Consider the following 55,362-nt stretch of genomic DNA (forward strand, 5'->3'; position numbering starts at 1 on the left):
GATTGCCGCGCTGCACGGGGCAAAAGCCTTGGCCATCGTGGCAACAGATCTTCTGGCGCTGTGCATGCTGAAAGAACCGGGTGCGATGGGGGCTGACATCGCGGTGGGGTCCGCGCAGCGCTTTGGCGTGCCGATGGGCTATGGTGGCCCGCATGCCGCCTTCATGTCCTGCCGGGATGAGCTGAAACGGTCGATGCCGGGGCGGATCGTCGGCGTGTCGATCGACTCGCGCGGGAACAAGGCCTATCGCCTGTCGCTGCAAACGCGCGAACAGCATATCCGGCGCGAAAAGGCCACGTCAAACGTTTGTACCGCGCAGGCGCTGCTGGCGGTGATGGCGTCGATGTATGCCGTGTTCCACGGCCCGCTGGGCCTGCGCGCCATTGCCGAACGGGTGCATTTCGGGGCCAACCGGCTGGCCCGCGCCCTCAAAGCCGCCGGAGCCAAGGTTTCACCCGCCGCCTTTTTTGACACCATCACGGTCGAGGTTGGCGTGGGCCAGACCGGCATTCTTGCTGCGGCCCGGCATGAAGGGCTGAACTTCCGCAAGATCGGGACCGACCGGGTGGGCATTGCGCTGGATGAGACCACGGATGAACGGGTGCTGGTGCGCATCCTGCGCGCCTTTGGCATTGAGGGGGTGCCGCCGCACCGGGCGCAGCTTGGCTTTCCCGAAGCCATGGTGCGGAAGACCGAATATCTGACCCATCCGGTGTTCCATATGAACCGGGCGGAGTCGGAAATGATGCGCTACATGCGCCGGTTGTCCGACCGCGATCTGGCGCTGGACCGGGCGATGATTCCGCTGGGGTCGTGCACGATGAAGCTGAACGCGGCGGCGGAGATGATGCCGATCACCTGGCCGGAATTCGGCTCGCTTCACCCTTTTGCTCCGGCAGATCAAGCCCTTGGCTACAAGGAGGCGATTGACGATCTGGCGGCCAAGCTGTGCGAGATCACCGGCTATGACGCGATGTCGATGCAGCCCAATTCCGGCGCGCAGGGCGAATATGCGGGGCTGTTGACCATTCAGGCCTATCACCGCGCGCGTGGTGATACGCAGCGCAAGGTCTGTCTGATCCCGACCAGCGCACATGGCACCAACCCGGCCTCCGCGCAGATGGTGGGGATGGAGGTGGTCGTGGTCAAGACCGCGCCCAATGGCGACATTGATGTGGAGGATTTCCGGGCCAAGGCGGCTGCGGCGGGTGACCGGCTGGCGGCCTGTATGATCACCTATCCCTCTACCCATGGTGTGTTTGAAGAAACCGTACGCGACGTGTGCCAGATCACGCATGATCACGGGGGACAGGTCTATATCGACGGGGCGAACATGAATGCGCTGGTGGGGCTGGTCAAACCCGGCAAGATCGGCGGCGATGTCAGCCACCTGAACCTGCACAAGACCTTTGCCATTCCGCATGGTGGCGGCGGTCCGGGCATGGGGCCGATCGGGGTGGGGGCGCATCTGGCGCCCTATCTTCCCGGGCATGTGGAGACCGGCGGGGCGGAAGGGCCAGTGTCGGCGGCACCCTATGGCTCTGCCTCTATCTTGCTGATTTCATGGGCTTATTGCTTGATGATGGGGGGTGAGGGGCTGACGCAGGCGACGCGGGTTGCGATCCTGAACGCCAATTATATCGCCGCGCGGCTGGTGGGGGCTTATCCGATCCTGTTCATGGGCAACAAGGGGCGGGTGGCGCATGAGTGCATTCTGGATACCCGCGCCTTTGCGGAGGTGGGCGTGACGGTTGACGATATCGCCAAGCGCTTGATAGACAACGGTTTTCACGCACCCACAATGTCTTGGCCAGTCTCTGGCACGCTGATGGTGGAGCCGACCGAGAGTGAGACCAAGGCGGAGATTGACCGCTTCATCACAGCACTTCTGGCGATCCGCGACGAAATCCGTGCGGTGGAGAATGGCGAAATCTCCAGCGAAGACAGTCCCTTGCGCCACGCGCCCCATACGGTGAACGACCTTGTGGCAGACTGGGACCGCAAGTACAGCCGCGAGGCCGGGTGCTTTCCGCCCGGGGCGTTCCGGGTGGACAAATACTGGCCGCCGGTGGGCCGGGTCGACAATGTGTACGGCGACCGCAACCTGATCTGCACCTGCCCGCCAGTGGAAAGCTATGCCGAGGCGGCGGAATAAACGGGGTATGATTTGCGTCTGGCCAGCGTATGGCTGACGTATGGCACACAGCATGACGCGGGCGCCTGACCTGACAGGCGCCCGTGGACCCCGGTTTTCCGGCCCGATTGTCCCCGGGCTTGCACATGGTGCCGCCCAGGCGCAGCATGGGGGCAGGAGGAATGACCATGTTGCAGATCAGCGCATCCAAAGTTGTCCAGATCATCTTTCAGCACCGCGAAGGCCCGGTCGCCGCGGCCGAGCTGCACGCCTTCATCGAAAACCTGAACGAGGATGAGAAGGCCCACCTGACCGCGCTTGCCTGGGTCGGGCGCGGGGCCTTCGAGCCGGAGGATTACGCCGAGGCCCTGACCACCGCCTATACCCAGGCCACCACGCCCACATCGGACTACCTGACCGGCATGCCGCATCTGGCCGAGAACCTTGAGGCCGGGTTGGAGGCCATGGGGGTGGATGTGACGGGGGAGGAGGAGGATTTGTTGTGAGGGTAAACGAGCCAGATGCCGGAGGTTTCTTCTCATAGACATCAAGGACTAGGATAGACTACGTCGGGTCGTCGAAGAAATTTGGCTCAGCAATCTTGTTGGGCAAAGGAAGTTCCCAAGTGTGGATCACCTTCAGACCGATCAACTTGGAGAAGTGGGTCTGGTTGTTGTCGTCGGTGTAGAAGATCTCGGCGCCCGCAGTCTTGGCGATGATCGAAATCTGACGATCAAACTTTACCTTCTGCCAGTCCTCATTGCTGCCGCTTTTCTTGTCGCCGGCCTTCCGAGCTTTCGCACTTTCGATCCCGAGTTCGATAGCCGCCTTCGCGTCGAAGGGCGCGATCTGCATTGAGGTCGATTCCTTGATGACGGTAATGGCCTTGTTGACGCTTGCCACCGCCATCAAAACTTCGGAGAGGCACGGGGTCGGGATGAGTATCGTGTCACCTCTAGCGGAGTGTGTGTCGATCATGGCATCGACCCGTTCCTTCCAAAACGCGGTCGGCTGACCGCTCGGTCCAAGACGTGGCTCGGACCTCGGGTTCAGCAGCAGTGTCAGGAAGGTGTTGTCAAGCGCTACTATCAATGGAACTGGCTACCTCGTTCCTCAATGCGATCGATCTCGCCAAGCACATCTTCTGGCCAGTCCATTTCAAGCGCTCGCAACTTGTCGACGGTCTCTCGGAGACTTCTCTGAACGGGCTGGTAATCAGTGATCGTCACGTCGTTGACCGTCCAAGCACCGTCACTCGTGCGCTTCCAGGTCCCGCGCCCGGTTATCTGCAGCCGCTCGTCAAGGAACGCCCTCAGCGCGACACCCATTATTCTCGGTGCGACACAGAAAACCACGCCGAAGGCGTCTGTGGCGACCCGAAGTTTCACTTCATCCTTGTATACAGCGATGTGGTAGACCTCGCCGGAAAACACGGCTTGGTCGCAGATACTATAGATTACGTCTTCGTCCGCTCGCGTTCCAGGGAATGGTATGATGTTCCCACCATCGGGCCCGAAGAACTCTCCACTCGTGCCGTCTTCCTGCAGCATGTAGTTAATCTGATCTCGAGCACGGAGCGCGGTCTTCGGTGCGCTACCGTTTCTGATCTTGAGCAAGCGTTCGTCAACACGCTTTCGTGCTTCTCCGTCTACCGCCAAGCAGGTTCCATGGCTGCTCTCGAAAATTCTGACCAAGTGCAAATGCTCGGGAAGGCCGAGCATTTGCTTGAGTTGCGCATAATAATCGATCAGACGCCCAAAGGGCATCGTTTCAGGCGTGAAGCCTTCGATCTTGAAAGTGTATTGCGCTTTGTTGGTCATGGTCGCTCTCCAGCATAGACTGTAGATGTATGACTGTTTCAGGTAAATGATAGATTGTTCGCCTCCTGCTGACAGCTTCGCCTTTGAGTCCTCACAGCAACTAGGGTGCCACCCGCCCCTTCCAGCGTCGACTGAGATCGCGAATGATCGTTGCCAATGGACTGTTCCGCGGCGACAGATTTTCTATGAAAGGCTGCTTTGGGAAGCCCGCTTTGCTGCGCCGTGCCTGAATGCCGCTTATCGCTACAAAGCGACCAAGCTCAGGATTCCCCATTCACTCCCCCTGCCGTCCCCAACCCATGTCGGCATTGTCTTGCTGATACCGCGTCACGTTGTCGGATGTGTAGTCCAGCTGATCCCCCACGGTCCGCCAGCGAGTCACGGTGACCAGACCCTGATCGAAGTCGATCACGTTCAGGTCGTTATCCTCGCCGCGCAGGCGCGACGACAGGGTGGTGCCGGCCTGCACGCAGAGCATCGAGCGCGCGCCTTTGCGCAGGGCGAAGGGGGCGGCGGCCCAGAGGTGGAGGTGGCCAGAGAGGATGACATCGGCCCCGGCGCGGGCCAGCGCCTCGGACCCGGCATCGGCCCCTTTCATCGGGGTCTTGCCGGTTTCGGGCGGCGTGGTCAGCGGGTGGTGCAGGGCCACCACGCGCAACTGTCCGGGGCGGGCGCGGGCGAACACCTGCGCCACATGGCGCAAGGAGGCGGGGCGCAGTTTGCCGCGTTGCCAGACGCAAGGGTCGGTGGTGTTGACGCCCACCACCAGCAGATCGCCGGTTTCCACCACCGGCTCCAGATCCGGGCCTGCCACGGCGCGGTAGCCGCGCCAGGGCCAGAACAGCCGCGCCACCGGGTTGTAGAGCGGCACGTCATGGTTGCCCGGCACACAGAGCACCGGGCCGGGCAGGGCGGCAATCAGCCGTGCCGCCGCCGCCCATTGCGGGGCCAGCGCCCGCTGGGTGAGGTCGCCCGAGATCACCACCACATCGGGCCGCAGCCGATGGGCCAGAGCGGTCAGCGGTTTCACCAGACCGGCGCGCTCGGTGCCGAAATGCAGGTCTGACAGGTGCAGCACACGGCCCATCACGCGGCCCCCGGCACCGGCAGCGCCGCTGTTTGCGCCACTGGCATGATCACCGTCAGCACATCCGGACGGGCGCGGAAGGCAAAGGGGGCGGCCATCTTCTCGCGCTCGCCATCGCGGGCGATGGTGCGGCGGCGGGCGCGGGTTTCGATCTGCAGCGATTTGGTGCCGATCAGGGTGAAGTCGCGGTAGGGCCGGGCCATCCGCATGGCGATGCGCAGGGCAAAGCCCAGAAGCTGCCAGCGCCGCAGTTCGGGCGCGATATAGACCGCCAGCTGCCCGGCACGAATGAGGTCAACCCCTTCGTCCATGCCGTATTCCTCCAGCTGATAGGCGTTCTGCGCCACGAAGATCATCGGCGAATGCCGGACCTGCACCACGCCGTCGATGGTCAGCGTCATCCGGCTGGGGCGGTTGTAGGTGGCCAGCACCCGCAGGCCCGACCAATAGGCGGCAAGGCGGGAGCGCCCCCATTTGGCATAGGCCGCCTCGCGCCGTTCCAGCAGGGCCGGGTAGAGGCCAAGGCTGGCGTTGTTGAGAAACAGCTTGCCATTCACCTCGCCCGCCGCCGCCGGGGTTTCGACGCCCGTCATCAGTTGGGCCATGGCGGTTTCGGGGTCATTTTCCAGCCCCAGCGAGCGGGCGAAGAAATTGAAGGTGCCCAGGGGCAGGATGCCCAGCGCGATGCCGGTTCCGGCCAGTTCGGTGGCGACGCCGCAGATTGTGCCATCGCCGCCGGCGGCGATCACGGTGGCAAAGCCATCGTCGCGCGCCTTGCGGGCGGCGGCCGGGATCTGCGCGCCAAAGCGGATCAGCCGCACCTCATGCGCCAGCCCAGCCGCGCGCAGCGGCGCTGTCAGCTGGTCAATCCGCGCGGCGGATTTCTTGCCAGAACCGGCATTGGCCAGCACACAGATCGGTTCACGCATTTTGGGCCAGTGCTCCTGCCGGGATGAGGGGGGTCACGGGGTCTGTCCTTGGGGAGTGATGTCAGGCCAGCGGGTCCGGGTGGCAGCGTTGTACCAGATCATGCACAAAGCTGAGCTTGGTCTGGACATCGGCGGGCAGCGAGAACGGGTAGAGGTCGCTTTGGCCCATGGACCGGTTGAGGCTGTTGAGCGCGAGCGTCAGCGGCACCCAGTTGCCGATCAGCTGGCCCGCGTCGCGGCTGTGATAGGGGTCGGTATCGACGCGGGCGGCCAGCGCTTGCCCGGCATTCACCCGCAGCCCCAGTGCCGCCGCGGTTTCCAGCGTATCGACCATGTGCAGGTAATGCGCCCAGGTTTCCGCCCAGTCTTCCCAGGGGTGCATGGTGGCATAGGCCGAAACAAAGCGGTTTTCCCAGCCTTCGGGCGCACCCATCTGATAATGCCGTTGCATCGCTTCGGCGTAATCGGCGCGTTCATCGCCAAACAGGGCGCGGCAGGCGTCCAGCGCATCGCTGTCACGGACCAGCAGATCCCAGTAATAATGCCCGACCTCGTGCCGGAAATGGCCCAGCAGGGTGCGGTAGGCTTCGCCCATCTGGCTGCGCCGTTCTTCGCGGGCGGCGTCATCGGCTTCGATCAGGGCGATGGTGATGACGCCGTCGTCATGTCCGGTCAGCACCTTGTCGGGGCTGCCCGGATCATCGGCCAGAAACTCGAACACCAGCGGTTGCGGATGGCCCGAGTCCGGCAGCGGGCGGGGCAGGTCCAGCCGCAGGACCGAATACATCAGCCGGCGCTTGGCGGCTTCCATCTTGGTCCAGAGCGTCACATGGTCGGGCGTGGAGAGATCCGGCACGGTGCGGTTGTGCTGGCAGGCCAGGCAATAGCCCGCCGGGCCGGTCGGCTCGCCCTCGTCGCACGGAACCATCCAGTTGCAGGCCGACCGCTCCCAGTTGCGGCAAAAGCGCAGCGGGCCGGGGTCCGTGGCCTGATCGGCCTGCGCGCTGGTGTCGGGCAGGGCCCGCCACACCGGGCCATCGGCCTGAACCGCCAGCATGCGGTCCTCATCAGGCAGATAGCCCAGCATATGGCCGCATTTCAGACAGACGGTGTTTTCGAAATACAGGATTTCGCCACAGCACTGGCAATGAAAGAGTTTCATGAAAAAGATGTCCCCGGACAGATCAGAAGGGTCCCGGCCAGCCTGACCCGGATTTTGGTACAGAACAACGCTTTTGCTGCAGATGCAGCATGGCGTTTCACCCGGTCAACCCCGGCGCGGCAGTCGGGTTCCGTCGCTTGCACGCGAATGTCACCGGCCAGCCCGCGCTGGCGTCTTGATCTGGGTCAAGGCGGTGGGGCAGGGGCTGCGCTACCTGTCGGGACATGTCCAAGGATCGGAGCCTGTGATGACACGACTGACCGCCCTGCTTTTTTCGATCATCGCCCCGTCGCTGATGGGGGTGGCGGTGATTGTGGCCCTGACCACGGGGAACGATACCCCGGGCCCGATCATGCTTGCCGCCGCACTCGGCTTTGGTGCGGCTGTGCCAGTCAGCTGGCTGGTGGCCCGGCGGCTGGCCTGATCAGGCGGTCAGGAAGACGCGCACCGTTTCTTCAAACTCGCGCGGCTTTTCGGCATGCAGCCAATGGCCGGTGCCGGGGATTTTGGCAAAGCGCGCGGCAGGGAACAGGGCGCGGATCGTCTCGCGGTACTCTGGTTTGACATAATGGCTGTCGGCCCCGGTCAGGAACAGGGTGGGGCCGTCGAACTGGCCGCTGGTGCCGGGCCAGCCGACGATCTTGGGCATTTCAGCCTCCAGCACCGGCAGGTTCAGCCGCCAGCGGGGGCCGCCCGCCGCCTTGAGGTCCAGCGATTGCAGGAAAAAGGCCCGCAGGCTGGCATCGTCTATGGTTTGTGCCAGCCGCCGGTCAGCCTCGCCGCGCGTGGTCACCCCTGTGAGGTCCAGCGCCTGCATGGCGCGGGCGTGGTGGGACTGGTCATGGCCATAGGCCACGGGCGCGATATCGGCCACCACCAGACGGCGGATCAGCGCGCCGTCAGTCAGCGCCAGCTGCATCGCCGCCTTGCCGCCCATGGAGTGACCCAGGAGATCGACCTTGCCGCCAAGGCTGTGGATCACTGCCGCCAGATCTGCCGCCATCTCGGGGTAGCCATGCACCGGCAGATGCGGGCTGTCGCCGTGGTTGCGCATATCGACCGCGACCACATCGCGGCTATCGGCCAGCCGTCGCGCGATGACGCCCCAGTTGCGGGCCGAGCCATAGAGCCCATGGGCAATGACCAGTGGCGGGGCAGCAGAGGGGGTGGCGGCGGGGTGATGGATCGTGGCAAGCATGTCACCTGTGTACCGCCAGTTTTCCAACCCTGCCAGAGCAGTTGAGGATTTTGCCCCGCGCGCCTAAAGATTTGCAAAAGGATTGGGGTCATGAGCGCAATTACCATTCAGCAGATGGCCGACCGGGTTGCCGGGTTGATGCAGGACCGTCTTGGCATTCGTGGCAAGGACTTGCCTGACAAGCTGCGCCGGGGTGGCAGACTGCTGCCGCGCCCGGTGCGCGCGGCGGCGGAAGAGTTGGCCGGTTACGCGCAAAAGGCGCAGAATCCCAAGTTGCTGGTGCAGATCGACCCGGCCCGCGTGGCCAGTTGCTATGACATCTGTTTGCGGCATCTGTCGGCACAGCGGGCCGGATCGCCCCTGCTGCGGGCATTGGTGCGCATCGGCACCACGGTTGCGCTGGGGCTGTTGGCCACGGCCGCGCTGGTGCTGCTTGTGCAGCGATTGCAGGGCCGGATCTGACGTGCGCTGCGAAACGGCCCCTGCTGTCCGCGAAAGGACGGCAGGGGCCGGTTCAGGCAGGGTCTTGGGTCGGGCGGATCACAGATCCGGGTAGATCGGGAATTGCTTGCACAAGGTCTCGACCTCGGACTTCACGCGCTCTTCCACTGCGGCATTGCCATCTTCGCCATTGGCGGCCAGACCATCGACCACTTCGGTGATCCAACGGCCGATCTGGCGGAACTCTGCCTCGCCAAAGCCGCGCGTGGTGCCTGCGGGCGTGCCCAGACGCACGCCGGAGGTGATGGTGGGCTTTTCGGTGTCGAACGGGATGCCGTTCTTGTTGCAGGTGATATGCGCCCGGCCCAGTGCCTTTTCGGTGGCATTGCCCTTGACGCCCTTGGGCCGCAGGTCAACCAGCATCAGGTGGCTGTCGGTGCCGCCGGTGACGATATCAAGCCCGCCCTGCATCAGCTGATCGGCCAGTGCCTGCGCGTTCTTGATGACCTGAGCCTGATAGGTCTTGAACTCGGGCCGCAGCGCCTCGCCGAAGGCGACGGCCTTGGCGGCGATCACATGCATCAGGGGGCCGCCCTGAATGCCGGGGAAGATGGCCGAGTTGAACTTTTTAGCGAGGGCCTCGTCATTGGTCAGGATCATGCCGCCGCGCGGGCCGCGCAGGGTTTTGTGGGTGGTGGTGGTCGCCACATGCGCATGCGGGAAGGGCGAGGGGTAGAGGCCCGCCGCCACCAGCCCGGCGAAATGCGCCATATCGACCAGCAGATAGGCACCAACGGAGTCGGCAATCTCGCGCATGCGGGCAAAGTCGATGATGCGCGGAATGGCCGAGCCGCCGGCGATGATCATCTTGGGCTTGTGCTCGGCCGCCAGCGCCGCGACCTGATCATAGTCCAGGAGCAGATCCTGCTTGCGCACGCCGTATTGCACGGCCTTGAACCACTTGCCCGACTGGTTGGGCGCGGCGCCATGGGTGAGGTGGCCACCGGCATCGAGCGACATGCCCAGAATCGTGTCGCCCGGTTGCAGCAGGGCCTGGAACACGCCCTGATTGGCCTGAGAGCCGGAGTTGGGCTGCACATTGGTAAAGCCGCAGCCGAACAGCTGGCAGGCCCGCTCGATGGCCAGATTTTCGGCGATGTCCACATATTGGCAGCCGCCGTAATAGCGCTTGCCCGGATAGCCTTCGGCGTATTTGTTGGTCATCACCGAGCCCTGCGCCTCCATCACGGCGCGGCTGACGATGTTTTCCGATGCGATCAGCTCGATCTCATGGCGCTGACGCCCCAGTTCCTGCGTCATCGCGCCGAACAGCTCGGGGTCGCGCGAGGACAGAGTTTCGGTGAAAAAGCCGTTGTCACGGTGCGGGGCGTTCATGGGCGTCTCCTGCCTGATCCGGGGGTCGGGATGGTGCCCATTTAGACCAAGCACAGCCCCCGGGAAAGGGAGGAAAACGACGCATCCCCGGATGGGGGCGAAATTTCGGAAGCCGGGGAGGATGCAGGGGCGGTTGATCCGGGCCTCGGGCCGGTTAGAAGGGCGGGGCAGATCCTGCGCACCACTTTCGTCCCGCGCTCGCGCAGCAAGGGTTGAGTTCCCGCCTCCGGCCCGTCAAGACTGTGCACAAGGGAGACCCATTGTGCCTATGTCCGGAATTGCCTTTCGTGCCAGTGCAACGCCCGTCGCTCAGGCCGCTTTGGCGGAGCTGACGGCGCGGCATGGGCAGACCGCCCTTGGCCATGCCCGCGTGGTGGTGGCGCTTGGCGGCGATGGCTTCATGTTGCAGACGCTGCATGACACCCAGAGTGCGGGCCTGCCGGTGTACGGCATGAACTGCGGCACGGTGGGCTTTTTGATGAATGCCTATGAGCCGAAGGGGCTGGCCGACCGGCTTGCGGCGGCCGAAGAAACCGTGATCAACCCGCTGCACATGCGCGCCACCACCGTGGGGGGGCGGGTGGTCGAGGCGCTGGCGATCAACGAGGTGTCGATGCTGCGCGCCGGGCCGCAGGCGGCAAAGCTGGCGATCTATGTCGATGGCCGGCTGCGGCTGGAAGAGCTGGTCTGCGACGGGGCGCTGTTGTGCACGCCTGCCGGGTCCACCGCCTATAACTATTCGGCGCATGGCCCGATTCTGCCGATCGGGTCGGATGTGCTGGCGCTGACCGCCGTTGCCGCCTTTCGCCCCCGCCGCTGGCGCGGGGCCTTGCTGCCGAAAACCGCGGTGGTGCGGTTCGAGGTGATCCACCCCGACAAGCGCCCGGTGATGGCCGATGCCGATGGCCGGTCGGTGCGCGATGTGGTGTCGGTCGAGATCCGGTCCGAGCCGGAGATCTGCCACCGCATCCTGTTCGATCCGGGCCATGGGCTGGAGGAACGCCTGCTGGTCGAACAATTTGCCTGACCCCGCCGCGCGGGCGATCGGGCGCTGACGTCAGGGCCTGTCGCCCCAGCCTTCGAGCTTGCGATAGAGGGTGGAGGGCGACAGATCCAGCACCCGCGCCGCCCTTGGCACCGAGCCATCGCTGCGGGCGATGGTTTCGCGGATCACCAGCCGTTCGATCTCTGCCATGCTGCGGCCGATCAGGCCGGTGAAAGCGTCGCCTTCCCCGTCTGCGCCGGGCATGACCGGGGGCGGCGCGCGCCCTTCGCGCTGCAGCGAGGCGGGCAGCATGTCCAGCGTGATCCGCCCGCCCGGGTTCAGCACCACGACGCTGCGGATGACATTCAGCAGCTGCCGCACATTTCCGGGCCAGCTGTGGCCGCGGAACAGAGCCAGCACGTCGGGGGCAAAGCCGTCAAACTGCCGCCCCTCTTCGCGGGCAAAGCGGTCGAGCATGGTCTGGGCGATGTCCACCACATCATCGCCACGCGCCCGCAGGGGCGGCATGTGGATCGGCACCACGAAGAGCCGGTAATACAGATCTTCGCGCAACGCGCCCCGGCGCACGGCCTCTGCCGGGTCGCGGTTGGTGGCGCAGATGATGCGCACATCCACCTTGCGCGGCTGAACCGCGCCCGGCGGCTGCACCAGGGAGGTCTGCAAAAAGCTCAGGAGCCTGGGTTGCAGGGCCGGGGCCAGCTCGCAGATCTCATCCAGAAACAGCGTGCCGCCATCTGCCGCCACCGCCGCGCCCGGCGTGTCGGAGAGTGTGCCGGTGACGCTGCCCTTCCTGTGGCCGAACACGTCCGTGTCCAGCAGATCCTGCGGGATGGCCCCGCAGTTCAGCGTGATGAACGGGCCTGTGGCGCGCGGGCTGCCTGCGTGGACGGCCAGCGCGCAGAGCTCTTTGCCGGTGCCGCTTTCGCCGGTGATGAACACCGTGGCCATCGACCCCGCCACCGACCGGATCATGGCCTTCACCTTCTGCATGGCGGCAGAAGAGCCGATCAGCAGGGTATCGGCCGCCGCTGCCGCCGGTATGGCGCCGACCCCGGGGCTGGTCTTTGGTGTCGGGCTGATAGGTGCCGGGTCAGGGCGGGCGGTGATCGCGCGTTGCACGGCGGCCAGCAGCCGCGCGGTGTCAAAGGGATTGTGGGCCAGCACGTCCTGCGCGCCGGCCCGCATGGCTTCGACCGTGTGGGGCAGGCTGGGGGTGGCGGTGAATGCGATGACCTGCGCCTCTGGCCGCAGGGCCAGCAGATCGCGCAGCAGCGCCAGACCCGCGCCGCCTTCAAGCTCCAGATCCAGCAGCACCGTCAGCGCCCCGGTTTCACGAAACAGCACCAGTGCCTCGGCCACGGTGCCTGTGGTGCGCAGCGCATAGCCTGCCGGTCGCAGCACTGAGCGGCAGGCCATCTGCACCTCTGGCACATCTGTGAGCAGGAGCAGCGGCACAGGCCCGGGGGTCATTTTGGCGGGCCTTTGTCGGCCGTTTCGACAAAGCCGATCAAGGCCGCCACCCCGGCCAGAACCGATGGCCCGATGTCGTGCATCAGCGCCATGTCGCCGGCCATGGCGGCCCGGTTCAGGGCCTGTGCGCCATGCTGCAAGCCGCGCGCCCCGGCGGTTCCGGCCAGCATCACCAAGACATGGCTATGCGCGTCCACCATGCGCGCGTCGGATTGCGCCAGCCCCTGCGCGAGGGATGTCTGCACCTGGCGCAGATCGACGGCCATTTGCTGGGTCAGCTCGGCTGCCCGCTCTGGCCCGGCCAGCGCCAGCAAGGTGGCGAACACGCCATCTTCCACGGCACCGGGCTGGAGGGTTTGCAGCAGGTTCAGCGCCTGCTCGGCCTCGGCCAGCGCCAGCCGGGCCGGGCCGGGCAGGGCGCAGCCGCCAAGCCGGGTCAGCGCTGCGCGCAGCACCGCAAACTGCGCGCCCATGTCACGCAGAGTCAGGGCAGAGCAATGCGCGACGATGGAGTCAACCATGTACCAAATCTACCGCAAGGCCCGCATCTGTCCAACATCTTTGCTGGTGCCCGCACCGGGGCTGCAAGCCCTTGCTTTCCCTGTCAGGCTTTGGCCAGACCAAGGCCTTGCAGCGCCACGCGGATTTCATCGAGGATGGCCGGATCATCTATGGTGGCCGGCATTTTCCACGCCTTGCCATCGGCGATGCTGACCATGGTGGCCCGCAGGATCTTGCCCGAGCGGGTCTTGGGCAGACGGTCCACCACCACCGCGCGCTTGAAGTCGGCCACCGGGCCGATCTTGTCGCGCATCAGTTGCACGCATTCGGCCACCACATCGGCCGGGGCACGGTCCACGCCCTTGTTTAGGCACAAGAACCCCAGCGGCGACTGGCCTTTTAGCGCATCTGCCACCCCGATCACCGCGCATTCGGCCACATCGCGGTGCCCGGCTAGCACCTCTTCCATCGCGCCGGTGCTAAGGCGATGGCCTGCCACGTTGATCACATCATCGGTGCGGGCCATGATGTAGAGGTAGCCCTTGGCATCGACATAGCCGGCATCCCCGGTCTCGTAATAGCCGGGGAAATGCGACAGGTAGGATTTCACGAAGCGCTCTTCGGCGTTCCACAGCGTCGGCAGGGTGCCGGGCGGCAGCGGCAGCTTTATGGCAATCGCGCCCAGCGTGCCGGGGGCGACCTCATGCCCGCCTTCATCGAGCACCCGCACGTCATAGCCGGGCATGGCGACTGCCGGGCTGCCGATCTTGATGGGCACAAGACCAAGGCCCAGCGGGTTGGCGGCGATGGCATAGCCGGTTTCGGTCTGCCACCAATGGTCGATCACCGGCACCTTCAGGTGCTGCCCGGCCCAGTCCACCGTATCGGGGTCGGCCCGCTCGCCCGCCAGAAACAGCGCCTGCAGGGTGGAAGTGTCGTAATCCTTGATCAGCGCGCCCGTCGGATCATCGCGCTTGATCGCGCGCAGGGCGGTGGGGGCGGTGAAGAAGGACTTTACCTTGTGCTCTTCGAGCACTCGCCAGAAGGTGCCGGCATCGGGCGTGCCCACCGGCTTGCCTTCGAACACAATTGTGGTGCAACCGGCGATCAGCGGCGCATAGCAGATGTAGCTGTGCCCCACGACCCAGCCGACATCCGACGCCGCCCAGAACACATCGCCCACGCCGCAATTGTAGATCGCCCGCATCGTCCATTGCAGCGCCACCAGATGCCCTGCCGTGGGCCGCACCACACCCTTGGGGGCGCCGGTGGTGCCGGAGGTATAGAGGATATAGGCCGGATGATTGCCTTCGACCGGCACGCAGTCCGCCGGTTCGGCGCCGTGTTGTAAGCTGTGCCAGTCCAGATCACGGCCTTCGGTCAGCTGTGCCATTTCATGTTCGCGTTGCAGGATCACGCAGAACTCGGGCTTGTGGTGGGCCATGTCGATGGCCCCGTCCAAGAGCGGTTTGTAATGCACCACGCGCGAGGGTTCGACGCCGCAACTGGCCGCGATGATGGCGCGGGGTTTGCAATCGTCGATCCGGACCGCCAGTTCGGCCGCAGCAAAGCCGCCGAACACCACCGAATGGATCGCCCCCAGCCGGGCGCAGGCCAGCATCGCCTCCAGGGCTTGGGGCACCATCGGCATGTAGATGATGACCCGGTCGCCCTTGGTGACTCCCTTGGCCTTCAGCGCGCCGGCCAGACGCGAGACACGATCCTGCAGGTCGGCATAGGTGATGACAGTTTTGGTGCCGGTGACCGGGCTGTCGTGGATGATGGCGGGCTGATCGCCGCGCCCGGCCTGCACATGCCGGTCCACCGCGTTCCAGCAGGTGTTCACCATGCCGTCGGTGAACCATTCATAGAGCGGCGCGCGACTGTCGTTCAGCGCGCGGGAGGGTTTGCGGACCCAATCGATGGCCCCCGCGGCATCCATCCAGAAGCCCTCGGGGTCGGCCTGCCATTTTGCGTAGATATCAGAATAACCCATCCTGCGCGCCTCCTCCCAACGCTTGCAGGAGTGTTACGGCATCGGTGGCCAAACGCGCAACAATGTTACCGCCGGACATTGGGCGCGCCGCCTCAAAATATTTGCAGAATTGTGCGTTGCTTGCTGCAAATATTTGCAAATTGGCGCAGAACGTGAATAAATCCGATAAATCCGAAGCTGTTTGCAAAATTTGGCAGTCCATGTCTGCGACTCTCTCGCGCCGGGCGCAGGGTGACCGGAAGGCGGGATGTCTTTGGCTCTGGGTGAGCTTTGATGATCTTAACCTGCCCGAGGAGGGATGATGCGGGGCAGGCGGCTGCCCTTGCTGCGATGTCTTGCGGGCAGGGGGCGCAGGGCCGCGATTGCGGGCAGCGAGAATCGCCTTCCAGAGAGATTGCCAAACAGCTAAGACAAGTCTGGTCCTCTGAGCGGTTGAGATTATGTCGCACGATTTGCAGCCTGTTCCACGACCACTGCCATTGATCGGACGAGGGCCGATGGCGCGTCAGATCGCGCAATTCGACTGGAGCACCACGCCCTTGGGCCCGATTGGCACCTGGCCGATATCCTTGTTGGCGGCTGTCAGGATCATGGTGGGGCAACAGCATGCGTCTTGCATTTTCTGGGGTCCGGACCTGACGATGCTGTACAATGACGCCTATGGCCCGATGCTTGGGTTACGACAGTCTGCGGCGCTTGGCGCGCCTGCCAAGACTGTCTGGCCCGAGATCTGGGGCGATATCCTGCCTTTGATCGAAAAGGCACTGGCGGGGGACGGGCTGTTTTTCTCGAGATTGCCGTTGACGATGACCCGGCATGGTTATGAAGAACAGACATACTGGACCTTTTCCTACAGTCCGTTGCACGACGATGAGGGTGTCGTGCGGGGGATGATCAATATTGCCGCCGACGAAACCGCAAATGTCGAGGTGCAGACGCGTGAGGATGCGATGCGGATGGAATTGTCGCATCGCATGAAGAACATGTTTGCCGTCACCTCATCTGTCGTGTCTTCCAGCCTGCGCGCGGCACCGGACCTGCAGCGCGCCCGCGAGACGGTGCCAGCGCGGATCCGGGCGCTTGGGCAGGCGCAGCAGATGCTGCAGGCGACCTCGGCGCTGGACATAACCGAGGTGATTGACCGGTGTCTTGCAGCACATCTGGATCGCAGCGAGCGGTTTTCGTCAGAGGGGCCGCCGATCCTGTTGAAGCCGGATCAGGCGCTGGGTCTGTCGCTGATCCTGTTTGAACTGGCGACCAATGCGGTGAAATATGGTGCCTTGTCCCGTGCAGAAGGCAGCGTGCGCATTTCCTGGACGCTTGCAGAGGACGGACAGTTGTCGCTGGTCTGGCAAGAGCAGGGTGGCCCGGTGGTCACGCCCCCTGCGTCGCACGGCTTTGGCTCTCAGTTGCTGAACAAGGTGGGGCCGGGCTATTTTTCGGGTGTCGGCAAGATCGACTACAGCCCCGGGGGTGTTACCTATCAGCTGAGCGGAAAAGTCTAGGACGGGCCGAAGGCGTGTGTCAGTTCGCGTCGCAGGACGGGCTTGCCAATCGACAGAATGCTCTGGCCGGGCGGCGGATCTGGCGCATGTCCCCCTGCTGTGACGCAGGGGGACGGGGCCTTAGCCGTAATGCGCCACCGGGGTGCCTGCGATGGCGGAGACGTTCAGCAGGCCACGGGCGGTGATCGACGGGGTGACGATATGGGCCTTGTTGCCCATGCCCATCAGGATCGGCCCGACCTCCAGCCCGCCGGCTTTCATTTTCAGAATGTTGCGCACGCCCGAGGCCGCGTCGGCGCTGGCGAAAACCAGCACATTGGCCGGGCCGTCGAAGCGCGCCCCCGACAGCAGCCGGTCGCGCAAGCCCTGATCGAGGGCGGCGTCGATGTTCATCTCGCCCTCATAGGCAAAATCGGGCTCGCGCGCGTCCAACAGGTCCAGCGCGGCGCGCATCCGCTGCGCCTTTTCATTTTCCATGTTGCCGAACTGGCTTTGGGTGCACAGCGCGATCTTGGGGGTCAGGCCGAAGCGCTTTACATGGCGGGCGGCCCCCAGCACCGTCTGCATGATCTGTTCCGGTGTCGGTTCGGCATGGACATGGGTGTCGGCAATGAACAGCGGCCCGTCTTCCAGGATCATGAGCGACAGCGCCGCAACCGGCTGCAAGCCACCCCGCGCCAGCACTTGCCGGACATAGCCCAGATGCCACAGATACTGGCCGAAGGTGCCGCAGATCATGCTGTCGGCCTCGCCGCGATGCACCATCACCGCCGCAATCGCGGTGGTATTGGTGCGCATGATGGCGCGGGCGATGTCGGGCGTCACGCCGCGCCGGGCCATCAGATCGGCATAGGTGCCCCAGTAGTCGCGGTAGCGCGGGTCATTTTCCGGGTTCACCAGATGGAAGTCACGGCCCGGGCGGATCGGCAGGCCGGCGCGTTCGCAGCGCGCCTCGACCACTTCGGGCCGGCCGATCAGGATCGGCAGGTCGGTGGTTTCTTCCAGCATGGCATTGGCGGTGCGCAGCACGCGTTCATCCTCGCCTTCGGCAAAGACGATCTTGCGTTCGGCATGGCGTGCGGCCTCGAACACCGGGCGCATCAACATGGCGGATTTGAACACCGAGCCGTCAAGATTGGCCTTGTACGCCTCCAGATCGGCGAGGGGCCGCGTGGCCACCCCGGTTTCCATCGCGGCGCGGGCCACGGCTGTGGCCACCACGCCCATCAGGCGCGGGTCGAAGGGTTTGGGGATCAGGTATTCGGGGCCGAAGGACAGCTTTTCGCCGCTGTAGGCCGCTGCCGCCTCGGCGCTTGTCGTGGCGCGGGCAAGTGCCGCGATGCCTTCGATACAGGCGATCTTCATCTCGTCATTGATCGTGGTGGCCCCCACATCCAGCGCGCCGCGGAAGATGAAGGGAAAGCACAGCACGTTGTTGACCTGATTGGGAAAATCAGACCGGCCGGTGGCGATGAGCGCGCCGGGGGCGACAGCGCGGGCAAGATCTGGCTGAATTTCGGGGTTCGGGTTGGCAAGGGCGAAGATGATCGGGTTGGGGGCCATGCGGGCCACCATGTCCTGCGTCAGCACGCCCGGCCCGGAGAGGCCGAGGAACAGATCGGCCCCGTCAATGACATCGCCCAGCGTGGCGGGGCTGGTGCCTTGGGCGAAGGCCTCTTTCTGCGGGGTCATCTGCGCGGTGCGGCCCTTGTAGACCAGCCCTTCCAGATCGCAGAGCCAGATATTCTCGCGCCGGACCCCCAGTTTCACCAGCATCTCAAGGCAGGCAATGCCCGCTGCCCCGCCGCCGGTGGAGACGATCTTGATCTGGTCGAAGGTCTTGCCCGCGATGATCATCGCATTGGTGGCGGCGGCCCCGACCACGATGGCGGTGCCGTGCTGGTCGTCGTGGAACACCGGAATGTTCATCCGCTCACGGCAGCGCTGTTCGACAATGAAACAGTCGGGGGCCTTGATGTCTTCGAGATTGATGGCGCCAAAGGTGGGTTCCAGCGCGCAGACGATATCGGCCAGCTTTTCGGGGTCGGCCTCGTTCAGCTCGATGTCAAAACAGTCGATATTGGCGAATTTCTTGAACAGGACGGCCTTGCCCTCCATCACCGGCTTGGATGCCAGCGCCCCGATGTTGCCAAGGCCCAGCACCGCCGTGCCATTGGTGACCACGGCCACAAGGTTGCCGCGTGAGGTGTAGCGCGAGGCGGTGGACGGGTCGGCCTTGATTTCCAGACAGGCCTCGGCCACGCCGGGAGAATAGGCGCGGGACAGGTCGCGGCCATTGGCCAGCGGTTTGGTGGCGCGGATTTCCAGCTTTCCGGGTTTGGGAAATTCGTGATAATCCAGCGCCGCCTGACGGGCGTTGTCCTGTCGCACTTCTTCCATTTTCGCCTCCCGACAAATTTGGTTTAGCCTTAAACCATTTATTTTGATCCGCCAACCGGCTGCGTGCGCCAAGGCCGCCGCCGTGGCTTGCAAATTTCGCCGGCCGGTTCCAGCATGGCGGCACAATCCGGGGATAGCCATGACCGAGACGCGCGCCGAAGTTCTTTTGTCCACGCAGGATCTGCGCGATGACCTGCCGTTCTACACCCGCGTGCTGGGGATGCGGCTGGACATGATCTATCCCGCCGATGACCCCGAGGTGGCGGTGCTGTCGGGGCATGGACTGCGCCTGCGCCTTCAGAAGGGGGCCGGGGTGCCGACGGGAACGCTGCGCATCCTGACCGAAGACCCGGATGGGTTTGCCGGGGGCGCGCGCGTGCTGACCGCGCCCAATGGCATGCGGGTCGAGATTGACGAGATCAACCCGCCGCTGGTGCTGCCGCAGACCGAACATGCCTTTGTGGTGCGCCGTCTGGCGGATCAGGCCCCTTGGGTGATTGGCCGCGCCGGGATGCATTACCGCGATCTGGTGCCCAGCCGCCTGGGCGGGGCGATGATTGCCAGCCATATCCGCATTCCCGATGGTGGCCCGGTGCCGGATATGGTGCATTTCCACAAGGTCGGGTTCCAGCTGATCTTCTGCATCAAGGGCTGGGTCGATGTGGTCTATGAAGATCAGGGCGGGCCGATGCGGTTGCACGCCGGAGATTGCTTCATCCAGCCGCCCGAAATCCGCCACCGGGTGCTGGAAGCCAGTGACGGGATCGAGGTGATCGAGATCGGGGTGCCTGCCGAGCATATCACCGAGATTGATCATGACATGACCCTGCCAACCCCGGAACTGCGCCCTGACCGCGAGTGGCAGGGCCAGCGCTTCGTGTTCAACCGGGGCAGGGAGGGCGTCTTTGTGCGCGCGCGCCTGCCGGGGTTTGTGGCGCGCGACACCACGATCAACGCCAACACAAAGGGCGTTGCCAGCGTGATGGTGCTGCGCCCCGAAGGTGGGTCCGCGCCGATGGCCCGGCATGCGGGCGATATCCTGTTTACCTTTGTGATCTCCGGGGAAATGACGCTTGAAGGGGAGGGCAAAGATCCGTTCCGCCTGTCGGCCGGGGATGCCTTTGTCATACCGCCGGGCATGGCCACGCGCTATGCTGATCCCACGGCCGATCTGGAACTGCTGGAGGTGTCCTTGCCGGGCAACCCCGCCACCACTGTTCTGTGACCTTGCGCTTTGCGTGCCCTGCGCCCACACTTGCCGACCGATTGGTCAAAACCCGAGGCTGAGATGACCCTTTTGCAAGCTGCCACCGATGTTCGCCTGCGCGCCTATGCGCCCTATTCGCGCTTTCTGGTGGGGGCTGCGTTGCGGACCACATCGGGGGCAACCTATGTCGGCTGCAATGTGGAAAACGTGGCCTATCCGGAAGGCACCTGTGCCGAGGCCGGGGCGATTGCCGCGATGATTGCCGGGGGGGATACCCGCATTGCCGAGGTGTTCGTGATCGCCGACAGCCCCGATCCGGTGCCGCCCTGTGGCGGCTGCCGTCAGAAGATCGCGGAATTCGCAGATCCGGAGGTGCAGGTCACGCTGTGCACCACCGATGGCAAGCAACACACGCTGACGGTGGCAGAGCTGTTGCCCGGCGTGTTCACCGCCGCCCATATGGACCGTGCCTGATGGAGGCGCGCCGCATCATCGCCCAGGTGCGCGATGGCGCCACACCTTCGGCCGAGGCGCTTGCGTGGTTTGCGCAAGGGCTTGCCTCGGGTGTGGTCACCGACGCGCAGGCGGGGGCCTTCGCCATGGCGGTGCTGCTGCGGGGTCTGTCGGAGGAAGGGCGGGTGGCGCTGACGCGGGGGATGCGCGACTCGGGGCAGGTGTTGCGGTGGGATCTGCCCGGGCCAGTGCTGGACAAGCATTCGACCGGCGGGATCGGCGATTGCGTGTCCTTGCTGCTGGCCCCCGCATTGGCGGCCTGCGGGGCCTATGTGCCGATGATCTCGGGACGGGGGCTTGGCCATACCGGCGGCACGCTGGACAAGCTGGAGGCGATCCCCGGCTTCCGCACCGGGTTGAGTGAAGATCAGCTCCGCGCCCAGTTGGACCGGGTGCATTGCGCGATTGTCGCGGCCAGTGCTGACCTCGCCCCTGCCGACCGTCGGCTTTATGCGATCCGCGATATCAGCGGCACGGTGGAAAGCATTGACCTGATCACCGCGTCGATCCTGTCGAAAAAGCTGGCGGCGGGGCTGGAGGGGCTGGTGCTTGATGTCAAATGCGGCTCGGGCGCCTTCATGAAGACGCTGGACCGGGCCGAGGCCTTGGCGCGCGCGCTGGTTGGCACGGCGCAGGGTGCGGGCTGCATGACCACCGCGCTGATCACCGATATGTCGCAACCGCTGGCCACGGCGGCAGGCAATGCGCTGGAGGTGATCGAGGTGATGGAGACGCTGACCGGCACATCGGTCAACGCGGCGCTGTGGGATCTGACCTGTGCCTTGGGCGGTGAGGCTCTGGCGCTTGGCGGGCTGGCGGCGGATGCCGAAGACGGGGCGGGGCGCATCGCGCAGGCGCTGGAGTCAGGCGCTGCGGCAGAGGTGTTTGGCCGTATGGTCGCGGCGCAGGGCGGGCCTGCCGATTTCGTGGAACGCTGGCCCGACCGTTTGCCCGCCGCCCCTGTGATGCGCGAAGTGCCAGCGCTGGATGACGGGTTCATCGCCCATATTGATGGTGAGGCTTTGGGCCATGCGGTCGTGCATCTGGGGGGCGGCAGGCTGCGCGAGGGCGACAAGGTGCACCCGGCGGTGGGCCTGTCCGATCTGATCGGGCTGGGAGAGGAAATCGGGGCCGGGGTGCCGCTTGCCATGGTGCATGCGGCCAGCGAGGACGCGGCGGATGCGGCCGTGCGGGCGGTGCAGGCGGCGTATCGCGTCGGCACCTCGGTGCTGGATGAAGGCCCGCTTGTGTTGAAAAGGATCACCTGATGGCGCGCGCGTTTCTGGTTGTGCTGGATTCGGTGGGCTGCGGTGGTGCACCGGATGCCGCCGACTTTGGCGATGCCGGGGCCAATACGCTGGCCCATATCGCGCAGGCCTGCGCCGAGGGCCGGGCCGATATGGGCCGCAGTGGGGCGTTGCAGATGCCCAACCTTGACCGGCTGGGGTTGGGGGCGGCGATAAAGCTGGCCTCCGGGGTGGAGGCACCGGGTCTGGGGGCCACGCCCACGGGGCTTTGGGGCGCAGCGACGGAAGTGTCGCGCGGCAAGGACACGCCCTCGGGTCATTGGGAGCTGGCGGGGGTGCCAGTGCCCTGGGACTGGACCTATTTCCCCACCGAAGGCCCCGCCTTCCCCCCCGATCTGGTGGCCGAGGTGTGTCGTCTGGCGGGGACAGAGGGGATTTTGGGCAATTGCCACGCCTCGGGCGTGCCGATCATTGCCGCCCATTGCGAGGCGCATCTGCGGACCGGCTGGCCGATCTGCTATACCTCCGCCGATTCCGTGTTCCAGATCGCAGCGCATGAAGAGGCGTTCGGGCTGGACCGTCTGTTGCAGCTGTGTGAGGCCCTGGCCCCGACCCTGCATGCGATGAAGGTGGGGCGCGTCATCGCGCGGCCCTTTACCGGGACATGCGGCGATTTCAAGCGCACCGCCAACCGCCGGGACTATGCGATTGCCCCGCCTGCACCGACGCTGCTGGATTGGGCGGCAGAGCAGGGGCGGATGACGCATGCGATTGGCAAGATCGGGGATATCTTTTCGATGCGCGGGATTGGTGCCCTGCACAAGGGCAAATCCGACGCTGATCTTTTCGAACATCTGGTGCGTCTGGGGGCCGAGGCGGAGCCGGGTTCCTTGACCTTTGCCAACTTTGTCGAATTTGACAGCCTGTATGGCCATCCGCGCGACGTGGCGGGCTATGCAAGCGCGCTGGAAGGGTTTGACGCAAACCTGCCGCGCTTTCTGGCCACACTTGGCCCCGGCGATCTGGCGATCTTTACCGCCGACCATGGCAACGACCCGACCTTCAAGGGCACCGAGCACACGCGGGAACGGGTGCCGGTGATCGGCTACGGGCTTGGTGCCCGCCCCATCGGCTTGCATGCCTTTGCCGATGTGGGGGCAAGCATGGCCGCACATCTTGGCATTCGCCCTCTGACGCCGGGGATCAGTTTCCTCTGACCCGAAAGAAGCGGGGGCCAGCCCCCGCACCCCCGGGATATTTATGAACAGATAATGAAAAGGACGCGCGCGTCATGCTGCCCAAAATCGAACTCCACCTTCACCTTGAAGGAGCCGCCCCACCCGCGTTCATCCGCGGCTTGGCTTCGGAAAAGCGGCTGGACATTGCAGGCGTGTTTGATGAGCGCGGCCATTACAAATACGCCGATTTCTGGGATTTCCTGAAGGTCTATGAGGCCGCCACCTCGGCGCTGAAATCGCCCGAGGATTACGCGCGCCTGACGCTGGCGGTGCTGGAGGAAAGTGCGGCGAGCGGTGTGGTCTATTCCGAAACCTTTCTGTCGCCCGATTTCTGCGGCGGGCGCGATGTGGGGGCCTGGCGCGAGTACCTGCAGGCAATCCGCGAGGCGGCGGATCAGGCGGAGCGAAGGTTTGGTATCACCCTGCGCGGCATTGTTACCTGTATCCGGCATTTCGGCCCGGACAAGGCGCGCGAGACCGCGCGCTGTGCCGCAGATACGGCAGGCGACTGGATTGTGGGCTTTGGCATCGCAGGCGATGAAAAGGTGCTGACGCCAAAGGATTACCTGTGGTCCTTTGACTGCGCGCGCGAGGCGGGGCTGCGGCTGACCGCGCATGCCGGGGAATGGGGCGGGCCGCAATCCGTGCGCGATGCGGTCAACGATCTGGGGGTTGAGCGGATCGGGCATGGCGTGCGCGCCATTGAGGATCTGGCGCTGGTGGATGAGCTGGCCGAGCGGGGCATCGTGCTGGAGGTCTGCCCGGGATCGAATGTGGCGCTGGGGCTTTACCCCGACTGGCGCAGCCACCCCATCGGGCAGCTCTATGACCGGGGGGTCAAGGTGACCGTCAGCACCGATGACCCGCCGTTTTTCCACACCAGCATGGAGCGGGAGTTTGCCGAGTTGCACCGCGCCTTTGACTGGGATGACGGGGTTTTTGCGACGCTGAACCGCACTGCGCTTGACGCGGCCTTCTGTGATGCCGATACACGCGCACGTATCGCCAAAGTGCTGGAGGCCTGACCATGCTGGACCATCTGACCGTCGTTTCGCACCCGCTGGTCCAGCACAAGCTGACCCTGATGCGGGAGAAAGACACCTCGACCGCGTCGTTCCGGCAGCTGTTGCGCGAGATTTCCCTGCTGCTGGCCTATGAGGTCACGCGCGAATTGCCGATGACCACCAAGCGGATCGAAACCCCGCTGGAGCCGATGGATGCCCCGGTGATCGAGGGCAAGAAGCTGGCGCTGATTTCCATCCTGCGGGCGGGCAATGGGTTGCTCGACGGGATTCTGGAGCTGATCCCGGCGGCGCGGGTGGGGTTTGTCGGCCTGTATCGCGACCCCGAGACGCTGCAGCCGGTGCAATATTACTTCAAGGTGCCGACACAGCTGGAAGACCGGGTGTGCATCGTGGTTGATCCGATGCTGGCGACCGGCAATTCCTCGGCGGCGGCGGTGCAGCTGTTGAAGGACAATGGCGCGAAAAACCTGCGCTTCTTGTGCCTGCTGGCCGCGCCCGAAGGCATCAAGCGGATGCAGGAGGCGCATCCCGATGTGCCCATCGTCACCGCTTCGGTCGATAGCCATTTGAATGATCACGGTTATATCGTCCCGGGGCTAGGGGATGCGGGTGATCGGATGTTCGGTACAAAATAGCGGGCTAATCGCTTTACTCGGAAACAATATTATTCCAGTATCGCCCATACGCTACTTGGGGGTAGTCATGGTGTTGAGACTGGTTCCGGCTGCCGTTCTGGCGGTCGTGGCTGGATTGAGTGTTGCCAATGCTCAGTCCGCCGGTGATTTTGGTGGCCCGCGTGAATTGCCGCCGGCGTCCTTTACAGGGCAGCAATATGTGGACAGCCGGGGCTGTGTGTTCCTGCGGGCCGGGCTTTCGGGGCGCACCAACTGGGTGCCGCGCGTCAGCCGCGACCGCGCACCGCTGTGTGGCTATCCGCCGACCTTTGGCAACAATCAGGTGGCCATTGTCGAGCCTGCGCCAAAAGCGGTTCCGCTGCCTGCCGCGGCGACGCCCGCAGCTGCAGCGGCGCAGGCCGCGGCCAACCCCCCGCCGCCTGCCATGCGCAGCATGCCGCCCAAGGCCGCTGCGCCAGCCCCGGTGCGGACAGGGCCTGCGGGGCAGGCTGGGTCAAAGCCAAAGCGCCAGACCGCAGAGCGGGTGGCGACGACCGCCGGCACGGCCCGCATCGGGTGTTACACAGATGCGCCGATGGCGGAGCGGTTCCGTTTGCAGAATGGCGGCAGCATCGTGCTGTGTACCCGTGGCGATGGCGATCTTTCCCATGCCCGCGCCCCGCGCGTGCTGGCCGGGGCGGCGGCGATTGCGCCGTCGGGCTATCTGGAAGGGCCGGATCCGGCGGCGCATGTGGGTCAACGTCAGGTGCAGCGCACAACCGCTGCGGCAGAGCCGCAGGTGATGCCCAAGGGCTATCGTGCAGCCTTCACCGATGACCGGCTGAACCCCCACCGTGGCAAGGGCACGCAGCAGGGCTGGGCGCAGCAGGACCAGATCTGGACCCGCGAGGTGCCGGCCCGGCTGGTTGCGGAAAACAACAGGGCGCAGGGCCAACCCGTTGCCAAGCGCAAGGTCCATGCGTCGAGCAAATCTGAGGCGGCCGCGCAGCATCCCGCCTCGGGGCGCAGCTTTGTGCAGGTGGGCACCTTTGGTCAGCCGTCCAATGCGGATGGCGCATCCTCACGGCTGGCGCGGCTTGGCCTGCCGGTGGCGCGGTCAAACATCTCCAGCGGGGGCAAGGCGATGCAGATCGTCTTTGCCGGACCATTCGGATCGCGGGCCGAAGCGCAGGCCGCCTTGGCCGCGGCGCGGCGTGCCGGGTTTGGCGACGCGTTCATCCGCTGATCATGGGCGGCGCGGGCTGTGTTTCAGCCCGCGGCGCAGATGTCTTGCAGGCTGACCCAATCGCTGTCCGCCATCAGCGGCTCCGGGATCAGCCCGGCCAAAGGGTCTGCCTCGATCAGCCCGAGGGTGGTTTCGCCGCTGGGGTCGATCGCATAGGCATAGGGTGCCGTTGACAGGCCCGCAGCGCCGAAGCGGGCCAAGGCCAGATCATCGGGCACGGCAACGCCCTGATCTTGCAACAGCACTTCGCCGTAACCCGCCACCGCTGTGTCGGGCAGGGTGCCCGAGGTCAGCAGCCGGAAGGTCGCGGTCAGCCCGGCATGTTGCAATACGGGCAAGATCGGGTCTCGGGTTTCGGCCTGCAGGCGTTCCATCAGGGCAAGCCCTGCGAGCACCTCGGGGCCACCCTGCTCTTCGACCACGTCGCGCCCGATCAGGATGATGCCGCCGGGCAGATGCGCCGCCCCCTCCAGCCCGTCGCGCAGGATCAGGATCTGGGCGCGATGCGGGCCAAACAGCTTGTCGCCAAGCGTGGTCAGCGCAAAGGTGCCCAGCGGGCTGGCGCAGGGCGACCCGGTCAGCCGTTGCACATCGGCCAAGGCTGCCTGACCGATGGCCGCGCGTGTCGCTGCGGGCAGGACCGATGCGGTCTGCTTGATCAAGGCGTCCGGCAGCCAGAATATTCCCAGCGCCAGCACCAGGACCGTGCCCGAGCCAACCAGCACCCCGCGCAACCGCCCCGGTTTCGGTCGTTGGCCGGCAATGGCATTGCGCACAGTTTCCAGCGCGGCGATCATGTCGGCGTCATCAAGCTCCAGCGTTTCAATCGCCTCGGACCCCGGTGCAAAAACCGCCGGCCCTTCGCCCGGATTCAGCCGCTCGATCGCGGGCAGCGACCAATGGCTGAGGGCGGTTTCGCTTTTGGGATCAGACAGAACCAGCGTCGCCTCGCGGAAGGCCACGATGACCTCTCGCCGCTGTGCCAGCGGACTGTCGCGCCACAGCCCACGGCTTTCCAGCCGGGAGTATTTCTTCAAAGCCGTCATGGCGCGCGGTGCCTTGCCTGTCATGCGGCGACAGTAGACCAAGGGCGTTCGGGCCACAATCACCCGCCTGCATGCCCCCCCTGCCACAAGATGCCCCGGAAAGCACCCTGCGTGTCGCTTTTCGGCGCGCAGGGTGGGGTGGGGCAGGGTTCAAAAGACCAAAGGAAGGATGTCAGGATGCCCCAGGACCGAACCCTTGCCGCTGCCGGGTTGCTGTGCGGCTATGCCATGCTGATCGGTTTTACCGACAATTATGTGCGGATCATCGCGCAGGACCATGGGCTTTGGCAGTTCCATCTGACCCGGACGGTGATGGCGCTGGTGCTGCTGGGGCTGGCGGTGCCGCTGCTGGGGCTGCGGCTGCGACCGGTGAACCCGCGGGCGGTGCTGGCACGCAGCCTGATCCATGGTCTGGCCATGGTGATCTACTTCGGGGCGCTGGCCTTTCTGCCGGTGGCCATTGTTGCGGCGGGCCTGTTTACCGCGCCGATCTTTGTGCTGCTGATCTCGCGCTTCGCCTATGGCCATGCGATTGGGCCGGTGCGGATTCTGGCGGTTGCCGTGGGGTTTGTCGGGGTCGTGCTTGTGCTGGGGCCAGAGGCGATGTCTGGGGCCTCTGCGGCGGCGATGCTGCCGGTGCTTGCCGGGGCGCTTTATGCGCTTGGCAATGTTGCCACGCGCGAATGGTGTCCCGAGGAAAGTGCCGAAACGCTGGTGGCAGGGTTCTTTGGCGTTCTGGGGGTGTTCGGGGCGCTGGGGATGATTGTGCTGACGCTTGTGCCCCTGATCGCGCCGCCCGGCCCCGACGGGTTTTTGATGCGGGGTTGGGTCTGGCCAACGGGGCCGTTCCTGCTGTGGACTTTTGTTCAGGCGGCGGGGTCGCTGATCGGGGTGGGGCTGATGATCCGCGCCTATCAGATCACCGATGCTGGCCGCGCCTCGGTGATCGAATATGTCATCTTGCCCGCCTCGGCCTTTTGGTCATGGCTGCTGTGGGGCGAGGTGCTGACCCCGATGGCGGTGGGGGGCATGGTGCTGATCGTGGCTGCCGGCAGCATGATCGCGCTGCGGGCGCGGGCGGGGGAGCCTGTCGCCCTCTGACCAACGGCAGCGCTTCAGTCGCCGACCGCCTCACGCCAGTGTCTTCGGCACAGGCTGACATAGGTTTCATTGCCGCCGATCACCACCTGATCGCCATCGCGCAGCGCCCGGCCGTCAGCGCCCTTGCGCACCACCATCGTGGCCTTTTTTCCGCAATGGCAGATGGTGCGGACTTCGCGCATCTCATCGGCCCAGGCCAGCAAAGCCGCCGATCCGGGAAATAATTGTCCTTGGAAATCAACGCGCAAGCCGTAGCACATCACCGGCACCGACAGGTCATCGACCGCACAGGCCAGCTGCCAGACCTGGGCTTTGGACAGAAACTGCGCTTCATCAATGAACACGCAAGAGACCGGGCCAAGGGCGAGCCTTGCCTTCAGCTTGGCCGCCATATCCTCGGTCGGGCCAAAGGTATCAGCCGGATCGCCGATGCCGATACGGCTGGCGATGCGGCCCTCCCCGGCGCGGTTGTCGAACTGCGCGGTGATCAGATAGGTGTCCATCCCGCGTTCGCGGTAATTATGCGCGGCTTGCAGCAGAAGGGTCGATTTGCCGGCATTCATCGTGGAGTAATGGAAGTAGAGCTTTGCCATGGCAGTCCCCTATCCGATTCCCGCCGGGGCCTGCAAGCGCGGGCGAGACAGGACAAAGCGAATGCCCCGGGGATGGATTGCGACAGGGGGTGCGGGCGGAAGATGGGCCTGCCTTGCGGTCCTGCGACCACCTTTTGAAAAAGGCCTGGGCACGGCAGGCCCCCACTCTTACCAATGCTGGGGACATCGGTCACTCGGTACATTTCCGGAAAACACCCGGCCCCGTTTTATGTTTGGAAAATGGTTTCCAATTTCTTAACGGTACGACGGGGCAGGTGTTTTCGTCAGAATGTCACAGGGCCGGGATCAGCTCGTCCGGCGTTGCCCGGCGGGCTTGCCACCCTCGGCGCGGCGCGGGGTGTTGCCACCGCCCATGGGTTTGGCCTTGGCGGCGGGGCGTCCCTGTTGGGGCTTTGACCCGGCGGGCTTGCTGCCGCCCTGCGGGCGACCGCCTTGCGGGCGGGCCGGGCGCTGGCCGCGGTTCTGGCCGGGCTTGGGGGCAGCTGCCACCATATCGGCAGACCAGGGCGCGCCACCCAGGATTGGCAGCGGCTTTTTCAGCAGCTTTTCAATCGCTTGCAGCTCGCCCATTTCCGCCGGTGCACAGAAGCTGACCGAGGTGCCTTCGGCCCCGGCGCGCGCGGTGCGGCCGATGCGGTGGACGTAATTTTCCGGGACATTGGGCATGTCGAAGTTATACACATGACGCACTGTCGGAATATCAATGCCGCGCGCGGCCACATCGGTGGCCACCAACACGTCCAGTTCCCCATTGCGGAACTCGGTCAGGGTGCGGTCGCGCTGTGACTGCGATTTGTTGCCGTGGATGGAGCCTGCCTTGAAGCCCCAGCCGGCCAGCAGTTTCATCAGCTTTTCCGAACCATGCTTGGTGCGGCCAAAGACAAGGGCCTGTTCTGTGGGATGCTTTTTCAGATAGTCTTCCAGCACGCGGGCCTTGTCGCCATTGGGCAGGAAATGCACGCCTTGCGTCACCTTGTCGGCGGTCTTGCCCGCCGTGGTGACCTGCACCCGGACCGGGTCGCGCAGGTAAGTGTCTGCAATCTCGGAAATATCCTTGGGCATCGTGGCCGAGAACAGCATGGTCTGGCGCTTCAGCGGGATGTGCTTGGCGATCTTGCGAAGGGAGTGGATGAAGCCCATGTCGAGCATGTGGTCGGCCTCGTCCAGCACCAGATAGCCGCACTGGTCCAGCTTGACGTCACCACGCTCCAAAAGGTCGATTAATCGGCCTGGGGTGGCGACCAGAACATCGCTGCCTTTGGACAGGGCCTGAGCCTGACGGAACAGGGATGCACCGCCCACAACCATGGTCACCTTGACGGGGGTGCCTTTGGTGAAGACTTCCAGGTTGTCCTTGATTTGCAAGGTTAATTCCCGGGTGGGGGCCAGGATCAGGGCGCGCACGTTCTTGGGGCCCGGCGGGTGGCCGATGTCGAGCAGGCGGTGCAGAAGCGGCAGGCCGAAGGCCGCTGTCTTGCCGGTGCCGGTCTGGGCCAGACCCATCAGGTCGCGGCCCGCCATGATATGGGGGATCGCCTGCGCCTGAATCGGCGTGGGCGTCTGAAGATTGGTTTTCTCAAGCGCTTTCAAAAGCTTCGGGCTCAGCCCGAGGTCTGCGAAGGTGGTCATTTGGATCGTTCCATCAAACAAGAAAACGGCGGTCCTCGTCCCCCAACAACTTGAGAGACCGTGCGCGCCGTCGGCGCCCCTGCGTGATGGTGGGAACCTGTGTCCGGGCCTTTCGGTGCTCACGCGGCACGGGCTTCGGACAGGGGGGAGATGAGGGGTTTTGGCCGCGATGTCAAGGGTCTGGTTTGGGTAAGGTTTATGTATGGGCGGCGTATGGCTTGCGTCATCACGCGGGCGCGCGTGCCGTTTACCGGGTTTTCGCCCGGTTCGGGCAGGGTGGAGGCCGGAGGTGCGACATGACCAAAGCCGATGACGCCCGCAAGGCCAGCTATCACCGGATGGCCGAAAGCCTGCGCGATCTGGAACGCGCGCTGCACGGGGCCGCGCGGGGCGCCGGCGCGGTGCCCGAGGAATGGCACGCGATTGCCCAAGGCGTGGGCGCGGGCCGCAAGGTCAAGCTGACGCTCTGGGTAGAGGCCGATGTGCTGCGGTTCTTCCGCAGTCTGGGCAAGGGCCACACCACCCGGATGGCCGAGGTGCTGTCCACCTTCATGCATGCGCGGCTGGCGGGGGTGGTGAAGGGGCCGGAGGATGTGGATTACAGCGGGATTTACCGGACAGAGGAAGAGCAGGCGGCGCTGGCGGAACGGCAGCGGGGCTACGCTGCGGCCCTGGCGGCGGATCTGGAGACGTTGAAGCGGGTGGCGCGTGGGTGAAGGTGGGCGTGGCCTGTGGTGGGTCAACCCGCGCCTGCCGGGCGGAACGACCCACCCTTTGCTTTCTTCTCCTGGCCCGGACTCAAGGCGCGCAGCGCCGCCGGGCCGCGCCCGACCTCCCCCCGGGAGGGCGCGATGCTACGGTTGCGCCTAGAACTTCCGGGGAGGTGGGGTGCACCATAAAGTGCCTAGAACTAAGGTTGGCGCGCCCACCCGAGGTCGGGCGCGGCCCTGTGTATAAACGGATAAATACTAGATAATTATCTCAACGATTGCCAAAAATTGGGCGCGGTTTCCCGCGCCCAAGAGGTTCACTTCTCTTTGCGAACACCCTTGAAAGGTGTTTTTGAAGAGGTCTTCACATCCATGAACTTGCCTGTCGCAGTGTCGCGCTTGACGTAATGCCCCGAGGGCGTTTGCGTTTGCGAGCGGCCTGTGACTGCACCGTTTCGTTTTCCGTCGCCGGTAGGAGGATTGGTGGCCAAAGCTGTTCCTCCTTTACCGCGTATGGCAAGCAGGCGCGCAATGCTTGCATCCATCTGATTGGCGATGATGATCGCGTTTGGCTTTGGCTACAGCTTCACGGCAATTTTCAAACAAGCCGACGTAGCTTGTTGAAGTAGCCATGGACAACCAATAGCACCCGTATTCATGGACCTCGTGATCACCGTTCGGTTGAGCGGTGTCATTAACGTAGAAGTGGCTAAAACCTGCCATACCTATCCCCTTTCAAGGAATATGAGTTGATGATTTGCAGGAGCCGTCCTAGAAGGTACTTCTCACAGAGCCTCAAAGGATTCGTCCTGCGATGATCGGAAGGTCGGCCTCTTAGGTCGACCTTTTCGTTTCTGTTATTTGGAATTGCTCTCCTGTGTTTGTTCATGAAACCGAGAAAGACCGGTGGCCTCCCTCTAACGTCATCAATGGCACAAGATTTTGAGGCTGAAAAGCCATTTCACACAAGCGAGAGAAAAATCACCCTACAGCTTGCTTATACACAGAGTTATGCCACTAGATAGTGGGCGCGTCAAGCCAGTTTTTCTTCGGAGGCTTGACAGGGATTCGTCGGCTTTTGGGTTGATCGAATCGGTCTAACACTCTGTTTTTCAAGTGCAGTAGAGAATTGAAGGGTGACCCGTTTTGGTCGATTCGAGGGATGCTTGTGCAAATAACCTATACCTTAATCAACATCATAACGAATCATAGGTATGCGGCCAATTTAACGCTGAATTTCTCGGCTAAGCTTCACGGAGGCGCGAATCGGTAAGGCCATACGCAACCGTGTGTAGCGCAGGGTAAGCCCCGCCCTGCGCCAGCCTGACAACATTATCCCCGGGGCGCGCAAGCGTGCGCGCCCGTTAAACGCTGAAAACGGTCCACTGGACCGTTTTCGCCCCGGCAAGGCCGGGGCCGCGTTTAACCCTGCAACGTCCGCACCCCGTACCCTTCACCCCGGGCCTTCATTGCCGCCACGGCGGCGATGCTGGCGGCGGCGGTGGTGAAGTAGGGGATCTTGTCCATCAGCGCCACGCGGCGGATGTCGCGGCTGTCGTTGATGGCTTGCGTGCCCTCGGTGGTGTTCAGGACCAGGGCGATGTCGTTGTTTTTCAACCGGTCCACGATGTTGGGGCGGCCCTCATAGACCTTGGCGACGGGGGTGGTGGCGACGCCATTGCCGGCCAGCCAGGTGGCGGTGCCTTTGGTGGCGACGATCTCGAAGCCCATCGCCACCAGATCGCGGGCGGCGCTGGCGAGGGGTTCGGTCTTGTCCATGTCCTTGACCGAGAGGAAGACGCGGCCCGCCTCTGGCAGGATGGTGCCTGCGCCCATCTGCGCCTTGAGAAAGGCGAGGGCAAAGGTGCGATCCCAGCCCATGACCTCCCCCGTGCTGCGCATCTCTGGCCCGAGCATCGGGTCGACGCCCGGGAAGCGGGCGAAGGGCAGCACCGCCTCTTTGACAGAAAACCACGGGGTGATCGGGTCGGCCAGGGTGAAGGGGTTGGCGAGCGGCAGGTCGGTATCGGGGCCGACGCCGGCCTCATAGGGCGCGCGCAGCGGGAAATGCGACATCGGCTCACCGGCCATCAGCCGGGCGGCAATGGCGGCGATGGCGCTATCGGTGGCCTTGGCGACGAAGGGCACGGTGCGCGAGGCGCGCGGGTTGACCTCCAGCACATAGATCGTGCCGTCCTTGATCGCGAATTGCACGTTCATCAACCCGACGACATTGAGCGCGCGGGCCATGGCGACGGTCTGGGTTTTGAGCTCCGCGATGGTTTCGGCCGAGAGCGAATGCGGCGGCAGGCAGCAGGCGGAGTCGCCGGAATGCACGCCAGCCTCTTCGATATGTTCCATGATGCCCGCGACATGGACATTGGTGCCATCGGAGAGGGCATCGACATCCACCTCGATCGCGCCAGACAGGTAGCTGTCGAGGAGCACCGGATTGTTGCCGGAGACCTGCACTGCCTCACGGATATAGCGTTCCAGTTGCGCGTCGTCGCGGATGATTTCCATCGCGCGGCCGCCAAGCACGAAGGAGGGGCGGATCACCAGCGGGTAGCCGACCTGTTTGGCCACGGCGAAGGCTTCGTCGCGCGAGCGCGCCGTGCCGTTGACGGGTTGTTTCAGGTTGAGGGTGTTGAGCAGTTGCTGGAAGCGCTCGCGGTCTTCGGCGAGGTCAATCGCGTCTGGGGTGGTGCCGAGGATCGGGATGCCTTCGTTTGCCAGCGCCTGGGCCAGTTTCAGCGGGGTCTGGCCGCCGAATTGCACGATGACGCCGTGGAGGGTGCCATTGTCCTGCTCGACCCGCAGGATTTCGAGGACATGTTCCAGCGTGAGCGGCTCGAAATAGAGCCGGTCCGAGGTGTCGTAATCGGTGGAGACGGTTTCGGGGTTGCAGTTGACCATGATGGTTTCATAGCCCGCATCCGTCAGCGCATAGCAGGCGTGGCAGCAGCAATAGTCGAATTCGATGCCCTGCCCGATGCGGTTGGGGCCGCCGCCGAGGATGACGACCTTTTTGGCGGCGGAGGGGCGCGCCTCGCATTCCACATCGCCCATGACCGGGGATTCGTAGGTGGAATACATATAGGGGGTTTGTGCTTCGAATTCGGCGGCGCAGGTGTCAATCCGTTTGAACACGGCGACCACACCAAGGTTGCGCCGCGCGCGGCGGACCTGCGCCTCATCGCGGCCGGTGAGTTTGGCAAGGCGGGCGTCGGTGAAGCCCATCATTTTCAGCTTGCGCAAGCCGGTGGCGTCGAGCGGCAGGCCGTCGCGGCGGATCTTTGCTTCGGCGTCGATGATTTCGCGGATGCGGGCGAGGAACCACGGGTCGAACGAGGTGATCGCGTTGATCTGGTCATCGGTGAAGCCGTCGCGCATCGCCTGGGCGATGACGCGCAGCCGGTCGGGGGTTTGCAAGGACAGCGCCTTGGAGATGGCGGCGCGGTCGGGGCCACCCGGAATGGCGATTTCGTCAAAGCCGGTGAGGCCGGTTTCCAGGCTGGCGAGGGCTTTTTGCAGGGATTCGTGGATGGTGCGGCCGATGGCCATGACCTCGCCCACCGATTTCATCGCGGTGGTGAGGTTGTTCTCCGATCCGGGGAATTTCTCGAAGGCAAAGCGCGGGATCTTGGTCACAACATAGTCGATAGAGGGCTCGAATGAGGCCGGGGTGACTTTGGTGATGTCATTGTCCAGCTCGTCCAGCGTGTAGCCGACCGCCAGCTTGGCGGCGATCTTGGCGATGGGGAAGCCGGTGGCCTTGGAGGCCAGCGCCGAGGAGCGCGAGACGCGGGGGTTCATCTCGATCACCACCATGCGGCCATCGGCGGGGTTGATGGCCCATTGCACGTTGGAGCCACCGGTTTCGACCCCGATTTCGCGCAGCACGGCGATGGAGCCGTTGCGCATGATCTGGTATTCCTTATCCGTCAGGGTCAACGCCGGGGCCACGGTGATGGAGTCGCCGGTGTGCACGCCCATGGGATCGATGTTTTCGATGGCGCAGACGATGATGGCATTGTCGGCGGTGTCGCGCACCACCTCCATCTCGAACTCCTTCCAGCCGAGCAGGGATTCGTCGACGAGGATCTGCGCCATGGGGGAGGCTTCCAGCCCGCTGCGGCAGATCGCCTCATAGTCGTCGCGGTTGTAGGCGACGCCACCGCCGGTGCCGCCGAGGGTGAAGGCGGGGCGGATGATGGCGGGCAGGCCCACGTAATCAAGCGTGTCGATGGCTTCGCGCAGGGCGGCGTTGATGTCATATTTGCCATTGGGCAATTTGGGGGCGGCGATGATGGTGGCCTTGGGATTTTCCAGCCCGATCCGGTCCATCGCCTCGCGGAACAGCTTGCGATCTTCTGCCATTTCGATGGCTTCGCGCTTGGCCCCGATCAGTTCGACGTTGAACTTTTCCAACACGCCGAGGTCGGCAAGGGCAAGGGCGGTGTTCAGCCCGGTCTGGCCGCCCATGGTGGGCAAAAGCGCGTCGGGGCGTTCTTTTTCGATGATCTTGGCGACGACTTCAGGGGTGATCGGCTCGATATAGGTGGCATCCGCCAGACCCGGATCGGTCATGATGGTGGCGGGGTTCGAGTTCACCAGAATGACGCGGTAGCCTTCTTCGCGCAAAGCCTTGCACGCTTGTGCGCCGGAGTAGTCGAATTCGCAGGCCTGGCCGATGACGATGGGGCCCGCACCGATGATCATGATGGATGTGATGTCGGTTCTTTTCGGCATTTCGGTGGCCCCTGTCCCTGGCTGAACCCGGGCCACGGTGGCCGGGCTCGCGGATTCGTGCGGTCTGCGCAAATTGACGGGGGTTTAGGGGGTTGCGGGGCGGGGCGCAACCCTTTGCGAAGGGGGTGGGGTGACGGTGTGACGGGGGCGAGTGGGGTAGGGCGGGGTTCACCCCGCCTGCCCCCGGCCATGGCGGGGTGAACCCCGCCCTACCGCGACCGAAAATGCAGTGCTGCCTGGGTTGAGGGTGGGTCGGTGGGGCCGGAATGCGCTGCTTGCCGCCTGTTCCAGAGCGCGGGTGCGTGCTAGATGCGTCGGGCGGGCATTGGCGGAGTCCAGGCGATGCGAGGGGGTTTCAATGATTGTCATTGAGCATGGTCCGGGCGGGCGGTCTGTGGTGTTTGCGCAGCCCACGGCGCTGTTCGTGGCGCAGGAGGCGGCAGAGGTGGCGGATTGCCTTGCGGCGGCAGAAGCCGCGCGCGGGCGGGGCGCGTGGATCGCGGGCTATGTCGCCTATGAGGCGGGCTATGCGCTGGAGCCACGGCTGGCGGGTCTGATGCCAGAGGCGCGGCGCGGGCCGCTGGTCTGTCTGGCGGCGTTTGACGCACCGCAGGATGCGGGGGCGGTGCTGGCTGCGGCCGACGAGGCCGGCCGTGGGGTGCGGCTGGAGCCGCTGGTGCCCTGTGTGACGCGGGAGGCTTATAGGGCGGCGTTCGCGCGGGTGCAGGGCTATATTGCCGCGGGCGATTGTTATCAGATCAACCTGACCTTTCCTCTGGACGCGCACCTGTCGGCGGGCACGGCGCTGGGGCTTTATGGCGCGCTGCGGGCGGGGCAGCCGGTGGGCTATGGGGCCTATGTCGATCTTGGGGTCGGGCCGGTGGTGGTGTCGCGCAGCCCCGAGTTGTTTTTCCGCGTCACCGGCGGGGTGATTGAAAGCCGGCCGATGAAGGGCACCGCGCCGCGCAGCGATGATCCGGTGGAGGATGCCGGCCTTGCGGCGGCCTTGCAGGCCAGCAAGAAGGACCGGGCCGAGAACCTGATGATCGTGGATCTTTTACGCAACGACATTGCGCGGATGGCCGAGGTGGGGTCGGTCAAGGTGCCGGAGCTTTATGCGGTGGAGAGTTTTGCCACCGTGCATCAGATGAGTTCCCGCGTGCAGGGGCGGTTGTTGCCCGGCGCGGGCTTGCCGGGGCTGATGGCGGCGTTGTTTCCCTGTGGATCGGTGACAGGGGCACCCAAGATCCGGGCGATGGAGATCATCGCCGAGGTCGAGGCCGAGCCGCGCGGGGTGTATTGCGGGGCGGTGGGCTGGGCGGCCCCCGGGGGCGATCAATGCTGGTCGGTGGCCATTCGCACCGCGCGGGTCTGGCCGGATGGCAGGGTGCGGCTGAATGTGGGCGGCGGGGTGGTTCATGATTCCACAGCCGAGGGAGAATGGGAGGAGGCCTTGTGGAAAACGCGCTACGCCACGCGGCTGACACGCCGGGGCTGAAGCTGATCGAGACGATGCTCTGGGACGGGGCCTGTGTGCCGCGCTGGCCGCTGCATCTGGCCCGGCTGACGGCAGGGGCGGCGGCTTTGGGCTGGGCGGTACCGGAGTTGGTCGTGGCGGGGCCTGCGGGGCGGGCGGCGCGGCTGCGGCTGACGCTGGATGCGCAGGGCGCGGTCGAGGTTGAGGTGGGGGCGGTGCCTGCGCCGATGGCGCTGTGGCGGCTGGGGCTGGCGGCGGAGCGGTTGGCGTCGGATGATCCGTGGCTGGGGGTGAAATCCACCCGGCGCGCGGTCTATGACCGGGCGCGGGCGGGGCTGGCTGCGGGCCTTGATGAGGTGGTGTTTGTCAATGAGCGGGGCGAGGTCTGTGATGGCACGATCACCACGCTGTTCTTTGATCGCGGCGCGGGGCTGCGCACGCCGCCCTTGCGCTGTGGGCTGTTGCCGGGGGTGTTGCGGGCCGAGATGGCCTGTGCGGAAGAGGTGCTGATGGAGGAGGACCTGCCGCATGTGCGGTTGTGGGTGGGCAATGCGCTGCGCGGCCTGGCCGAGGCGGCGTGGGTTGGCTAGGGCCTGCGCTTGGCGCGGGCGCATCGGGCCCGGCGGACGGGGTGCCGGACGAGTCATGGGGGAGCGGCGCGGAGCCTCCGGCCTGCGGCGTTCAGAATGGGGCAAGCCATGAGTGCGGCGCGGGTGTTTGGCTGGACGGCGCTGGCGATGGCGGCCTTTGCGGCCAATTCGGTGCTGAACCGGCTGGCGGTGGGGGAGGGCGGGATGGACCCGCTGGCCTTTGCCGCCGTGCGTGTGGTGGCGGGGGCCGTGGTGCTGGCGGCGCTGGTGGGGCTGCGGCGGGGCGTCGTCTGGGCCGGATGGCGCGGGCGGGGGCCGGGGGTTTTCGGGCTGGTGGTGTATCTGGTGGGGTTTTCGCTGGCCTATCTGGCGCTGGGGGCCGGGGTCGGCGCGCTGATCCTGTTCGGCTCGGTGCAGGTGACGATGTTTGGCGGGGCGGTGCTGTCGGGCGAGGCAGTGCCGGGGCGACGCTGGCTGGGGGCGGCCCTGGCCTTTGGCGGGCTGGTGTGGCTGGTGGCCCCGGGCGGGGCAGAGGTGCCGCTGGCAGGGGCGGTGGCCATGGCCTGCGCGGGCATTGGCTGGGGGATCTATTCGCTGGCCGGGCGCGGGGCTGCGGATGCGCTGGCGGCGACGGCGTGGAATTTCGGGCTGGCGGTGCCGGTGATGCTGGGGATCGCGCTGATCTGGGGCGGGATGCGCTGGGAGGCGCAGGGGATCTGGCTGGCGGTGCTGTCGGGTGCGGTCACCTCGGGCATGGGCTATGCGCTGTGGTATGCGGTGCTGCCCGCCCTGGGAGCGGCGCGGGCGGCGGTGGCGCAGCTGACAGTACCGGTGCTGGCGGCGCTGGGCGGGGCGGTGCTGATTGGCGAAGCGGTGGGCTGGCGGTTCTGGGCGGCGTCGGCGGTGATCCTGGGGGGCGTGGCGATTGCCAGCGTTCAGAGCGGTTTGACGAGGCGGTGAATGCTGTGGCCGGTGTCTGGATCATGGCGGATGGTGCCGGTGGGCTGAAACCCCATGCGGGCCCAGAAGGCGGCGCCGCGCGGGTTGGCCTGCAACACCGCAAGGTAAAGCCGGAGGGCCTGTGCGGCGCGGGCGCGCGTTTCAATGTCGGCGAGGAAGGCGGCACCATGGCCCTGCGCGCGGGCGGCGGGGGCGAGGATCATCAGGCCGAGGTAGGCATCCTGCGCGGTGGGAAAGCCGAAGGAGAGTTCGGCGACACCTTGCAGCGTACCCTCAAGGATCAGGCCAAGCCGGTGCGAGGCGGCGGGGTCGCAGCCGGGCGGGGTGCTGGTAAAGACCTCTTGCACCTCGGCCGGGCCGGGGGGATGGCCTTTCCACAGGTGGTAGTAATCCTGTGCGCGGGTCAGCAGGGCGGCGACGGCCGCACGGTCGGCAGCCGGGTCGAGCGCGCGGATCATGGCGGGGTGGTCAGCGGGGGCATGCGGCCCATCCAGTCGAAATCACGCACCGAGATAGCGCCTGAGGTGATGATGCCCGCCAGCAGCCCCCAGACGATGATGGCAAACAGCGTGGTGATCTTGGCCTTTCGGCCCACCAGCTCGTCGCGCGGGGCGCTGCGGGGGGTGCCGGGAACGACGGAGCCCGCATCATCCTGCGTGGTCAGGCGCAGCGGCAGCACGATGAAGAACACCATGAACCAGACCACGGCAAAGAGGACAAAGGCGGCGGTGATGGTCATGCTTGCTCCAGCTCGATCAGGCAGCCGTTGAAATCCTTGGGGTGCAGGAACAGCACCGGCTTGCCATGGGCGCCGATCTTTGGCTCGCCCGTGCCCAGCACCCGGGCGCCTGCGGCTTGCAGGCGGTCGCGGGCGGCAAGAATGTCGTCCACCTCGTAGCAGATGTGATGGATGCCGCCTGCGGGGTTCTTGTCGAGAAAGCCCTGAATCGGAGAGGCTTCGCCCAGGGGATGCAGGAGTTCGATCTTGGTGTTGGGCAGGTCGATGAAGACCACGGTCACGCCGTGGTCGGGTTCATCCTGCGGCGGGAGGACCGAGGCCCCCAGCGTGCCGGCATATTGCGCGGTGGCGGCGGCAAGGTCGGGCACGGCGATGGCGACATGGTTCAGGCGGCCGATCATGGGCGTCTCCGGTTTGGCGGTTTGTCCGGTTATGGGCGGGGCGGGCCGAGGAGGCAAGGGGCGCATCGGTCGCAGGCCGGCAGCGGCGGCAAAATGCGGGGCGCCTTAATCGCCTGTTAGCCAGACTCGGCGTCTGATCCTGGGGTGACCTTTGATTTTTGGGGGAGTGCCATGCCCGTGCCAGACCAACCCACCAGCGCCCCGGCGCCCAGCTTTCTGCCCCATGCGGTTGGCGCCCTGGCCTCGGGCGGATTGCCGCTGTCGGGCGTGACCATTCTGCTGGTCGAGGACAGCCGGGCGGCGTCTGACATGCTGCGGATGATGTGCCAGCGGTCGGGTGCGCGGTTGCGCCGGGCCGAAAGCATCGAACAGGCGCGATCACATCTGCGCACCTATAGCCCGGATGTGGTGATCGTCGATCTTGGCCTGCCCGATGGCTGCGGCGACCGTCTGATCCGTGATCTGACCCTGGGGCGGCGCGCTGTGGTGGTGCTGGGCCTGTCGGGCGATCTGGACGGGCGGAGGCTGGCCCTGGCCGCCGGGGCGCAGGGCTTTCTGGCAAAGCCGGTGGAGGGGTTGGCGGCGTTTCAGGCCGCGATCCTGCGGCATCTGCCGGGGCGGGCGGTGCGCGCCTGGCGCTTTGGCCACGCCGCGTCGGGCGTTGAAGAGCGGGCGGCGGTCATGGCCGATCCGTTGGCGTTGCGCGATGATCTGGCCCATGCGGCGGGGTTGTTGGCACAGGGCCCCGATGGGGCGGCGCGCACCTATCTGGCACGGTTTGTGGCGGGCATTGCCCGCAGCGCCGGGGACACCGATCTGGCCGAAGCGGCCGGGGCGGCCGCGCTGCAGGCCGAGGCGCTGCCGCGCCTGTACCGCATGGTGCAGCGGCGGCTGGGAGAGGGGGTGCGGTTCTGATGCCGTCAGAGGCCGGGGTCAGACCCCGCGCGCACCAGGCGCGACAGGTCGGACAGGCGTTCACGCTGTTGGCCGCTGGAGTCAAAATTGGCGGGGGAGAGCCAGGCGCCGAAGGCTTCGCGCAGGGCGGGCCATTCGCTGTCGATCACCGAAAACCATGCGGTGTCGCGGTTGCGGCCCTTGGTGACGGTGTGGTTGCGGAAAATGCCTTCAAAGCTGAAGCCCAGCCGCTGCGCCGCGCGGCGCGAGGGCAAGTTCAACGCGTTGCATTTCCATTCATAGCGGCGGTAGCCGGCCGTGAAGGCCCAATCCATCATCAGAAACATGGCCTCGGTGGCGGCGGGGGTGCGTTGCAGGGCAGGGGACAGGCAGATGTGGCCCACCTCGATGCTGCCGGACTGGGGGGTGATGCGCAGGTAGGAGGCGACACCTGCGGCATGGCCGGTGGCGGTGTCGCGCAGGGCAAAGAACACCGGGTCTTCGCGGCCCTGATGATCCTTGACCCAGCGGTGATAGGCCGAGGCTGAATGGAACGGGCCATAGGGCATGTAATCCCACAGCGTATCATGGCCGGAAAAGGCGGTGAACAGATCGGCGGCGTGATCATCGGCCTCCAGCGGGTCCAGCCGGATATGCTTGCCCTCCAGCGTCAGACCGGCGGGCGGATGGGGTGGCGGGGTCCAGCCGGTGAGCAATTGCCCCTGTGGTGCCGCCTGTGGTGCCTGTGTCTGCATGCCGCTGCCTCTGTGATCCTGCTGCCGTTATGTCTTGCCGGGCGGCCGGGGCGCAATGGCATTTTGCGGCAGGCTCAGGCCAGCAGACCGGGGTCGTCGCCCAAGGTCAGGCCGGGGAATATGCTGGATTCGAGCAGGTGCCGGTCAAAGCCATACATGCCGCGCATCGCCCAGGCCGCCCAGGCCCGCACGTCGGAGGTGGGCATCAGATCGCGGCGTTCATACAGCGCGGCTTCCTCCAGCCCGGGCCACTGGCCCAGAACCCGCCCGCCGTTCAGCGCGCCGCCTGCCATCAGCATGGTGCCGCCAGTGCCATGATCGGTGCCTTTGGAGCCGTTTTCGGCCACGGTGCGGCCGAATTCGGTCATCGCCAGCAGCAGCGTCTTGTCCCAGATCTGCGGGCCAAGCTGCTCGGCCAGCCGCAGGACCACCCGTTCCAGCCGCCTGAGCGGCGGGGTGATGCCGCCCTGCTGGTTGCGGTGGGTGTCCCAACCGCTGAGCGAAAAGGCGGCGATGCGGGTGTCTTGCCGCAGCCTTTGGGCGGCAAAATCGGTCAGCCGGTCTGTATCGGCCAGCGGGCCACCGGCGGGCGGGCTGGCCATGCCATCGGTGCGGGACAGGTCGATGCTTTCGGTCAGGCTGACGGCCTCGGTCGCGGCCTCGCGGAACAGGGCGTCGTCATGGTAGATATGGTCCAGCAGAAGGCGGCTTTGCGCCGACAGGTCCAGCCGCAGATCGGGTTGCCAGTTGCTGACCGGGGCGGGGCCTTGCAGCACGGGGGCGGATTGCGTGCCGATGGCAAAGGCGGTCTGGGCGCGCAGGCCGGGCACCGATTGCAGCATGCGGTTCAGCCAGCCATCGCGCACAGAGGCGTCGGGCACATCAAGGCCGGTTCCGGCCTCCAGAATATCCTGCCCGTCGAAATGGCTGCGCTGGTCGCGGTAGGGGGTAGAGGTGGCCTGCACAAAGCCAAGCTGCCCGGCCCGCCACAGCGGCATCAGGCCCTCAAGCGTGGGGTTCAGGCTGAAATATCCGGTCAGGTCGGGGTCTTGTGGGCCGGAAAGCGTCGGGCGGTAGCCTGCAAACAGCGGGTCGCCGGTGGGGCGCAGCAGATCCAGCCCGTCCATCGCGCCGCGCAGGATGACGACCACCAGCCGGTGATCGCCCAAGGGCGCACTGCCATCCGATGCGGCCAGTGTCACGGTGGTCATCAACGGATGGGCGGCAAGCGAACAGGCACTGCCGGTAAGCGTTTTGAGAAACAGGCGGCGGTCCATGGGTTACCTCCGGTTGAATTCGGGGCTGGCCAGCACCAGACCAACGGCTTCGCGGATGTTTTCCGACTTGGGCACCGCCCAGGCCAGCCGCTCGCCCAGATTGGCCCCCAGCGCGCGGGTCATCAGGGCTTCGGGGGCGGGGAGCGGATTGACCAGCCGCGACGGCATATCCATCGCCCAGGTGATGCGGGCGGCCATCGCCTCGGGCGTGATCCAGTGCTCGGCTGCCTCGGGCCAGCCATCGGGGCCGGGGGGGCGTTGCCAGGGCTGGCCCATGGCGGCCATCGGTTGCAGGATCATCTGGCGGAAGGGATCGTCGGCCATGCGCATGACATCGGCCCCGTCCAGCCCCAGCGCGCGCAGGGCAGAGACCGTGAAATCAAAGGGTTGGCGGGCCTTGGCCTGCTGTCTGGACCAGGCGGCAGGCTGGGTCAGCAGCGATTCCGTCACCGCCAGCAGATCGCCGCCGGAATTGCGCCAGGCATCGGTCAGCGCCTGCACCAGATCGGCATTGGGCTGGTCGGACACAAAATGCACCGCCAGTTTACGGGCCAGATGGGCGGCGGTGGCGGGGTGTTCGGCCAGATCGTCCAGCGCCTTGAGCACGGCGGTCAGATCGTCGCCGTCATAGGTGGTGCCCAGCACGGATTCCGGCCCCGGCTCGGCCCGGCGCGGATCAAAGGTGGGACCTTTTTTGCCAACCGTCAGGCCGGTGAGGAGTTCGGCCATCTGGGTCACGTCTTCTTGCGTATGGCCGCTGCCAACGGTGTGCAGTTCCAGCACTTCGCGGGCCAGGTTTTCGTTCAACCCCTTGCTGCGGCGCTGGCCGATGCGCGAGTTGGGGCCAAAGCTGGCCGACTGGTCCAGATAGCCCAGCATCGCCGGGTGTTGCACCACGGCCTTGAGCATATCGGCAAAGCGGTCGGTGACATGGGGGCGGATCGCCTCTTCCACCATGGTCGCGGGCAGCGGGCTGTCGCGGCGCGCGCGGGCCACGGTGGTGAAATGATCGGCCCAGAACTGCACGAGCCGTTCGCGGAGCCCGTCGGGCGCATCCAGCGCGCGGGCGATGGTGGTTTTGGCGGCCAGCAGGGTGACGCCTTCCAGCCGGGCGATGGCCTGGCGGTAATCCTGCCGGGCGATCTTGGCCGCCTCGCCGGTGGCCCGGCGCGAGGTGCGCAGGCTGGCATCGGCGCGCAGCAGGGTTTCGGTCAGATCCGCCATCTGCGGGCCGGGGTAGGTGGTGGCCATGGAATCGGACCCGCGCAGCGCGGCCAGCATCGAGGCAGGCTCGGTCGGGGCATTGGCGGGCAGCGGCAGGCCGTAGCCAAAGCGGAATGCTGCGGTGGTGCTGTCCTGAGTCATCGGGCCGTCCTGAGGGTCGGGTGAGCATAGCCGGTTGCGCGCGCCTTTGCACCGTCTGTCGCTGCCTTGCGGTCGCTACTCAAACCGGAAATCATCCGGATAGCCGTGAAACCCATCAAAATCGCCTTTGCCCAGCGTGATGCCAGAGGCGCGGAGGGAGGCGTAACCCATTGTCATATGAAAGAAAAAGTTGGGCAGGCCGTAGAGGAACACAAAGTCATGCGCGGGTTGTTCCAGATCGGTAAATCCTGCGCGATGCTGGATGAGGCGGCCCTCGGCCCCGTCAAATTCCGCCGCTTTCATCGCGCCAAGCGTGGCGCGGGCCACCGCCATGCGCGGGGCCAGCGCCGTGGGCAGGTCGGGCACCGGGCGCCCCGCCAACGGGCAGGCGATGCGCAGGGAAAAACCTGCGGCCGTGGCGAAATGCTGGCTTGCGCTGAAGCTGTCGCCGATCTGCGCTGTCATCGCCGCCCGCCCGGCCTTGTCCACGATCCCGGCCATCTGGGCGAGGTAGTGGCGAAAGACCGGGACGGTGGCGGCGTACATCAGGCGTCTTTCGGCAGCACGCGCAGGCGCAATTCGCGCAGCTGGTCGTTGGTGGGCTCGGAGGGCGCGTTCATCAGCAGGTCTTCGGCGCGCTGGTTCATCGGGAACATGATGACTTCGCGGATGTTGGTGGTATCGGCCAGCAGCATCACGATCCGGTCGATGCCCGCCGCACAGCCGCCGTGGGGCGGGGCGCCGTATTTGAACGCCTTGACCATGCCGCCAAAGCGCTTTTCCACTTCGGAGTTCGGGTAGCCCGCCAGTTCAAACGCCTTGAACATGATTTCCGGCTTGTGGTTGCGGATGCCGCCGGACAGCAGTTCATAGCCGTTGCAGGCCAGGTCATACTGATAGGCGTAAACGTCCAGCGGGTTGCCATTCAGCGCCTCCATCCCGCCTTGCGGCATGGAGAAGGGGTTGTGGCTGAAGTCGATCTTGCCGTCATCGGTTTTTTCATACATCGGGAAATCGACGATCCATGCGAAGCGGAAGGTGTCTTTCTCGGTCAGGCCGAGTTCTTCGCCGATCACATTGCGGGCGCGGCCGGCGACCGCCTCGAACGCCTCGGGCTTGCCGCCGAGGAAGAAGGCGGCATCGCCGAGGCCGAGGCCGAGCTGCTGGCGGATGGCTTCGGTGCGCTCGGGGCCGATGTTTTTGGCAAGGGGGCCCGCCGCTTCCATGCCGGATTTGTCTTCCGCCTCACGCCAGAAGATATAGCCCATGCCGGGCAGGCCCTGCTGTTGGGCAAAGGCGTTCATCCGGTCGCAGAATTTGCGGCTGCCGCCCTTGGGGGCGGGGATGGCGCGGATCTGGGTGCCCTCTTGCTCCAGCAACTTGGCGAAGACGGCAAAGCCCGAGCCGGCGAAATGCTCGGACACCACCTGCATCTTGATCGGGTTGCGCAGGTCGGGCTTGTCGGAGCCGTACCACAGCAGCGAGTCGCGATAGGCGATGCGGGGCCAGTTGGCATCGACCGGCTTTTCCGGGGCGAATTCCTGGAACAGGCCCTGAATGACCGGCTGGACCACGGCGAAGACGTCTTCCTGTTCGACAAAGCTCATCTCGATATCGAGCTGGTAGAAATCGGTGGGCGAGCGGTCGGCGCGGGGGTCTTCATCGCGGAAGCAGGGCGCGATCTGGAAATAGCGGTCGAAACCCGCCACCATGATCAGCTGCTTGAACTGCTGCGGGGCCTGCGGCAGGGCATAGAACTTTCCCGGATGCAGGCGCGAGGGCACCAGAAAGTCGCGTGCGCCTTCGGGGCTGGAGGCGGTGATGATGGGGGTCTGGAATTCGTTGAACCCCATGTCCCACATCCGGTTGCGCAAGGACCGCACCACGTTCGAGCGCAGCATCATGTTGCGGTGCATGCCATCGCGGCGCAGGTCGAGGAAGCGGTAGGTGAGGCGGGTTTCCTCGGGGTATTCGGTTTCGCCAAAGACCGGCATCGGCAGTTCTGCCGCCTCGCCCAGCACGGTGAGGCCGGTGGCGTAGACTTCGATTTCGCCTGTCGGCAGCTTGGGGTTCACAAGCGCCGCGTCGCGGGCCTTGACCCGGCCTTCCACCTGAATGACCCATTCGGCGCGGACTTTCTCGATTTCGGCAAAGGCCGGGCTGTCGCTGTCGGCCAGGATCTGAGTGATGCCGTAATGGTCGCGCAGGTCGATGAACAAGACGCCGCCATGATCGCGCACCCGGTGCACCCAGCCCGACAGGCGGATGGTTTCACCGACATGGGCGGTGTTCAGGGCGGCGCAGGTATGGCTGCGATAGGCGTGCATCGGCAATCCCCTTTCAAGGGTTCTGGTCTTTGCGCCGATACACCCCTTGGCGCGGGCGAAGTCAAGCTAGTCCTGTGAAAACAGGTCTTCGACCGCCTGTGTGTAGGACAGGGCCGGATCAAAGGCGCCGGTGCGCAGGAACAGGATGGTTTCGCGCAGAACCACCGGGTTCATCATCAGGAAGGTATGGGTGGCGGGCAGGGTCAGATGCGCGGTCATGCCATCGACCCGGGTTGAGGCGACGCTGACCTTGCCGTCATCGGGGCCGGGGATCAGGCTGGAATAGACCGGGTTGAGAGACTGGTTGCCGGCGATGATGCCCAGCGGGTAGTCAGGCGCGGGCAGGGTGAGCGGGAGGGAGTCGTCTCCGGTGCCCAGCTGCGCGCCGGCGGGGCCATTGAGCCAGCCAAAGGGCGCAAGGGTGCCAAGCGCATCGACCAGCTCCGAGCCCTGATTGGGCGGCGCCAGCATCACCACGCGGCCAAGCGCGGCGGGGCGGTGATCGGCAAGGTACTGCCGCACCAGAATGCCGCCCATCGAATGGGTGACGAAATGCACCTGCTCGCCTTCGGTCAGCGCGCAGGCGGTGATGCCGTCGCCGACAAAGCCCGCCAGATCGGAAATCGGCGCCGAGGTCGAGGGGTAGGATTGGTTGACGGTGCGAAAGCCCGCGCCGTTCAGGGCCTGCGCCATCAGCACGAGCGAGGCATCAGAGCGCGCCAGCCCGTGGAGCAGAACCACGCAATCGGCCTGCGCCGGCAAAGCGATGGGCGCGGTGAGGAGGAGGGCGAGGGCAAGGGCGCGGGTCATGCCTTGTACATGGCCGCAGGCGCGGGCGATGCCAAGGGGGAGTGGACAATCGGCGCGCAACGTCACAGGCTGCGGCCATGTCACACCGCACCCCCCGCCTTGCCACCCGCGCGCTGATCCTTGCCGATGACCGGCTGCTGCTGGTCAACGCCTATCGGGGCGGCGTGTCGGACCTGTGGTGCGCGCCGGGCGGCGGGGCGGTGGTGGGGCAATCGCTGCATGACAACCTGATGCGCGAGATCTGGGAAGAGACCGGGCTGAGGATCGCGGTGGGGGCCCCATGCCTCGTGAACGAATTCCATGACCCGAAGCGCGGCTTTCATCAGGTGGATCTGTATTTCCGCTGTCAGGTTGTCGCCGGGCAGATTGATGATCTGTGGCGCGATCCCGAGGGCGTGGTGACCGAGCGGCGGTTTTTCAGCCGTGAGGAGATGCTGGGGATCAGGTTCAAGCCCGACAGCCTGCCAGAAGCGGCCTGGGGGATGGGGGAGAGCCTGTATGACCCGCTGGAGTTGATCGTGCGCTAAGGTTTGGGGCGGCGGGAGGGCCGGACCCCCCGGGGCTCTGCCCCGGACCCCGGGATATTTATGAACAGATAATTAAGAAGGGCCGCGGGGCTTAGAGGTCGATGCAGAGGGTTACTGGGCCGTCATTGGTCAGGCTGACCGCCATGTTGGCGCCGAAGATGCCGTTGGCGGCGGGAATGCCGAGGGCTTTGATCCGGGTCGTGAAATGGTCGTAGAGGCGTTTGCCGTCTGCGGGGGCGGCGGCGGTGGAAAAGCCGGGGCGGTTGCCGCGCAGATCGGCGGCAAGGGTGAATTGCGACACGATGAGCGCCGATCCGGCGATGTCGAGGATCGAGCGGTTCATCTTGCCCGCCTCATCCTTGAAGATGCGCAGCTTGGCGATCTTGGCGGCCATGGCCTCGGCCTGCGTTTCGGTATCGCCTGCCATGGCGCAGATCAGGATCAGGAGGCCGGGACCGATGGAGCCGGTGACCGCGCCGTCAACGGTGACAGAGGCCTGGGAGACGCGCTGGACGACCGCCCTCACAGCTCGTTGGCCCAGGGTGGGTTGGCTCCGGCGCGGCTGACGGTGATGGCGGCGGCGCGGGTGCCGAGGGAGAGGGCCGCGTCGAGCGTGGCGTCGGGCAGGCTGGCGATGGCGGCTTTGGTCAGCGCGCCCGCCGCGTGCAGGGCGGCCAGGGCCCCGGCGTTGAAGGTGTCGCCCGCGCCCACGGTATCGGCCACGGTGACAGGGGTGGCGGCGACGAAACGGTTTTGCGTGGCGGTGAGCGCCCGCGCCCCGGCGGCCCCTTCGGTGATGAACACCAGTTTTGGCCCGGTCGCGATGATCTGGCGGCCAAGCGTGGCGATATCGCCTGCGCCCATCAGCCAGTGCAGGTCTTCGTCCGAGAGTTTGACGATATCGGCGCGGGCGATCATCCGGGTGATGCGGGCGCGATACGCCTCTTCCTGCCCGGCGATGAAGCCGGGGCGGATGTTGGGGTCGATCATGGTGATGCGGTGGGGGGCTTCGCGGGTCTGCAGCGCCTCGTAAGTGCTGGCGGCGGGGTCGTTCACCAGCGAGATGCCACCGAAGAACAGGGTGGTCACAGCCGCGGGCAGGGTGGGCAGCTGGTCGGTTGAGAGCAGGCGCCCTGCGGTGCCTTCATCATAGAAGGCGTACGTGGCCTGACCGTTCACCAGCTTGACGAAGGCCACGGTCGTGGGCCGCCCGGACCGGGCAAGCAACTGGGTGTCGACCTGGGAGGCGGTGAGTGTGTCAGCCAGAATCTCGCCCAGCATATCGGTCGAGACGCCGGAGAAGAAGGCCGAGGGCGCGCCGAGGCGGCCCAGGGCGATGGCAGTGTTGAACACGGCCCCGCCAGCATAGGGGGCAAAGCAGGCCTCGCCGCTGGTGGCGGTGCGGGGCAGCATGTCGATCAGGGCTTCGCCACAGCTGAGAATCATCGGGGCCTCCGGCGGGTTCATTGCGGAATGTATCGGCGGGATCATATCCGCGACGGCGGTGTTAGCGCAAACACTGTTAGGGTTGCGGCGAAAAACGCAGGGTCGCGGTCATGGTTTGCGCCTCGAACTGCCAGTCCAGCCCGCCCGCCAGCGTGGTGGCATAGGTTTCGCAGATCATGGTGCCAAGGCCGGACGCGGCAGCACCGGCGGGCGGGCGGGCCTCGCTGGCGGCATTGACAACGCGCAAGGTGGCACTGGGCCCGGTTTGCCGCAGATGGACCGTCACCGGGCCGGTTCCGCTTCCGTGTCGCACGGCATTGGCCACCAATTCGCTGACGATGATGCACAAGGCTGCCGCGCGTTCGGATGGCATGGTCATGTCATCCTCGGTGGCGGCGCTGAACTGGATCTGACGGTCGAAGGTCAGGCAAAACTCGGCGCAAAGCCGCTCTACCAGCGGCACGATGGCGGTCGAGCGGAAATCGCTGCTGACCTGCATCTGTTCATGCACCCGCGCGATCGCCGCCACACGGCGCGCCGCCTCGTCCAGCGCGGCGCGGACGCTGTCGGACGAGCGCCGGGCCTGCAGGCGCAGGATCGAGGCGACCTGGGACAGGCTGTTTTTCACCCGGTGGTCAACTTCGCGCATCAGAAAGTCACGCTGGACCAGAAGGTCGGATTTTTCGGCCAGTTCGCGCTCCAGATCCTGGGCATAGGCCTGTTGTTCGCGTTCGCGCAGCACCCGTTCGGTGATGTCGCGCGAGGCGGCCAGAAGGCTGTGAGTGCTGCCATCTGCGCCGCGGATCGGCAGCACCGAGACATTCCACCATTTCAGGCTGCCCTTTGCCGTGGGGCATTCCGCCTCGAACACCACCCGTTCCCCCATGCGGGCGCGGTGGATCGCATCGGTCAGGGTGGGACGCAGCGGGGCTGGCCACATCTCGTGCCAGGGCCGGCCGTTGACCGTGTCGAAGGTGTCAATCTCCAAGGCGCGCATGCCGTTTTCAGACATGAAGATCAGCCTGCCATTCGGCTCGAGCAGCTTGAGGCAGTCCTGCGAGGCAGTGAGGATGGACAGCAGGATATCTGCCTCGCGCCCGCCCATGACGGACAGGCACGAAAGATCACCGGCCCCTGGCATCACAGGCTGTTGGGTCATGACATCCCGTTTTGTTAAACTGTGTTAAATATAATCCAGATTAATCGCTGCGCCGGCCTTTGCAAGGCGGATGTCATCAGACAAACCAGGGCGACAGATTGGCACGAATCCGGTCAAGCGGGGTTGGGCCCGCGCTGTCGCCGTGGAAGATCTGGCCGGTGATCGCCTCATAGGCCTCGATATAGACCCGGGCGGTGTGGGTGATGATCTCGGCGGGGATCTGGGGGATCGGGTCGGTGTAGGGATCGCAACGCGCGGCAACCCAGGAGCGGATGACATCCTTGTCAAAGCTGGGCGGGCGGGTGCCTGCCTCGAAGGCGGCGGCATAGCCGTCGGCGCGCCAGTAGCGGCTGGAATCGGGGGTGTGGATTTCATCGGCCAGCAGGATGCGGCCGGCCGCATCGGTGCCGAATTCGTATTTGGTGTCTGCCAGGATCAGGCCGCGCTCTGCCGCCATCTTCTGCCCGCGCGCAAAGAGGGCAAGGGCATGGGCGGAAACCTCTTCCCATTGCGCGGGAGTGAGCAGGCCCTGCGCCAGAATGTCGTCGGCGGTCAGCGGTTCGTCATGGCCGCCGTCGAAGGCTTTGGACGTGGGGGTGATGATCGGCTGCGGCAGGGGCTGATTGTCGCGCATCCCATCGGGCAGGCTATGGCCATAGAGTTTGCGCTGACCGGCGCGGTATTGGGTGAGCACCGAGGTGGAGGTGGTCCCGGCCAGATAGCCGCGCACCACGATTTCCACCGGCAGGATGGTGACATGCTGGCCGATGACCACATTCGGGTCCGGGTAGCCCAGCACATGATTGGGGCAGATGTCGTCGGTCTGGTCGAACCAGAAGCGGGCGGTCTGGGTCAGCACTTGCCCCTTGTAAGGGATGGCGGCCAGAATACGGTCGAAGGCGGAGATCCGGTCGGATGAGATCAGGATGCGGCGTCCGCCCGGATGGTCTGGGCTGGGCGGCAGATCATAGCAATCCCGCACCTTGCCGAAATAGGGGTTCGGCAGTTCGGGGATGCGGGCATGGGGCAGCACACGGGTCAGATCGAGCATCAGAGCCTCCGGTCAGGGATACTGCGCTATTGCGCGGGTGGGGCGGCAAGTCAACGCCCCGGCGCGCTGCGCCGGGCAAAGGCGGATCTGACGGAGCGGCTGCGCCGCATTGTTTTTGTCTCGTCGCGCGCGTGCCGCGCGTCTCCTCGACGGGCGGGGCGTGCCGGGGGGGGGGGCGGACAGCCCCCTGCGCCGGTTCAGCCGCCCAGCATCTGCAGCAGGGCGCGCGACGGCGCGCCGGTGACGGGCAGACCACGGCGGCGCTGGAACCCTTCGATGGCGGCGCGGGTCTTTGCGCCGATCACGCCGTCGCTGCCCTCGGTGTCAAAGCCTGCGGCGGTCAGGCGGCGCTGCAGATCCTGACGGTCGGCGATGGTCATGCCGGTGGCGTCAGGCGGGAAATTGCCCCGGATGGGCGGACCGCCGCGCAGGCGGTCAGACAGGTGACCGACGCCGATGACATAGTTGACCGCGTTGTTATAGCGGGCGATGGCGTTGAAATTGTTGAAGATCAGGAAGGCCGGTCCAGAGGCCCCCTGCGGGATGAGGATCGAGCCTGCGCCGTGGTTTGGCAGGCGGGTGCCATCGGTGGTGGTGACGCCCATGGCTGACCAGTCGGCCGGGCTGCGGCCCTTGCCGCGCCCGGTGACGGCGGTGTTGAAGCCGGAGGGCAGGCGGACTTCGACCCCCCAGGGCTGGCCCTTGCGCCAGCCGGAGCGCGACAGGTAGGCGGCGGCAGAGGCAAGCGCATCGGTCGGATCGTCGGACCAGATGTCGCGCCGCCCGTCGCCGGTGAAATCGACGGCGAATTCCAGATAGCTGGTCGGGATGAACTGGGTGTGGCCCATGGCCCCGGCCCAGCTGCCGGTCATGTTGGCGGGGGTGGTGTCGCCGTTTTGCAGGATGCGCAGGGCGGCAGTGAGTTGCTGTTCGAAGAAGGCGCCGCGCCGCCCGTCATAGGCCAGCGTGGCAAGAGCGGAAATGACAGGCACCGTGCCGCGCCGTTCGCCATATTGGCTTTCCAATCCCCAGACGGCGGTGACCACCTCGGCCTCGACCCCGTAGCGCGCCTCGATGGCGGCCAGGGTGCTGCCGTGGCGGGCCAGGGCGGCGCGGCCCTTGGCGATGCGGTCGGGACTGGCGGCGATGGCGAGGTAATCTTCCAGCGTGCGGGTGAATTCGGTCTGGTTGCGGTCACGTTCCACCACGCCGGGCAGGAAGCCTGCCGAGCGGAAGGCGCTGTCGATGGTGGATTGCGACAGGCCCCGGCTGACGGCACGCGACTTGTAGCCGGTCACCCAGGCGTCAAATCCGGCGTTGGGCACGGGTGACATGCCGGGTTCCGGCCCGCGCGAGACGACCGAACCCGTGCCCCCGCCGCCGACGCAACCGGAAAGCCAGAGGGCCCCGAGGCCCAAAACAACCGTGCGTCTGTTCATCTGCATGACCTGCCCCCTGATTTTTTGTGTTTCGGACGTCTAGACGATTGTGGCCGGGTCGGAAAGGGCGGGCCTGCGCTAGCTTTGGCTGAGCAACGCGATCCCGCCGATGAGGATGGCGGCGGCGAGGACGGCGAAAGCGATTTTCCATGCGGAATAGGGGCGTTCGCCCTGCACCTTGCCGGTCTGACCATTGACGACAAAGCGATAGCTTTTGCCATTGTATTTGTAGGCCGCCATCCAGATCGGCAGCAGGATGTGCTTGAACGTCTCGGCCGAATAGGCGGTGTCGATGCGGTCGATGCGTTGTTCATCGCCGCCGATGTCATGGCGCACGTCCTGAGCGATTTGCGCCGCCATCACCTCGCGCGCGATGGTCTGGCCGTCGGCAAGGCTGACGGTATAGCCTTCGGAGGTGAATCCGGCGAGGTAATCGGGGGAGTAGGGCACCAGCGCGCCCAGATCCCAAGGGGCCAGCGCGTCGGTGTAACGGCGGGGCAGCGAGGCAGAGGCCAGCACCAGAACATCATCAAACCGGCGCGAGACCCAGCCCGAGGCGGCGTGCCAGCGGGTCTTGCGCACCTGTTGCTGCTGGCGCTGGTTCTTGCCATTGACCTGCACGGTCACGGTGCGGGTTTCATAGTAATAGGTGCCGCGCGCCCCGGCATAGCGGCTGCGGGTGGCGGCGTCATAGGTCCAGTAGGGGACGTAAAGGCCCGAGAGCGTCCGGCCTTTGCGCGCGTATTGCACAAGGCTATTGGGCGCGAACCACAGGCTGCCGAGCCAGGCCACCATCGCCTCGCGCCCCTGCCGTTCGGTCAGCGCGAAGGGCAGGACGGCTTGCGGTTTGATCAGACGCTCTGTGCCGGTGCCGATGGCGACGGGTGTGGCGCAGAACGGGCATTCGGTGGCGTGCTGGGCCCCGTGAAATTCCACCTGCGCGCCACAGGACGGGCAGGGGGTGATGCGCACCTCTTCCATCTGCGCCGGTGGCAGATCGTCTTGCAGGGCGCGGGTCAGGTCCAGCTCGTCCAGCGCCGAATGGCGTGCCGGGGGCGCGTCGGGCAGGGCCTGCACATGGCCGCAATGGTCGCATTTGAGCGCTGTGTCCCCCGGAGAGTAGCGCAGGTCTGCGCCACAGCTCTCGCAGGGCCAGCGGTGGTCTTGGTCTGGCATGGGTTACGGCGCGGGCGGGGGCGGCGGGACAGAGTCGAACAGGCGGTTCAGCGGGGTGTCGCCGGCCGCTTTCCAGCCGTCCTGTCCGGTGGTCCAGACCATGCTGGCGCGGGTGATCTTGCCGGATGTGGCCATGGTGGCAAGGGTGGCTTCGTCAAACGGGCCTTTGGTGGTGCCGTTTTCGGCCAGATGCCAGACAGTGGCTGCCGCAGGCGGCGGCGGCGGCGGGACGGCGCTTGCCGGGGCTGCGGCGGGGGGGGCACCCCATGGCCCGGCGGCTTGCGCCATCGCAGCCCCCATTCCGGCCGCCATGCCGGCACCCATCATTGCGCCTGCACCCGACTCGGGGTTGGCGATGCCTTCGGCGGCATTGAACTGCATGTATTTGTTCAGATCGCCCGCGATGCCGACCGAGGTGCGCTTGTCGAGCACCTTTTCCACCTCTTCCGGCAGGCTGATGTTTTCGATGTAGAATTCCGGCAGGGTCAGCCCGTATGCGGCAATGGTCGGGTTGATGGCGGTGGTGACGATCTTGCCCAGATCGGCGGTGTTGGCGGCCATGTCGAGCACCGGGATGCCCGACCGGGCGATGGTCTGGCTGAATTCCTGCACGATGATATTGCGGATCTGGTACGAGATTTCATCGGCGGTGAATTCGCCGTCCGTGCCGACGATTTCGCGCAGGAATACCGCAGGGTCGCTGACCCGCATGGAATAGGTGCCGAAGGCGCGAAGGCGCACCGGGCCGAATTCGGGGTCGCGCGTCATGATCGGGTTCTTGGTGCCCCATTTCTGATCATTGAACCGTGTGGTGTTTATGAAATACACCTCGGACTTGAAGGGGCTGCTGAATCCATGATCCCAATGTTGCAGGGTGGTCATGATCGGCATGTTGTTGGTTTCCAGCATGTAAAGGCCGGGGCCGAAGACATCGGCCAGCTGCCCTTCATGCACGAAAACCGCTGCCTGCCCTTCGCGCACGG

The 55,362-nt window shown here is 65.5% G+C and carries 53 protein-coding genes (2 of these 53 only partly in view); 20 read left to right on the forward strand and 33 right to left on the reverse strand.

The features are described from left to right. On the forward strand, positions 1 to 2,155 hold the 3' portion of the coding sequence (gene gcvP, locus CXR43_RS03360) for an aminomethyl-transferring glycine dehydrogenase (protein WP_103332593.1). The gene continues 686 nt to the left of window position 1, outside the view; 2,155 of the gene's 2,841 nt are visible here — the last part of the coding sequence; its start codon lies beyond the left edge, outside the window; it ends in the stop codon at positions 2,153 to 2,155. Between the two features lie 167 nt (positions 2,156 to 2,322). Then, entirely contained in the window at positions 2,323 to 2,640 is a 318-nt protein-coding gene (locus tag CXR43_RS03365; protein ID WP_103332804.1) for a DUF3775 domain-containing protein, read from the forward strand. A 58-nt stretch (positions 2,641 to 2,698) separates the two neighbouring features. On the opposite strand, the gene CXR43_RS03370 is transcribed toward CXR43_RS03365, so the two are convergent. The 5 genes from CXR43_RS03370 to CXR43_RS03390 all read right to left on the reverse strand — a co-directional run bounded on the left by CXR43_RS03370 (position 2,699) and on the right by CXR43_RS03390 (position 7,132). After that, on the reverse strand, positions 2,699 to 3,112 hold the full coding sequence (locus CXR43_RS03370) for a type II toxin-antitoxin system VapC family toxin (protein ID WP_146036459.1): 414 nt from the start codon (positions 3,110 to 3,112) through the stop codon (positions 2,699 to 2,701). Positions 3,113 to 3,222: 110 nt separating this feature from the next. Beyond that, complete coding sequence (locus CXR43_RS03375; protein WP_103332595.1) at positions 3,223 to 3,954, reverse strand: hypothetical protein; 732 nt, start codon at positions 3,952 to 3,954, stop codon at positions 3,223 to 3,225. A 274-nt stretch (positions 3,955 to 4,228) separates the two neighbouring features. After that, on the reverse strand, positions 4,229 to 5,041 hold the full coding sequence (locus CXR43_RS03380) for a metallophosphoesterase family protein (protein WP_103332596.1): 813 nt from the start codon (positions 5,039 to 5,041) through the stop codon (positions 4,229 to 4,231). Next, positions 5,041 to 5,970: a diacylglycerol/lipid kinase family protein gene (locus CXR43_RS03385; RefSeq protein ID WP_103332597.1), complete on the reverse strand. Its 930-nt coding sequence runs from the start codon at positions 5,968 to 5,970 to the stop codon at positions 5,041 to 5,043. The genes CXR43_RS03380 and CXR43_RS03385 overlap by 1 nt, the downstream gene beginning before the upstream one ends. Before the next feature lie 61 nt (positions 5,971 to 6,031). After that, positions 6,032 to 7,132, reverse strand: a complete 1,101-nt coding sequence (locus tag CXR43_RS03390) for a zinc-binding metallopeptidase family protein (RefSeq protein WP_103332598.1) — start codon at positions 7,130 to 7,132, stop codon at positions 6,032 to 6,034. A 247-nt stretch (positions 7,133 to 7,379) separates the two neighbouring features. Here CXR43_RS03390 and CXR43_RS03395 point away from each other — a divergent pair, with 247 nt between their 5' ends. Next, positions 7,380 to 7,556, forward strand: coding sequence for a CTP synthetase (locus tag CXR43_RS03395; RefSeq protein ID WP_103332805.1), 177 nt, complete (start codon positions 7,380 to 7,382; stop codon positions 7,554 to 7,556). Here the strand turns inward: CXR43_RS03395 and CXR43_RS03400 are convergent, their stop codons facing one another. Next, positions 7,557 to 8,330 carry an alpha/beta fold hydrolase gene (locus CXR43_RS03400; protein ID WP_103332599.1) on the reverse strand — a complete coding sequence of 258 codons (774 nt, stop codon included), beginning with the start codon at positions 8,328 to 8,330 and terminating at the stop codon, positions 7,557 to 7,559. A gap of 90 nt (positions 8,331 to 8,420) precedes the next feature. Here CXR43_RS03400 and CXR43_RS03405 point away from each other — a divergent pair, with 90 nt between their 5' ends. Continuing rightward, positions 8,421 to 8,792 (forward strand): hypothetical protein, encoded by a 372-nt coding sequence (locus CXR43_RS03405; RefSeq protein ID WP_103332600.1) that lies wholly within the window; start codon positions 8,421 to 8,423, stop codon positions 8,790 to 8,792. Positions 8,793 to 8,870: 78 nt separating this feature from the next. Here the strand turns inward: CXR43_RS03405 and glyA are convergent, their stop codons facing one another. Continuing rightward, positions 8,871 to 10,166, reverse strand: coding sequence for a serine hydroxymethyltransferase (gene glyA / locus CXR43_RS03410; protein WP_103332601.1), 1,296 nt, complete (start codon positions 10,164 to 10,166; stop codon positions 8,871 to 8,873). A gap of 268 nt (positions 10,167 to 10,434) precedes the next feature. On the opposite strand from glyA, the gene CXR43_RS03415 reads away from it, so the two are divergent. Then, positions 10,435 to 11,193, forward strand: coding sequence for an NAD kinase (locus tag CXR43_RS03415; protein WP_103332602.1), 759 nt, complete (start codon positions 10,435 to 10,437; stop codon positions 11,191 to 11,193). Positions 11,194 to 11,223: 30 nt separating this feature from the next. On the opposite strand, the gene CXR43_RS03420 is transcribed toward CXR43_RS03415, so the two are convergent. The 4 genes from CXR43_RS03420 to CXR43_RS17695 form a co-directional block, all read right to left on the reverse strand. Continuing rightward, a complete protein-coding gene (locus CXR43_RS03420; RefSeq protein WP_103332603.1) occupies positions 11,224 to 12,642 on the reverse strand; it encodes a sigma-54-dependent transcriptional regulator in 1,419 nt (472 codons plus the stop codon). Further along, positions 12,639 to 13,163 carry a hypothetical protein gene (locus tag CXR43_RS03425; RefSeq protein WP_103332604.1) on the reverse strand — a complete coding sequence of 175 codons (525 nt, stop codon included), beginning with the start codon at positions 13,161 to 13,163 and terminating at the stop codon, positions 12,639 to 12,641. Before CXR43_RS03425 ends, CXR43_RS03420 begins: the two co-directional genes overlap by 4 nt. A gap of 83 nt (positions 13,164 to 13,246) precedes the next feature. Continuing rightward, the gene (locus CXR43_RS03430) at positions 13,247 to 15,139 is read right to left on the reverse strand and encodes a propionyl-CoA synthetase (RefSeq protein ID WP_103332605.1); all 1,893 of its coding nucleotides are present in this window, start codon (positions 15,137 to 15,139) and stop codon (positions 13,247 to 13,249) included. Continuing rightward, on the reverse strand, positions 15,126 to 15,341 hold the full coding sequence (locus CXR43_RS17695; protein WP_146036460.1) for a hypothetical protein: 216 nt from the start codon (positions 15,339 to 15,341) through the stop codon (positions 15,126 to 15,128). Before CXR43_RS17695 ends, CXR43_RS03430 begins: the two co-directional genes overlap by 14 nt. A gap of 295 nt (positions 15,342 to 15,636) precedes the next feature. Here CXR43_RS17695 and CXR43_RS03435 point away from each other — a divergent pair, with 295 nt between their 5' ends. Then, positions 15,637 to 16,644, forward strand: coding sequence for a sensor histidine kinase (locus tag CXR43_RS03435; protein WP_168219729.1), 1,008 nt, complete (start codon positions 15,637 to 15,639; stop codon positions 16,642 to 16,644). Between the two features lie 120 nt (positions 16,645 to 16,764). Here CXR43_RS03435 and CXR43_RS03440 read toward each other — a convergent pair whose 3' ends face one another. Further along, positions 16,765 to 19,044, reverse strand: coding sequence for an NADP-dependent malic enzyme (locus tag CXR43_RS03440; RefSeq protein WP_103332607.1), 2,280 nt, complete (start codon positions 19,042 to 19,044; stop codon positions 16,765 to 16,767). 139 nt (positions 19,045 to 19,183) lie between these two features. On the opposite strand from CXR43_RS03440, the gene CXR43_RS03445 reads away from it, so the two are divergent. The 7 genes from CXR43_RS03445 (at position 19,184) to CXR43_RS03475 (ending at position 26,134) form a co-directional block, all read left to right on the forward strand. After that, positions 19,184 to 20,269 (forward strand): cupin domain-containing protein, encoded by a 1,086-nt coding sequence (locus CXR43_RS03445; protein WP_103332608.1) that lies wholly within the window; start codon positions 19,184 to 19,186, stop codon positions 20,267 to 20,269. Positions 20,270 to 20,332: 63 nt separating this feature from the next. Beyond that, positions 20,333 to 20,725, forward strand: a complete 393-nt coding sequence (locus CXR43_RS03450) for a cytidine deaminase (protein WP_103332609.1) — start codon at positions 20,333 to 20,335, stop codon at positions 20,723 to 20,725. Next, a complete protein-coding gene (locus tag CXR43_RS03455; RefSeq protein ID WP_103332610.1) occupies positions 20,725 to 22,032 on the forward strand; it encodes a thymidine phosphorylase in 1,308 nt (435 codons plus the stop codon). The genes CXR43_RS03450 and CXR43_RS03455 overlap by 1 nt, the downstream gene beginning before the upstream one ends. Next, on the forward strand, positions 22,032 to 23,228 hold the full coding sequence (locus tag CXR43_RS03460) for a phosphopentomutase (protein WP_103332611.1): 1,197 nt from the start codon (positions 22,032 to 22,034) through the stop codon (positions 23,226 to 23,228). Before CXR43_RS03455 ends, CXR43_RS03460 begins: the two co-directional genes overlap by 1 nt. A 74-nt stretch (positions 23,229 to 23,302) precedes the next feature. Beyond that, a complete protein-coding gene (locus CXR43_RS03465) occupies positions 23,303 to 24,274 on the forward strand; it encodes an adenosine deaminase (protein WP_103332612.1) in 972 nt (323 codons plus the stop codon). A gap of 2 nt (positions 24,275 to 24,276) precedes the next feature. Further along, on the forward strand, positions 24,277 to 24,909 hold the full coding sequence (gene upp / locus CXR43_RS03470; RefSeq protein ID WP_103332613.1) for a uracil phosphoribosyltransferase: 633 nt from the start codon (positions 24,277 to 24,279) through the stop codon (positions 24,907 to 24,909). 67 nt (positions 24,910 to 24,976) lie between these two features. Then, positions 24,977 to 26,134, forward strand: a complete 1,158-nt coding sequence (locus CXR43_RS03475) for an SPOR domain-containing protein (RefSeq protein WP_103332614.1) — start codon at positions 24,977 to 24,979, stop codon at positions 26,132 to 26,134. A gap of 23 nt (positions 26,135 to 26,157) precedes the next feature. Here the strand turns inward: CXR43_RS03475 and CXR43_RS03480 are convergent, their stop codons facing one another. Then, positions 26,158 to 27,180, reverse strand: coding sequence for a hypothetical protein (locus CXR43_RS03480; protein ID WP_103332806.1), 1,023 nt, complete (start codon positions 27,178 to 27,180; stop codon positions 26,158 to 26,160). Positions 27,181 to 27,357: 177 nt separating this feature from the next. On the opposite strand from CXR43_RS03480, the gene CXR43_RS03490 reads away from it, so the two are divergent. Further along, entirely contained in the window at positions 27,358 to 28,281 is a 924-nt protein-coding gene (locus CXR43_RS03490) for a DMT family transporter (protein ID WP_146036461.1), read from the forward strand. A 14-nt stretch (positions 28,282 to 28,295) separates the two neighbouring features. On the opposite strand, the gene CXR43_RS03495 is transcribed toward CXR43_RS03490, so the two are convergent. Continuing rightward, positions 28,296 to 28,874: a thymidine kinase gene (locus CXR43_RS03495; RefSeq protein ID WP_103332616.1), complete on the reverse strand. Its 579-nt coding sequence runs from the start codon at positions 28,872 to 28,874 to the stop codon at positions 28,296 to 28,298. A 306-nt stretch (positions 28,875 to 29,180) separates the two neighbouring features. Next, a complete protein-coding gene (locus CXR43_RS03500) occupies positions 29,181 to 30,524 on the reverse strand; it encodes a DEAD/DEAH box helicase (RefSeq protein WP_103332617.1) in 1,344 nt (447 codons plus the stop codon). 296 nt (positions 30,525 to 30,820) lie between these two features. Between CXR43_RS03500 and CXR43_RS03505 the strand changes: the two genes are divergently transcribed. Beyond that, positions 30,821 to 31,240, forward strand: a complete 420-nt coding sequence (locus tag CXR43_RS03505; protein WP_168219730.1) for a BrnA antitoxin family protein — start codon at positions 30,821 to 30,823, stop codon at positions 31,238 to 31,240. Between the two features lie 311 nt (positions 31,241 to 31,551). Here CXR43_RS03505 and CXR43_RS17830 read toward each other — a convergent pair whose 3' ends face one another. Together CXR43_RS17830 and carB are read right to left on the reverse strand one after the other, a co-directional pair. Next, entirely contained in the window at positions 31,552 to 31,725 is a 174-nt protein-coding gene (locus tag CXR43_RS17830; RefSeq protein WP_168219731.1) for a hypothetical protein, read from the reverse strand. Between the two features lie 931 nt (positions 31,726 to 32,656). Then, the gene (gene carB / locus CXR43_RS03515) at positions 32,657 to 35,986 is read right to left on the reverse strand and encodes a carbamoyl-phosphate synthase large subunit (protein WP_103332807.1); all 3,330 of its coding nucleotides are present in this window, start codon (positions 35,984 to 35,986) and stop codon (positions 32,657 to 32,659) included. A gap of 358 nt (positions 35,987 to 36,344) precedes the next feature. Between carB and CXR43_RS03520 the strand changes: the two genes are divergently transcribed. The 3 genes from CXR43_RS03520 (at position 36,345) to CXR43_RS03530 (ending at position 39,013) form a co-directional block, all read left to right on the forward strand. Further along, positions 36,345 to 37,484: an aminodeoxychorismate synthase component I gene (locus CXR43_RS03520; protein ID WP_103332620.1), complete on the forward strand. Its 1,140-nt coding sequence runs from the start codon at positions 36,345 to 36,347 to the stop codon at positions 37,482 to 37,484. Next, the gene (locus CXR43_RS03525) at positions 37,442 to 38,053 is read left to right on the forward strand and encodes an aminotransferase class IV (protein ID WP_103332808.1); all 612 of its coding nucleotides are present in this window, start codon (positions 37,442 to 37,444) and stop codon (positions 38,051 to 38,053) included. The genes CXR43_RS03520 and CXR43_RS03525 overlap by 43 nt, the downstream gene beginning before the upstream one ends. 108 nt (positions 38,054 to 38,161) lie before the next feature. Then, positions 38,162 to 39,013: a DMT family transporter gene (locus CXR43_RS03530; RefSeq protein ID WP_103332621.1), complete on the forward strand. Its 852-nt coding sequence runs from the start codon at positions 38,162 to 38,164 to the stop codon at positions 39,011 to 39,013. Here CXR43_RS03530 and CXR43_RS03535 read toward each other — a convergent pair. Genes CXR43_RS03535 through mce form a run of 3 tightly spaced genes read right to left on the reverse strand, consistent with a single transcriptional unit; the run spans position 38,989 to position 40,153 of the window. Next, positions 38,989 to 39,471 (reverse strand): GNAT family N-acetyltransferase, encoded by a 483-nt coding sequence (locus CXR43_RS03535; protein WP_103332622.1) that lies wholly within the window; start codon positions 39,469 to 39,471, stop codon positions 38,989 to 38,991. The two genes, CXR43_RS03530 and CXR43_RS03535, sit on opposite strands and share 25 nt — an antisense overlap. After that, a complete protein-coding gene (locus CXR43_RS03540) occupies positions 39,468 to 39,752 on the reverse strand; it encodes a DUF1467 family protein (protein WP_103332623.1) in 285 nt (94 codons plus the stop codon). The genes CXR43_RS03535 and CXR43_RS03540 overlap by 4 nt, the downstream gene beginning before the upstream one ends. Further along, positions 39,749 to 40,153 carry a methylmalonyl-CoA epimerase gene (gene mce / locus CXR43_RS03545; RefSeq protein WP_103332624.1) on the reverse strand — a complete coding sequence of 135 codons (405 nt, stop codon included), beginning with the start codon at positions 40,151 to 40,153 and terminating at the stop codon, positions 39,749 to 39,751. Before mce ends, CXR43_RS03540 begins: the two co-directional genes overlap by 4 nt. A 171-nt stretch (positions 40,154 to 40,324) precedes the next feature. On the opposite strand from mce, the gene CXR43_RS03550 reads away from it, so the two are divergent. Beyond that, positions 40,325 to 41,068 (forward strand): response regulator, encoded by a 744-nt coding sequence (locus CXR43_RS03550; RefSeq protein ID WP_103332625.1) that lies wholly within the window; start codon positions 40,325 to 40,327, stop codon positions 41,066 to 41,068. A 5-nt stretch (positions 41,069 to 41,073) separates the two neighbouring features. On the opposite strand, the gene CXR43_RS03555 is transcribed toward CXR43_RS03550, so the two are convergent. The 6 genes from CXR43_RS03555 to CXR43_RS03580 form a co-directional block, all read right to left on the reverse strand. Further along, entirely contained in the window at positions 41,074 to 41,802 is a 729-nt protein-coding gene (locus tag CXR43_RS03555) for a GNAT family N-acetyltransferase (protein WP_103332626.1), read from the reverse strand. 74 nt (positions 41,803 to 41,876) lie between these two features. Continuing rightward, a complete protein-coding gene (locus tag CXR43_RS03560; RefSeq protein WP_103332627.1) occupies positions 41,877 to 43,079 on the reverse strand; it encodes a DUF1501 domain-containing protein in 1,203 nt (400 codons plus the stop codon). 3 nt (positions 43,080 to 43,082) lie between these two features. Then, positions 43,083 to 44,444, reverse strand: coding sequence for a DUF1800 domain-containing protein (locus CXR43_RS03565; protein ID WP_246831262.1), 1,362 nt, complete (start codon positions 44,442 to 44,444; stop codon positions 43,083 to 43,085). Between the two features lie 75 nt (positions 44,445 to 44,519). After that, positions 44,520 to 44,990 carry a DUF1993 family protein gene (locus CXR43_RS03570; RefSeq protein WP_103332628.1) on the reverse strand — a complete coding sequence of 157 codons (471 nt, stop codon included), beginning with the start codon at positions 44,988 to 44,990 and terminating at the stop codon, positions 44,520 to 44,522. After that, a complete protein-coding gene (gene aspS / locus CXR43_RS03575; RefSeq protein ID WP_103332629.1) occupies positions 44,990 to 46,771 on the reverse strand; it encodes an aspartate--tRNA ligase in 1,782 nt (593 codons plus the stop codon). Before aspS ends, CXR43_RS03570 begins: the two co-directional genes overlap by 1 nt. A gap of 66 nt (positions 46,772 to 46,837) precedes the next feature. Next, positions 46,838 to 47,581 (reverse strand): esterase/lipase family protein, encoded by a 744-nt coding sequence (locus CXR43_RS03580; RefSeq protein WP_103332630.1) that lies wholly within the window; start codon positions 47,579 to 47,581, stop codon positions 46,838 to 46,840. Between the two features lie 77 nt (positions 47,582 to 47,658). Between CXR43_RS03580 and CXR43_RS03585 the strand changes: the two genes are divergently transcribed. Then, positions 47,659 to 48,108 carry an NUDIX domain-containing protein gene (locus tag CXR43_RS03585; protein WP_103332631.1) on the forward strand — a complete coding sequence of 150 codons (450 nt, stop codon included), beginning with the start codon at positions 47,659 to 47,661 and terminating at the stop codon, positions 48,106 to 48,108. Positions 48,109 to 48,199: 91 nt separating this feature from the next. On the opposite strand, the gene dtd is transcribed toward CXR43_RS03585, so the two are convergent. The 7 genes from dtd to CXR43_RS03620 form a co-directional block, all read right to left on the reverse strand. Then, positions 48,200 to 48,634, reverse strand: coding sequence for a D-aminoacyl-tRNA deacylase (gene dtd, locus CXR43_RS03590; protein ID WP_103332632.1), 435 nt, complete (start codon positions 48,632 to 48,634; stop codon positions 48,200 to 48,202). Beyond that, positions 48,631 to 49,554 (reverse strand): carbohydrate kinase family protein, encoded by a 924-nt coding sequence (locus CXR43_RS03595; protein WP_103332810.1) that lies wholly within the window; start codon positions 49,552 to 49,554, stop codon positions 48,631 to 48,633. The genes dtd and CXR43_RS03595 overlap by 4 nt, the downstream gene beginning before the upstream one ends. A gap of 76 nt (positions 49,555 to 49,630) precedes the next feature. Further along, positions 49,631 to 50,713, reverse strand: a complete 1,083-nt coding sequence (locus CXR43_RS03600) for a sensor histidine kinase (RefSeq protein WP_103332633.1) — start codon at positions 50,711 to 50,713, stop codon at positions 49,631 to 49,633. Between the two features lie 76 nt (positions 50,714 to 50,789). Continuing rightward, complete coding sequence (locus CXR43_RS03605; RefSeq protein WP_103332634.1) at positions 50,790 to 51,764, reverse strand: phosphoribosylaminoimidazolesuccinocarboxamide synthase; 975 nt, start codon at positions 51,762 to 51,764, stop codon at positions 50,790 to 50,792. 197 nt (positions 51,765 to 51,961) lie between these two features. Then, positions 51,962 to 53,209, reverse strand: a complete 1,248-nt coding sequence (locus CXR43_RS03610; RefSeq protein WP_103332635.1) for a lytic murein transglycosylase — start codon at positions 53,207 to 53,209, stop codon at positions 51,962 to 51,964. A gap of 72 nt (positions 53,210 to 53,281) precedes the next feature. Then, positions 53,282 to 54,379, reverse strand: a complete 1,098-nt coding sequence (locus CXR43_RS03615) for a TFIIB-type zinc ribbon-containing protein (protein ID WP_103332636.1) — start codon at positions 54,377 to 54,379, stop codon at positions 53,282 to 53,284. Between the two features lie 3 nt (positions 54,380 to 54,382). Beyond that, a protein-coding gene (locus CXR43_RS03620; RefSeq protein ID WP_103332637.1) for an SPFH domain-containing protein crosses the window boundary here: on the reverse strand, positions 54,383 to 55,362 show its 3' portion. 124 nt of this gene lie beyond the right edge of the window; only the last 980 of its 1,104 coding nucleotides appear in the window; its start codon lies beyond the right edge, outside the window; it ends in the stop codon at positions 54,383 to 54,385.

Origin of the sequence: Pseudotabrizicola formosa, from assembly GCF_002900965.1 — a bacterium.
GTDB classification, from domain to species: domain Bacteria; phylum Pseudomonadota; class Alphaproteobacteria; order Rhodobacterales; family Rhodobacteraceae; genus Pseudotabrizicola; species Pseudotabrizicola formosa.

Excerpts from the sequence above, each read along its gene's own strand:
- CXR43_RS03445 (WP_103332608.1), top strand. The coding sequence starts at position 19,184 with ATGACCGAGACGCGCGCCGAAGTTCTTTTGTCCACGCAGGATCTGCGC.
- CXR43_RS03605 (WP_103332634.1), bottom strand. The coding sequence starts at position 51,764 with ATGCTCGATCTGACCCGTGTGCTGCCCCATGCCCGCATCCCCGAACTG.
- CXR43_RS03595 (WP_103332810.1), bottom strand. The coding sequence starts at position 49,554 with ATGATTCTCAGCTGTGGCGAAGCCCTGATCGACATGCTGCCCCGCACC.
- CXR43_RS03390 (WP_103332598.1), bottom strand. The coding sequence starts at position 7,132 with ATGAAACTCTTTCATTGCCAGTGCTGTGGCGAAATCCTGTATTTCGAA.
- CXR43_RS03450 (WP_103332609.1), top strand. The coding sequence starts at position 20,333 with ATGACCCTTTTGCAAGCTGCCACCGATGTTCGCCTGCGCGCCTATGCG.
- CXR43_RS03610 (WP_103332635.1), bottom strand. The coding sequence starts at position 53,209 with ATGCAGATGAACAGACGCACGGTTGTTTTGGGCCTCGGGGCCCTCTGG.
- carB (WP_103332807.1), bottom strand. The coding sequence starts at position 35,986 with ATGCCGAAAAGAACCGACATCACATCCATCATGATCATCGGTGCGGGC.
- CXR43_RS03490 (WP_146036461.1), top strand. The coding sequence starts at position 27,358 with ATGCCCCAGGACCGAACCCTTGCCGCTGCCGGGTTGCTGTGCGGCTAT.
- CXR43_RS03570 (WP_103332628.1), bottom strand. The coding sequence starts at position 44,990 with ATGTACGCCGCCACCGTCCCGGTCTTTCGCCACTACCTCGCCCAGATG.
- upp (WP_103332613.1), top strand. The coding sequence starts at position 24,277 with ATGCTGGACCATCTGACCGTCGTTTCGCACCCGCTGGTCCAGCACAAG.
- CXR43_RS03540 (WP_103332623.1), bottom strand. The coding sequence starts at position 39,752 with ATGACCATCACCGCCGCCTTTGTCCTCTTTGCCGTGGTCTGGTTCATG.
- CXR43_RS03555 (WP_103332626.1), bottom strand. The coding sequence starts at position 41,802 with ATGCAGACACAGGCACCACAGGCGGCACCACAGGGGCAATTGCTCACC.
- CXR43_RS03465 (WP_103332612.1), top strand. The coding sequence starts at position 23,303 with ATGCTGCCCAAAATCGAACTCCACCTTCACCTTGAAGGAGCCGCCCCA.
- CXR43_RS03440 (WP_103332607.1), bottom strand. The coding sequence starts at position 19,044 with ATGGAAGAAGTGCGACAGGACAACGCCCGTCAGGCGGCGCTGGATTAT.
- CXR43_RS03405 (WP_103332600.1), top strand. The coding sequence starts at position 8,421 with ATGAGCGCAATTACCATTCAGCAGATGGCCGACCGGGTTGCCGGGTTG.
- CXR43_RS03370 (WP_146036459.1), bottom strand. The coding sequence starts at position 3,112 with ATGATCGACACACACTCCGCTAGAGGTGACACGATACTCATCCCGACC.
- CXR43_RS03475 (WP_103332614.1), top strand. The coding sequence starts at position 24,977 with ATGGTGTTGAGACTGGTTCCGGCTGCCGTTCTGGCGGTCGTGGCTGGA.
- CXR43_RS03565 (WP_246831262.1), bottom strand. The coding sequence starts at position 44,444 with ATGACTCAGGACAGCACCACCGCAGCATTCCGCTTTGGCTACGGCCTG.
- CXR43_RS03580 (WP_103332630.1), bottom strand. The coding sequence starts at position 47,581 with ATGACCCGCGCCCTTGCCCTCGCCCTCCTCCTCACCGCGCCCATCGCT.
- CXR43_RS03495 (WP_103332616.1), bottom strand. The coding sequence starts at position 28,874 with ATGGCAAAGCTCTACTTCCATTACTCCACGATGAATGCCGGCAAATCG.
- CXR43_RS03560 (WP_103332627.1), bottom strand. The coding sequence starts at position 43,079 with ATGGACCGCCGCCTGTTTCTCAAAACGCTTACCGGCAGTGCCTGTTCG.
- CXR43_RS03615 (WP_103332636.1), bottom strand. The coding sequence starts at position 54,379 with ATGCCAGACCAAGACCACCGCTGGCCCTGCGAGAGCTGTGGCGCAGAC.
- CXR43_RS03430 (WP_103332605.1), bottom strand. The coding sequence starts at position 15,139 with ATGGGTTATTCTGATATCTACGCAAAATGGCAGGCCGACCCCGAGGGC.
- CXR43_RS17695 (WP_146036460.1), bottom strand. The coding sequence starts at position 15,341 with ATGGACTGCCAAATTTTGCAAACAGCTTCGGATTTATCGGATTTATTC.
- CXR43_RS03520 (WP_103332620.1), top strand. The coding sequence starts at position 36,345 with ATGATTGTCATTGAGCATGGTCCGGGCGGGCGGTCTGTGGTGTTTGCG.
- glyA (WP_103332601.1), bottom strand. The coding sequence starts at position 10,166 with ATGAACGCCCCGCACCGTGACAACGGCTTTTTCACCGAAACTCTGTCC.
- CXR43_RS03585 (WP_103332631.1), top strand. The coding sequence starts at position 47,659 with ATGTCACACCGCACCCCCCGCCTTGCCACCCGCGCGCTGATCCTTGCC.
- CXR43_RS03425 (WP_103332604.1), bottom strand. The coding sequence starts at position 13,163 with ATGGTTGACTCCATCGTCGCGCATTGCTCTGCCCTGACTCTGCGTGAC.
- CXR43_RS03435 (WP_168219729.1), top strand. The coding sequence starts at position 15,637 with ATGGCGCGTCAGATCGCGCAATTCGACTGGAGCACCACGCCCTTGGGC.
- CXR43_RS03460 (WP_103332611.1), top strand. The coding sequence starts at position 22,032 with ATGGCGCGCGCGTTTCTGGTTGTGCTGGATTCGGTGGGCTGCGGTGGT.
- CXR43_RS03535 (WP_103332622.1), bottom strand. The coding sequence starts at position 39,471 with ATGATCCGCGCGCTCGACCCGGCTGCCGACCGTGCGGCCGTCGCCGCC.
- aspS (WP_103332629.1), bottom strand. The coding sequence starts at position 46,771 with ATGCACGCCTATCGCAGCCATACCTGCGCCGCCCTGAACACCGCCCAT.
- CXR43_RS03500 (WP_103332617.1), bottom strand. The coding sequence starts at position 30,524 with ATGACCACCTTCGCAGACCTCGGGCTGAGCCCGAAGCTTTTGAAAGCG.
- CXR43_RS03480 (WP_103332806.1), bottom strand. The coding sequence starts at position 27,180 with ATGACGGCTTTGAAGAAATACTCCCGGCTGGAAAGCCGTGGGCTGTGG.
- CXR43_RS03455 (WP_103332610.1), top strand. The coding sequence starts at position 20,725 with ATGGAGGCGCGCCGCATCATCGCCCAGGTGCGCGATGGCGCCACACCT.
- CXR43_RS03600 (WP_103332633.1), bottom strand. The coding sequence starts at position 50,713 with ATGACCCAACAGCCTGTGATGCCAGGGGCCGGTGATCTTTCGTGCCTG.
- CXR43_RS03400 (WP_103332599.1), bottom strand. The coding sequence starts at position 8,330 with ATGCTTGCCACGATCCATCACCCCGCCGCCACCCCCTCTGCTGCCCCG.
- CXR43_RS03505 (WP_168219730.1), top strand. The coding sequence starts at position 30,821 with ATGACCAAAGCCGATGACGCCCGCAAGGCCAGCTATCACCGGATGGCC.
- CXR43_RS03420 (WP_103332603.1), bottom strand. The coding sequence starts at position 12,642 with ATGACCCCCGGGCCTGTGCCGCTGCTCCTGCTCACAGATGTGCCAGAG.
- CXR43_RS03415 (WP_103332602.1), top strand. The coding sequence starts at position 10,435 with ATGTCCGGAATTGCCTTTCGTGCCAGTGCAACGCCCGTCGCTCAGGCC.
- CXR43_RS03395 (WP_103332805.1), top strand. The coding sequence starts at position 7,380 with ATGACACGACTGACCGCCCTGCTTTTTTCGATCATCGCCCCGTCGCTG.
- CXR43_RS03380 (WP_103332596.1), bottom strand. The coding sequence starts at position 5,041 with ATGGGCCGTGTGCTGCACCTGTCAGACCTGCATTTCGGCACCGAGCGC.
- CXR43_RS03385 (WP_103332597.1), bottom strand. The coding sequence starts at position 5,970 with ATGCGTGAACCGATCTGTGTGCTGGCCAATGCCGGTTCTGGCAAGAAA.
- CXR43_RS03375 (WP_103332595.1), bottom strand. The coding sequence starts at position 3,954 with ATGACCAACAAAGCGCAATACACTTTCAAGATCGAAGGCTTCACGCCT.
- mce (WP_103332624.1), bottom strand. The coding sequence starts at position 40,153 with ATGATCGGCCGCCTGAACCATGTCGCCATCGCCGTGCCCGACCTTGCC.
- CXR43_RS03365 (WP_103332804.1), top strand. The coding sequence starts at position 2,323 with ATGTTGCAGATCAGCGCATCCAAAGTTGTCCAGATCATCTTTCAGCAC.
- CXR43_RS03550 (WP_103332625.1), top strand. The coding sequence starts at position 40,325 with ATGCCCGTGCCAGACCAACCCACCAGCGCCCCGGCGCCCAGCTTTCTG.
- CXR43_RS03530 (WP_103332621.1), top strand. The coding sequence starts at position 38,162 with ATGAGTGCGGCGCGGGTGTTTGGCTGGACGGCGCTGGCGATGGCGGCC.